We start from the raw sequence: 57,671 nt of genomic DNA, 5'->3' as shown, positions 1-57,671 counted from the left end.
GATCGGGCACTCGGCGGGGGGCCAGTTCCTCGTCAGGTTGACGGGTTTCGTCCCGACCGAGGCGGCTCGGATCGTCGCCGCGAATCCGGGATCCGACCTCTTCCCGACGCGTGACCTCCCGTTCCCCTACGGCTTCGGGGCCTTGCCCGACGAGCTTTCCGGCGAGGACGCCCTGCGTGCCTATCTCGCCCGCCCGTTGACGCTCTACATGGGGACGAAGGATACCGACCGCGACGAAGATCTTGACACGAGCCCGGAGGCCGATCGGCAGGGACCCAATCGCTATGAACGAGGGAAGAACGGCTTCGAAGCCGCTCGCCGACTCGCCGTCGCGAAGGGATGGACGTTCGATTGGCGACTGGTCGAGGCCCCCGGCGTGGGGCACGACCACCAGGCCATGTTCGACGCCCCGGCCTGTCGCGATGCCCTCTTTGGAGCAGAAGCGTACAGGGGCAAGTGAGCGATGATCGACGGCCGTCGAGGGCATCATGGCTCTGCCGTCGATCGCGGGTTTCGGTCAGGGGGCCGGAACTGCCTGGGCGTGGGCCGAGAGCCATTGGGCGATGATGGGGAAACTCGTCTCCTTCGAGTTCAGGCCGACGAGGGCATCGTCGTGCCCGGCATCGACCGGGAGCCCTTTCGATGTGCCGAAGACGTAAAGGGTCTTGTCGGTCGAGCCGACTCGCTCGAAGAGCTCGCGTTGGACGCGAGGCGGGGCGAAGTTGTCCTTCTCGCCGCAACTGATGAAGATCGGAATCTTGATGTTGCCGACCGCCTGGGCGTAGTTGAACTGCCCCTTGGCGTCGAGGAGGACGCCCTTGTTGGAAAGCAATAAGTATTGCTGGAGCAGTCCGACGGCGGGGATGTCCGTGGCCCACCCCGAGAGCGCCTCGTAAACCTTGGGGCTGACGTTCTGCGGGTTGAAAAAGAGGTTGTAGACGCTCGTCCGAGTCTGGCTGAGGACCTCGTCGCGTCCGAGTTGACCTGACGTCTGTCGAAGCCTAGTCTGGATGAGTTCGGTGAGGAATCGGCGAGCGACCTGGCCTTCGGGCATCGTGACCTGACTGCCTACGGTGACGAGGCAGCCGATACCCGGGTTGGGGTAGCGGGCCAAGCAGCCGAGTGCCACGATCCCACCCATCGAATGTCCCACCCAAGCGACCGCGGGAGCCCCAGTCGTCCTGCGGACCAGTCGGACCAAGGCGGGGACATCCTGGCTGATGTGGTGGTCCATGGTCCAGTTGGCGTACTTCGGGTCGACTGTCGCGTATCCGGTCGGCCCGACCTTGCCGTGGGTCATGCGTCTCAAGGCCCCGCCGATCACCGCTTCGGGTGCGTCCTCGAGCCGCCAGACCCACTTCTGGCTGAGGCCGCAGCCTCGGAGACTCACCGCCCAGACGTCGAAGCCGAGGCTCGCCAGATAGGGAGCGAAGCCGCAAGACGGGTCGAGGTCCCAGAAGACGGCGTTATACGTCAATCCGTGGCAGAGGATGACGGGCATCGCACCCGGCCGGGCCGGCCCCGTCGGTTTGTAGCGATGCGCGACGAGCGTCCACCCGTCGGGAGTCTTGATAACAAACGGCTCTCCCCCTTGCTTCCGAGCTTCGGACGCCCCCTCTTGCGTCCCTCGAACGGGCAGGGCCTGGCGGAGTTGCTTCCGGGCCGCCTGTTCGAGGAATCGGCCGAAGTCATCCGCCACAACCGTGGAGGTCGCGGCGAGGACGAGGATCGTTGCAAGGATCGTTCTGGGCATCTCGTACCCTCCTGGCAGGCGAGCAATCGGAAGGCCGCTGGACGACCCTCCATCGGGGGGATGGCGCACCGGACCGTTCTCGTATCAAATTCTCCCATTTCTCGACAGTCGGCTTTCCGGAGGAATTCTCGATCCTCGACTCGTTCGATTCCGCCACGATTCACGACGAATGAACGCCCCCGGGATGGCCTGAAGCGAGTCCACTTCGAGAGAATCGATACCTGGGCGACACGACGCAAAATAGCTATTTATGAATAACGAAAAATCATGATTATAAACCAAGGCAATCCCTGCCCCTCTTCCATCCCGAGTCTACACATCGGAGCGGCGGTCGGCCCGGTTTCTGGGATCCGACCCACATCGGCGACCTCGCCCCTTCACACCGCAGAGGGCCATCGGAAGCTTTCGGGCTCATCCCTCGTCCGGAGTGCCGGAGGTGACGAGCTTTCTCATAACGCACCTTGACAGGGTTATGCCGAAACACTGAAATATCAGTGGTTTGACTCGCGATCCCCCCCCCATCGTCGAGATGAGTGCCTTGTCGTTACGACTGAGCGAACATCGACCCTGGTTCGCTGCGGCCTATCTCCTGGCCGTGTTGCTTGCGCCGTTGGCACACTCCCACGGTGCGGATGAAGCCGGGTCGGCGACGCGTTGCCTGGCCAGTTGCGACGATTCGACCCTCCACTTCTCCGGCCACCCCAGTCAGGGGATGGTCCATTTCGGCGACGACTGCCTCGCCTGCCAGTTTCGCTCGCAACACCTGGCGGCAGGACCCGACGAACCGGTCGTCTCAGACCGGATCCCGATCGCGGTGTTGCCGATCTTTTCCGAGGTCGACGACCGTCGCATCTCGACCTTCCGCTCATCGAGCCGAGCTCCTCCGCGCGTTTGAGGGTTCCCACCAACCCACTCCCGACGACCGGCGATCTCTTCGAAGATCGGCCGGCCCGGTCAACGTTGCGTTGAACTTACAAGCAAGGCTCGACACACCGAACGCGCAGAGCTGGGGACCACAAAAAGTCATCCTCGGCTTTGGCGTCGGTCGCGGAGGTCCTCCCATGTACGCACGGAATCAGCACCGTTCGAATCGCCGCTCGCATTCCAGTGGATTTACCCTGATCGAGCTCCTGGTCGTGATCAGCATTATCGGAGTGCTGATCGCCCTGTTACTGCCGGCCGTCCAGGCGGCTCGCGAGGCCGCTCGTCGACTCCAGTGCACGAATAATCTCAAGCAGATCGGCCTTGCGCTCCACAACTACCACGAGACCCACCGCGTCCTGCCTCCGGGGTATGCGAGTTACTGGAAGAAGGACGGCGGGGACGAAGGGAACGCGGAAGACGACATCGGCCAGGGTTGGGCGTGGGGGAGCTTCATCCTCTCCCATTTCGAACAGAAGCCCCTCTACGACGCCATCAACTTCAACCTGACGAAAACCTATCCCCAAAACTTCACCGCACAACTGTTGCGAGTCGGCGGATACCTCTGCCCCTCAGACTCGACGAAGCAGACCGTCCCGGTCCGCAACGAGGAGAATACGGACACGGTGTACACCGTCGGCTGCGGCAACTACATCGGCGTGTACGGACTTGGAGAGATCGGAGAGGCCCCCGGGCGGGGCACGGGGCTTTTCTACCGGAACAGCCGGGTGACCTTCGCCGATATGACCGACGGATCGAGCCAGACTTTCGCCATCGGGGAGCGGAGCCACAACCTCAGCTACGTGACCTGGACCGGCCGGGCCGTGGGAGGCTGGTTGTTCAAGACGTCGTCGTTCGAAGGTGGGAGCGACCGGTTTGCCGCCGAGCCCGAAGAGTCGTTCACGATGATCCTCGGGCCGATCGGCACGGAGGATGGCCCGAGGACTCCCAACCACCCCGAGGCCCACGTTGAGGATTACTGGAGCCGACACCCCGGCGGGGTCAACTTCCTCTTCGGTGACGGCTCGGTCCACTTCATCAAGGATCAGATCAGCCCGACCGTCTATCGTTCCCTCGCGACGAGGGCTGGCGGCGAAGTCATTTCGGCCGATTCCTACTGATTGCCCAGCCTGAGGAGGGCCGCTCCGGCCCTCCTCATCCGCGAAACGAAGAGCAACCCATCAGAATGCTCTGAATCGTTCGTCCGAGTGGACTTCAGCGACACGGCGTGGGAAACTTGGCGAGGATCGGAAGACGCCGCACCGGGTAGCGGCGTCCGATGCCAACTTTCCACTCCCCACGTCCTGAGGATACGGAACGATGCCAAACGACGGCCATGCGTCGAGATCGGGCCGTCGGGCCAGGGCATCTCATGAGACCCGTCCAACGAGATCGAGAACGAGCCTCCATCGGAAACGGCTATCGCCGACGTGGAGTCTCGTCTTCGTCCTCTTCCTCCTCGGTACCGGGCGAGCCAAGGGGGGTGAAGTCCCGAGTCCCGAGTCTCATCTCGGCTTTCGAGCCGGCGCGGACTTCCACCTGGCACCTTGGTCGAAGGTCGTCGACTATTTCCGCGAGGTGGACGAGGCGTCGGATCGGGTCTCGGTGCGTGAGCTCGGCCGGACCACCGAGGATCGCCCGTATCTCGTCGCGGCGGTCGCCGCACCCGAGACCTTGCGGTCCGTCGCCAAGTATCAAGACATTCAACGGCGATTGACCGACCCTCGACTCCTCGCGTCCCCTGCGGAGACTGCCGACCTCGTCGCGGCGGGGAAGACCGTCGTGGTCATCTCGTGTTCGATCCACTCGAACGAGGCCGCCTCGACCCTGATGGCGATGGAGCTCCTCCACGAGCTCGCGACGCGGGACGACCCGATAACCCGAGAAATCCTCGGTTCGACGATCCTCCTCTTGGTCCCCTCGGCCAATCCTGACGGCGTCGACAAGGTTGCGAAATGGTATGAACGATCGAAGGGGCATCCGTGGGAAGGGAGCGGAATGCCCGAGCTCTACCACGCCTATGCCGGCCACGATACCAATCGCGACTGGTTCATGCTCAACCTGAAGGAGACCCGGCTCCTCACCCACCTCCTCTACAGGGAATGGTTCCCGACGATCCTCTACGATGTCCACCAGATGGGGACTCGCGGGGCCCGGATCTTCGTCCCGCCGTTCCACGACCCGGTCAATCCAAATATCGACCGCCGGATTCACCAGTCGATCGCGATGCTCGGCGCCCACATGGCGGCCGACCTGGCCACCGCGGGAAAGCCCGGCGTCCTCACCAATGCGATGTACGACAACTGGTGGAACGGAGGAAACCGGACCACCCCGCAACGACACAACATCGTCGCGATCCTGACCGAGGCCGCCAGCGTTCGGATGGGGACGCCCATCTTCCTCGAAAAAGATGAGCTTCGCGGTGGGTCCCGAGGATTTCGCGACCACGCCGCCGCCGCCAATTTCGTCGAGCCCTGGGCGGGCGGATGGTGGCGACTCCGAGACATCGTCGACTACGAGTTGATCTGTGCCCGTTCGCTGCTCTCGCTTGCCGCGCGGTACAGGACGCACTTCCAGTCGAATCTCCAAGCGATGGGGCAAGAAGCAATCGCGTTGGGCAAGAGCTCTCCCCCATTCGGTTGGGTTGTCCCGAACGACACCCAAGACCCTGGCACCGCCGCGGAGATGGTCCGAATCCTCCACGAAACCGGAATCGAGGTGGAGCGGGTGACCGAAAACTTCCAGGCGGGGGGCGTGACCTTTCCTGCGGGATCATGGATCCTGCCGGCCGCCCAACCGTATCGTGCCCACCTCAAGGACATGCTCGAGTCGCAGGCCTACCCTTCGCGCTTCAACGGGAAAGGAGAAGCCGAGGCCCCTTACGACGTCGCCGGCTGGACCCTCCCCCTGCAGATGGGAGTCCGCACCGTCGCGGTTGCCGAGCCGTTTCGCGTCGAGGCGAAGTCGCTCGAGCGAATTGACCCCCTTCGAGGTCGAAGGACCGGCGCGGAGAAACCGACCTACTGGACGATCGCCAATCGATCCAATGACGACTTCATCGCCCTGAACGCGCTCGTGGACGCCGGTGTCGATGTCCAACAAGTGATCCGGGGACCCGCAGATCAGACCGGCTTTGTTGTGATTTCGAAAGAGGAAGCCGAGACGCCGCTCGGTACGTTGGGTTTCCCCGCGAATGAGATGACTCGATCAGTCCTCGACCGGGTCTTCACCCAAATATCAACGAATGTCGTGGGGAGGGAAGGGACTTGGCCCGGTTCGCGAACGACCCGAAGACTGCGGCCCGCTCGAGTCGGCGTTTATCAACCCTGGGTCCCGAGCATGGACGAAGGCTGGACTCGCTGGGTGCTCGAGAGATTTCGGTTCAAGTACACCACGCTGCACAACTCCGATATCCGCGTCGGCCGCCTCAGAGATCGGGTCGAAACGCTGCTGCTCCCTTCGATCGAGCCGAAGCCCCTGCGTGACGGGTTCCAAGCGGGACAGACCGAGCCGCGATTCGAGGGCGGCCTGGGGCGTGAGGGGGTCGAAGCCCTCCGCGCATTCGTCACGGAAGGGGGGACGCTGGTCTGCCTCGAAGATTCCTGCAACTTTGCCATCGAGGAACTCGGACTCCCAGTCGTCAACGTCCTCAAGAATCTAGACACGCCGAGTTTCTTCGGGCCCGGCTCGATCCTCAGCTTGCGAAAGACCTCGGGGGACCATCCGTTGACATTCGGCGTTCCCGACAAGGTTTCCGGGTACTTCGACCGTTCGCTCGCCTTCGAGCCGAACCCCAAGGATGGCGCGCACTCCGGGGTCGAAACCGTCCTGACCTACGCGAACGAGAACGTGCTCGAAAGTGGATGGCTACTTGGCCCGTCGCACGTCCAAGGCAAGGCCGCTCTCGTCGTCGTACCCCTCGGCAAAGGGTCTGTCGTCCTGTTCGGCTTCCCGCCCCAACACCGAGGCCAGACCCACGGCACGTTCCGACTCCTCTTCAACGCCTTGCTTGCCGGCGGGGAGCGGGATCGTCGGAGCCCCGAGTCGTCGCTACCGACTACGCCCGAAGAAAAGGCCGACCACACCAAGCCCGGCGCCGGCGGCCATGCTGAGGCTCGATGAGGTCAAGAATGGGATCCCGAGCCCTGGCCCAAGTAATGCGATGCCGGCTGCGGGGATTGCGAACATCGACATCTTCGGGCCACGGAAGAGAGACGAGGCGAGGAGGATCAGCCCGGCAACCCCCGGGCTGAATGTATTGAAGTAGCGGGAGGCGATCCGACTCGGGAGGAACGGCACGCGCAGCGGTCGAGTCCTGGACGTGTCGATCGCGATCCGAGGTGCGTCGACCTTCGCATGCTCGACTTTCCCCGTCTGCACGACCTTGGTCCCCGCCTCCTTCACCTGAGATCCGACTTCCTGGGCGGCTTTGGCCACGGCTTTCATATTCTCATCCGTGAGCATTTCGTTCTGGTGGAGCCAGAGCAGGCAACTCGCAAGTAGGGCGGCCCCCGCGAGGAACCGAGGTTTGGGGCCCAGGATCGCGTTCAAGGGGCCGTCGTGGCGCGGGCCGTAGAGGCCGGACTCGCGTTCGACGAGGACCGCTTCGGGCTTCTCGGCCGCCTCGCGGAGGGCCTTGCCGATCGGTGGCCTCGACGTCCGAAGTGCGGAGGGGGCGCGGGAGGCTTCCTGGATCTCGGCGGCCATGGTCACCATCGCTTCGGCCGCCCGTTTCGCCTTGCGGCGGGCCGTGACCAGGTTCACCCCCTGCGCCTCCAGGCTCCGTTCCTCGATCTTCTCGAAGAGCTTTCGCTCTCGCGCCTCCCGCCTCGAGCGCTGCTTCGCCTCGATCCACTGGACGATCGGATCACGCCAGGCCCCGTATTTCTTGCGAGGGAGTCCACGCTCGCCACGCCCCCAACGATCCCTCGCGGCGAGCTTGGCGTCGTACCCGAAGAGGGCCTCATAGAATTCCTCCCAACGCTCACCGCTGTATTTGCACACGAACTGGCGGAGCAAATCCTCGTCGAGGCCTTGCAGCCGCATGCTGCGGAGCAATTCCAACGTTTTCCCGACCGACTCCAACCGCTCCGCTTCGATCTTCCGATCGAGGGCGAGATGGAGGCCGAGGGCGATCAGCACGGCGAGGATCCCGAAGGCAACCCAGGCCCAGAGTAACCCGGCCACGAGGACGACGGTGAGCGCGAGGACCACCCCCGCCGCGATCATCAGCCAGTCGACGATCGAACCGCCCAGGACCAACTCTCGAGACTTTACGAAGAGGTGCGTCTTCTCGCGGGACCCCTTGATGATGAAGTAGGCGAACGCCGTCATGAGGCCCAGCCCGAGGAATCCTCCGGCCAGTACGAACTGCCTCGCGAGCAGCCCCAGGACCACGACGGCGCCACACCCGGCCGCGATTCCCAGGAGCACGTTCGGGCGGAGTCGTGCGGTCGGCGAATCGTTGAACGTATCGACACACTCGACGAGCAAATTGGCGTGTTCCTCACGCGGCGAGAACGTCCCGGAGCCGCTGATCCCCAGGTAGGACTCGAAGACCTTGATCACTTCGGAGAGGTTTGCGTAACGATCCTCGGGACGCTTGGCGACCATCTTGAGGATGATCTCGGACAGGGCCCTAGGGACACGCTTGACGATGGTCTCCGGCGGGATGATTGGCTCGGTTTGATGCTTGCTCATCAACTCGAAGACCGATTTCCCTTCGAAAGGGGGGCGGCCGGTGATGAGATGATAGAGCGTGCAGCCGAGCGAATAGATGTCGGCCCGATGGTCCACCCCGGCGGCATCACGCGCCTGCTCGGGCGCCATGAACGCGGGGGTTCCCATCGCGACATTCGCGAGGGTGATCGAACCACCTCCCGGCGTCGCGAACGGGATGTCCCCTGGCGCGGCCACGGGTGTCGTCCCGTTCTCACGCGCGATCTCGGCTTCGGCCGCGGCCGGTGTCTTCACCAGGCCGAGGTCGGCCACTTTCACGACCCCCTGGTCGTTGAGCAGAAGGTTGTCGGGTTTGATGTCCCGATGGATCATGCTCTGATCGTGGGCCGACTTCAGCCCGCGAGCCGCCTGGAGGATGTAGCCCACGGCCACTTCCGGGTCGAGTTTCTTCTGCGTGCGGACGAGGTCGGAGAGCGTACGGCCGCGAACGAACTCCATGCTGAAATAGCTGGTCCCGCGGTCCTGGCCGAAATCATAGATCTGGACCACGTTGTGGTGGACGAGCTGCGCGGCCGCATACGCTTCCCTCGTGAATCGTGAGACGAAGGTCGGATTCGTGGCCCACTCCGGCCTCATCACCTTCAGCGCGACGTCGCGATCGAGCGAGAGTTGCCGGGCCAGATACACGGCCCCCATCCCGCCCCGGCCCAACTCCTTAAGGATCTGGTACCCGCCGAGCGTGCTCGGGATCTCCCCGGGTCGTTGGCCTGAATCCGATCCCTCGCCCAGGGCCCCCGTCGCCAGCTCGAAACCTTGCGACGAACTACCCGAGATCGTCGCCTCGGTCCCCGCCCCTCGAGTTGCCGCCTCGGTCGCCTGGGGCTTCCATTCCCCGGTCGCGGGCGGATTTGCCCCGGCCAACAACGTCTCCGCGACCGTGGGGAGTTGCGAATTTGTTGGATTTGAGGGAGTAGTCGCCGACGTTTCGCCGGGGTTCCACTCGCGCGTCTCGTCCGCCGCCGCGGCCGGGATAGTGGGCATCGTCCCCGCGGCCTTGGGATCAACCTCGGTCGGCAGTTCGGACTCGCGTTCGGAGCGGAGGCCGGAAACGACCGGGGACGCCTCGGGGTCGCTCGGGACCGCGAGCAGGAACTTCTTCGCGCACGACGGACACTTCGTGGTGTAACGCCCCGGCTTGGCGCCCTTGTACCCGATCGGATTCCGGCAGTAAGGGCATTGGATCGGCACGAGCGAAACTCCTGAGAGGCCTGGGCGAGCGAGCGAGGATGGCGGGAGAACGTCGAAAAGATTCGGATTTTCTCATGCGAATCGAGAATGTGGCTCGCGCCACTATTGGTGGGAAGCGCCGGGACAGAGTCAAGCACTTTCCTCATCTCTGAAAACCTTCGTCCTGGAATCGATCGTTCGTCGAGAGGGTCGAATGAATCACCCCGAGAACTTTCGAGAATTCGGATCTGACGGATCGAAGTGCTTGGGCTCCGACCGGGGAAGTGAAAGGATCGCCAGGAAAGATTGCGAGCAGTCTGCGAGTTGGGCCGATAGTAGGGGTTGGAGGGGGGCGATCCTCGCCGGGCTGTGGTTGGCCGGGGCCTTCTCTCCGCTCCGATGGATGGACCGAGGGCGCTTGCCGATGAATCGGTTGCGACGGGGAGACGCCCGCGCGGAGCTTGCGCCTGCACATGCGCATGCACATCTGCTGGAACCGGCCGGGCAAGGAATGCCCGGCCTGGCCCAGCTTCTGGTCGAGGGTGGTGCCGAGGTGACAGGGACGACCCAATGTCCCCAACCCTCCGTCGACCGGCTGAGGCGGATTGGAGCGTCGATACGCGTGGGCGATCGGGACGCGAGGTGTCCCGACGGAGTCCACCATCTCATCGTCCGTCCCGACGTCGGGCACACCCACCCCGTGCGCTTGTCGGCCCTCCGTCGGGGGGTCCCGCTCTCGACGCCCGGACAGTGGCTGACCGAATCGATGCGTCATACCTTCGGCCTTGCGGTCGCCGGCAGGCGTGAGGCGGGGGTGACCGCGGCGATGATCGGTTGGATCCTGACGAACGCGGGGATCGACCCCAGCGTCATGGTCGAGACCCCGGTCCCCCAATTGGGGGGGTGGGCACGCAGCGGCGACGGGCCCCATTTCATCGTCGAAGTCCTCGACGAAGGGGCGGAGCTCGCCCCACTGGGACCTCGCCTCGCGATCCTGCTCGATCTCGTCGGGCCGCACGACACGGAACGCGAGGCCAGGATCTCGGCCCTCCGTCGATTCGCCGCGTCGGTCCCGGGCGACGGCCTGATCCTGGCCCATGAGCCCAACGCCCTCGTCCGCGAGGCGTTGCGCGACGTCGCGTCGCCCGTCGAGGAGATCTCCCTCGACCGAGGTTGCACCTGGTGGGGTGCCGACCTTCGCGAGGAGTCCGGTCGCTATCGGTTCCGGGCCTTCTACCGGGGACGATTCGCGAACGAAGTCCGCCTGCGAGTCCCGGGACATCGCAATGTGGTCTCCGCCCTGGCAGCGATCGCGGCCTGTGCCCGATTGGACGTCCCCTCGGCCGAGGTCAAAGAAGGCCTGGAAGAGTTTACGGGCCTTTCGCGCGATTTCGAGTCCCGCGGAAGCTATCGAGGTGTTACTCTGGTGGATGACGAGGGGCGCGACCCCTCGTCGGTCTCGGATTCGTTGGCGATCGGCCGACAGGCGTTCGGCAAGCGCCGACTCTGGGCGGTGTATCATTGCGGCGACGGCTGGATCCCCGAGGAGGATGTGGGGACGTTCACGTCCGCCTTCGCGGCGGCCGACCGAGTCTTGATCATGGACGGCCATTCGGCCCCCGCGGGCGAATGCGGCTCGAATCTGGTGGTTCGCGAACTGGTCGCGGCCGGGGTCTGGGCGTGTCGGGCGGTCGACCTGGACGACGCCCTCCGGACCTTGGATCGGGACCTCGAACCGGGTGATGTGCTGGTAGCCCTCGGGGCCGGCGAAGTGGGAACGATAGCCGATGCATTTATTCGACGACTTCCGCGCGATCATCAAGGCTGATGAGTCCTTGGCCCCCCACGTCTGGTTCCGTCTCGGGGGGCCGGCGGCGTTCCTGGCCCGGCCTCGCAACCTCGACGAACTCCTGGGGCTCCTTCGACGCTGCCGGTCCGAGTCCTACCCGTTCAAGATCCTGAGCGGTGGCTCGAACGTCCTCGTGCGCGACGAAGGCGTCAAGGCGCTGGTGATCCATCTCGAGAGCCCGGCGTTCTCGGACGTGACGATCCGGGGTCCCATCGTCGAAGCCGGCGCCGCGGTCCCGCTCACCGCCCTGATCTCGCAGACGGCCCGCGCCGGCCTGGCCGGACTCGAGTTCCTCACCGGGATTCCGGGGACCGTCGGAGGCGCCCTGCGCGGCAATGCGGGGGACCGCCAGGGTTCGATCGGCCAGCGCGTCCGGAAAGCGACCGTCATCGACGCCTCCGACGAGGTCCAGGTACGCGACCGCGACGACCTGAGCGTCACCGACCTCGAATCGAACCTGGATGAACCCGTGATCCTGTCGGCCGAGTTCGAGTTGGAACAAGCCGACCCCGAGACCGTCGTGCGTCGGATGCGCCGGATCTGGATCGTGAAGAAGGAGAATCAGCCGTACGGCCACCAGTCCTCGGGGTGTATCTTCAAGAATCCGAGCCCCGACCTTCCCGCCGGGACCCTGATCGAACAGGCCGGGTTGAAGGGAACCCGCGTCGGCGGCGCCGAGGTCTCCGACCGACACGCCAATTTCATCGTCGCCCAGCCGGGAGCGACGGCAACCGATGTCCTCAATCTGATGGAGCAAATCCGCCAGCGCGTCTGGCAGCAGTTCGGGTACGATTTGGAGCCGCAAATCCAGATCTGGTGAGGGGGACTGATCCGTCTCTGCTCCCTTACGAACCGATGCCCTCGGGACCGATCGCCAGGAGTTTCTCTACATGGAGCCTCGGGAGTCGCCAAGGACCGGCCGATCCGAGGGGACGATGCGCGATCCGAGCACTCCGGGCGATCCGAATCGGTTCGCTCGCTTCGTCCGAACTCCTGCCGTCCGCCGGCTTGCACTCTCGCGCATCGGGCTCGCGGTCCTGGCGAGCGTCGGGGCTTTGATACTCTGCCTGTTCGCCAGCTCGCGCTTGCTGAGTTCGCTCTCGTCGTGGCTCCACGCCCAGCCCCAATACCAGCTCACGCTCGAATCCATCACCTTCGATCCGCCGCTCCCTCCCTGGTATCGCGGCGGCAAGGCCGCCTTCTTGAAGCGGGTCGGGATCCCGGTCTCCGACCTTCCCGCCGACTCGAAGGCGAAGTCGGGGGCCGAATCGGACGCGCCCACCTCGACCTCCGCACTCGACCTCGATCTCAAGATGGTTTCCAAACGGCTCGAAACTTACTGCTGGGTCAAGAAATTCGGCGGCATCCACCGGTCCTCCCCCAACCGACTGCGGATCTCTCTGAGTCTCCACCTTCCGGTCGCCTTCGTCGACCTGAGAGAGTCGAAACGGCGAATCCCGCTCGACTACGGCGACCTCGGTGAGTCGGACCGGCTGATCCTCGACGAGAACGCTTTCATCCTCCCCACTGAGGATTTCGACCCCTCGAAGGCAGGTCCGTTGCTCCGGATTTCCAGGATCGCGGCGCCTCCCTCGAACCCGAAAGAGGGGATGGCATGGAAGCGGCGCGACCCCGAGACGGGCGTCGACGTGAAGGACGACATCGTCGCCGAAGCCGCGAAGCTCGCCGGTTTCGTGAAGGCCGCCCAGGAAGAGGACCGAGGAAAACTTTCGAACAAGCGCAGGTTCGTCTCGGTGTTCGCCCGGGTCTCGGGCGTAGGGTCGACGTCGACAACCGGTCGTCCCCAGCCCACGAGAGACGATTTACGGCTTTGCATCCAGAGCAAAGAAGGCCTGTGGGTCTTTTGGGGCGACGCCCCCGGCCAGGAGAGGCCCGGGACGTTGACCGCCACCGAGAAGTGGTCGAAGGTCCGAGACTGGTTGGCACGTCACGACGCATCCGACATGCGAGCCTTCTTCTACCTCGCGTTCACGCCGACCGACATCGTGTACGTGCAGGGAAAGAGGCCAGGGAATTGATTCGGGCGGTCGGGAGAATGGAGCGAGTGACTGTCCCGTTGTGGTAGGGGGACGGTGCGTGCGCGTTTCCGCGACCGTCCACCCGCTCGACGCCGGGTCGGACTTGCCCGGAGGCGGTCGTCCATCCTGAGGATCAGCCGGGAGGAGAACGGGGCATGGCGAGTCGACTCGGCCTGAAGTGGTTGAACCAAGTTCAGAGTCTCGCGGGCCCGACGCACACCGGTCGTTTGAGCCGATATGCGCTCCTGGCCGCGGAAGTCAACGCCCTCGAGCCCACCCTCGAGAAGGAAACCAACGCCGAGCTCGCCGCACGCAGCCTGGCCCTCAGGCTCAAGGCGAGGCAGGGCGACTCGCTCAATGGTCTGCTCGTCGAGGCGTTCGCCCTCGTCCGCGAGTCCGCGAAGCGGACCATCAAGCAGCGCCACTACGACGTCCAGCTCATCGGCGGGGCCGCCATCCACAATCGCTGCATCGCCGAAATGGAGACGGGCGAGGGAAAAACCCTCGTGGCCACGCTCCCCACGTATCTGAACGCGCTCCAGGGCAAGGGCGTCCACGTTATCACGGTGAACGACTACCTCGCCCATCGCGACGCCGAGTGGATGACGCCGGTCTTCGCACTCCTCGGGATGACGGTCGGCTGCATCCAGACCGGCCAATCCGACCAGGATCGCCGGATCGCGTATGCCAAGGACATCACGTACGGGACGAGCAAGGAATTCGGGTTCGACTTCCTCCGCGACGAGCTGAAGCGTCTCCAACTCGGCGACACGCATCGCAAGTCGTTCGAGCAAGCGTTCCTCGGCCGGGGCAATCAGGCGGAGTCCGAATCCCCGGTTCAGCGGACCCACCACTTCGCCGTGGTGGACGAGGCCGACAGCATCCTGATCGACGAGGCCCGAACGCCTCTCATCATCGGTGCGAACAATCAGCCGACCCAGGAAGAGGCCGCCGCCTACTTCGGCGCCGACGAACTGGCCGCGACCCTGGTCCGCACCAAGGACTTCAAGTACGACCCCGCCGAGCGCAAGGCCGAGCTCAACGCGGCGGGACGCCGGAAGGTCCAGGCCGTCGCCGGGCATTCGTCATTCGTCACATTGACCGTCGACGGGCTCTATGAATACGTCGAACGGGCCTTGCGTGCCCAGATCGCTTACCTGAAGGACCGCGACTACGTCGTCCTCAACGGCGAGATTGTCATCGTGGACGAGTTCACCGGGCGCTTGATGCCGGGACGACAGTGGCAGGACGGGTTGCATCAGGCGATCCAGGCGAAAGAGAAACTCGAGGTCACCCTCGAGACGATCACCGCCGCCCGAGTGACCGTGCAGGACTTCTTCCTCCGCTACAAGAAGCTCGCCGGCATGACCGGGACGGCGTCGTCGGACGCCAGCGAACTGCGCCGGATCTACAAGGTGAACGTCTTCAAGGTCCCGACGAACCGTCGAGGCCGACGCGTCTGGATCCCCGACCGAGTCTTCTCCACCGAGAACGAGAAGTTCCAAGCCGTCGCGGACCAGATCGTCGAGTGGCACAAACTCCAAGTCCCCGTGCTTATCGGTACCCGCTCGATCGAGAAGTCCGAGAAGCTGAGCGCCCTCCTGAACGCCGCGAACATCGAGCACCAGATCCTCAACGCCAAGAATCACGAGATCGAGGCCCAGATCGTCGCCCAGGCCGGCCTGCCCGGCCGCGTCACGGTGGCCACGAACATGGCCGGCCGGGGGACCGACATCAAGCTCATCGAAGAGGTCATCAAGCAAGGCGGCCTGCACGTCATCGGGACCGAGCGTCACGAATCGCGACGAATCGATCGCCAGCTTGCCGGCCGTTGCGCCCGTCAAGGTGACCCCGGATACTGCCAGTTCTTCGTCTCGCTCGAAGACGAGATCGTCGAGGCCTACGGCGAGAAGCCTGCGGTCCGGATCCGCAAGCGATACCGAGACCGTGGCGAGTTGACCAGTTCCAGCATGCGTCGGCTGATGCTTGGGGCCCAGGCGAAGAAGGAACGGCAGCACTTCCGCGACCGAAAGCTCCTGATGAACTACGAGAAGCAACGGGCCGAGATGCGCAAAAACATGGGCCTCAACCCCGTCCTCGGCTGAGCCCGTTCGGAGGCCTTCGTCTCGACCGAAGGCCTCATCCGACCCGACCGGCGTCGAATCACCAGGAGAGTCGTCTCAGCGAAGCGTGGTCTCGTGGTGCCTCACGTCCCGATCGAAGCGGGCGAGGTCGCCGAGATGCGACTTCGCGATCGCCAGACGTTCCTTCGGATCGTTTCGGCCGGCGAGTGCCTCGAAATAGGCGCGGCACTTGGCGAGCTTCGGGATGCTCAACAGGAAATGGACCAGCAGCCAGGCCTCGGCGTAGGCCGTTTGCTTGGTCTCGTCCTGCCAGAAGAGCTTGTCGTCGGTGAGGAGTCGATCGATCGGGATCCATTCGACCCCTTGGGCCCTGTCGTCGCGGAGAACCTTCCGCCAGTTCGTGTTGATCCCACCAAGCTTTGCTGGTCGCCTCGGAGCTCCTCGACGCTTGCCCGTGTTCGGAGGCGGCCAGAGCTCGCCGTACATCGCCAGGCCCTCGCTGAGGGCGACCGGGACGTCCGACTTCCGGTCGAGCAAACCGGTGTTGTACGAGAGCTGGTGGATTGATTCATGAACTAGCGTAAATGAGTTAAGCCGTTCCGGCGACGCCGCGACGTTGCTGAACTCTCCCCCTCGGAAGTCGAAGATGACGAGTTCGTTGGTCTCGACGTCGTAGTGCCCCCCAACGTCCGCTCCCGGGGCTTCCCCCAGGTAGGCCTCATAGGAGGCCTTATCCTTGAGGACGACCATGACCAACTTCTCGACGGGAGTCTTGACGTCGAACCCTTTCGCCTGAAAGTGGCTCAGGAACTCGGTCGTCAACGCTTTGCCGATCTCGAGAGCCCCGTCGAGAAACGTCTCCTTCGCGTCACCGACCGCCAGGTAGGTTTCCGTCTCGCGGGACCGAAAGCCGGTGAGCTTGCTCGCCTTGGCCCGTTCGAGGATGGCGTCCAACGTCTTCGACGGGGTCGGGGCGGTGGCCTTGCCGTCCTCCCCTCGCGCGCGACCGGTCCGCAGGCTGAACCCATAAACGCCCGACGCCAGAATCCACTCCCGGCGCGACCAGAGAGGCTTGGTCGACTTGAGGTCGTTCGGCGGTACGTTCATGGATCGCCTCGTTCGGGAATGGCGGCTCGTCTCGGTCGATCGCGGGCCGATCGCCTCGTCGCTCCTCACTCGAATTATAATTGACGGAGACTCGTCGCACAGCGGACGATCTCCTCCGGGGCGTTGTCGAGCTTACGCCCTTCGAGTACGTTCCACGGTGGAGTGAAGGCTCGGCGAGAGCCTCGCGGCAGCCGTTGGAGAATGCAGCAATGCCCCCCTCGATTCCGGAAGAGACCTCTGGCAGTCCCTCGCTCGCCGACTGGCGACGGCTCCATGCGTTCGGATGGCCGGGTGGTAGCGTCCGGGCCGCGATGGCGATCCTCATCTTCGGTACGCTTTGGGGACACCTCGTCCTTCGACCTGAGCGCGAAGTCCCGGAGTCCTTGCGGGACCTGCTGTTCATCATCCTCGGCCATTACTTCGCCGTCCGAAGCCGTTCCGATGCGGGGGAAGTGCCGGGGCCACCGCCCTTGTTTCTCCCGAGAGGCGCGGTGCGGTTCCTCCTGTTCGCCGGGTCGCTCGTCGTCGGGATCTACCTCTTCCGACGCGGGAGCTTCGCCAAAGCCCAATCGAACCCGGGCGTGCTCACCCTGCTGCTCGTCTTCGGATTCCTCTTCGGCGTCGGGCTCCAGAAGATCTTCGTCATGCTCCGGAAGGAAGGACATCCCCTCCCGCGTTGGCTCGAGGACACCCGGGCCGGCATTTCGCTCCTCGCGGCCATCGCCCTCTGCCTCCTGGTCTGGGACGGCGTCGGGCACATCCTCCCCGCGCAGCTCAACGACGTTACCCATCAATTCAATCTCCAGGGTGGACGATACGGGCCCGAGAACGTGCTGGCCGCGGTCGTCGGCTTCTACTTCGGATCGCGATCCTGATCCACGCATTCCCTGGTCGACATAAATTATGTTCAAAAGTTGATTAGGTAGGCCCTGCCGAAGCGGCAAACTCAATCATGGACAGATGGGCGGGTCTCTGTTGCCTCGCCGCATTGACCGTTGGGACGTGGCTGAGATAAGGTATTTCCTCACGAAACGCGTGCACTGAAACGCCCCAGACTCGCCAAGGAACCGCAATGAGCGCCGACGATCGTCTCCCCCCCTATTATTTGGGGATCGACCTGGGGGGGACGAACATCAAGAGCGGTGTCGTCGACGATCAGGGTCGGCCGCTTTCCTCCATCAGCATGGAAACGCGGGCGATGCGAGGTCCCGAGGAAGGGCTGAGGAACCTCGCCGAGGCGGGTCGACAGGCCGTGGAGGCGAGCGGCCTCACCTGGGACGACATCGCCGCCGTCGGGCTCGGTTCTCCCGGCACGATGGACCTGAAGCAAGGTCTCTTGCTCGACCTCGTGAATCTACCCGGCTGGGTAAACCTGCCGATCCGCCAGCAACTCGGGGATCTCCTCGGCAAGCCGACCACACTCCAGAACGACGCCAACGCCGCGGCCTACGGTGAATTCTGGGTCGGCGCGGGGCGGGACACCGAAAGCCTCGTGCTGTTCACCCTGGGCACGGGGATCGGCTGCGGCATCGTCGACCACGGCCGGATCCTCGAAGGTCAGCACAGCCACGGGGCCGAGTGCGGCCACATGGTGATCCAGGCCGACAACGGAAGGCCGTGCTCCTGCGGCGCCACCGGGCACCTCGAAGCCTACGCCTCCGCCACCTCGGTCGTGAAACGAGCCCGCGAAGCCCTCGTCGGCGACACGACCTCGGTGCTCAACGAGATCGAAAGCCGAGGGGACTTGACCAGTCGGGCGATCGCCGACGCTGGGGCGAGCGGAGATCCCCTGGCCCGACACCTGATGCGAGAAACCGCACGCTACCTCGCGATCGGTGCCGTCTGCCTGATGCACACCGTCGACCCCGACCTCGTCCTCTTCGCCGGCGGCATGATCGCGGCCGGCCCCTCCTTCCTCGAGGACATCCGGGCCGACATCCGCGCGATGGCCTTCCCGACGCTCGCACGCGAGACCCGGATCGACTACGCCAAGCTCGGCGGCGACGCCGGATTCATCGGCGCCGCCGGATGCGCCCGCCAGAAGTTCGGGCCGCCGCGGACCTGATCACCTCGTGTGACGATCCCAAGGCAAATGCCCCCGGACGCCTCATCGCGTCCGCGGGGGCAGCTCGTCCTCATGACCCGGACCCTGGTCGTCCTCACTTCAACGCGCCGACGAACTCAATCTTCTTGGCGTTCCGGAAGTTGACATTCGGCTCGGCGTCCACCCGGAGCTCCTTGTCGGCGAACTTGAGCTTCATCGTGATGATGAAGGGTGTTTCATAGAGGCAAATCTTCAGGGTCAAGGTGTCGGGCTCGGTCCATCCGCCGCTGATGCCGACGGGCTGTTCGGGGAGGTCGGCGAACGCGAGTCGTCCTTTGCGCCAGGCCCCCATCCCGATCGGCGCGCGGTACTCGACGCCATCGCGCTTCAGGACGAGCGTCGCGCCGTCGTCCTTGTCGCCGAGGACAACCCCCAAGGTTTCGAGCTTCTGTTCGTTCGTCGGGAACGCGAACGTCTTCCCCGAAACCTTGGCGGGATCCGCCGTGGTGCTCGAGCCCTCCTGGGGCCGTACGGTGAGGCTCGCGAGCTTGCGCTCGAGGGCCTGCCTCGCGCCGTCGTCGGCGGGGAGTGCCGTGGGCTGGAGAGCCGGGAGGAGTTTGTCCCAGACCAGGTTGAGGACGGCTTGCATGTCCTTGACCCCGCTGGTGATCGCGATCACCGCGTCTTGCTCGGGCAAGACGACGCAGTATTGGCCGAACGCCCCATCGCCGCGGAAGGCTCCGTGGCGGCACCGCCAGAACTGGTAGCCGTAACCTTGGTCCCAATCGCTCTTGGGGTTGCTGCCGTTCGAGGTCTGGCGAGCCGTCGCGGCCTCGATCCAGGCCGCGGGGACCAACGACTTGCCGTGCCAGTTGCCCTTCTGGAGATAGAGCTGGCCGAAGCGGGCGATGTCTTCCGTGCGGATATTCAGGCCGTATCCGCCGAGGCTGACACCCTGCGGGCTGGTGCCCCAGGTGGGATTGGTGATCCCGAGCGGTTCGAAGAGTCTCGGGCGGAGGTAGTCGAGGACCGTCGACCCCGTCACCTTCTGCACGATGGCGGAGAGCATGTAGGTCGCCGGCGTGTTGTACAAGAAGTGGGTCCCGGGCTTGTTGGGGACGGGGTGCGCGATGAAGGTCTTGGTCCAGGCCTGGTCGCCGGTCAATGAGGGCTCGGACTGGTGCCCGGTGGACATCCGCAAGAGGTCATGGACTCGCATCGACTTGAGCTTATCGCTCGGCGAGGAGGGGGCATCCTCGGGGAAGAATTTCAGGACCTCGTCGTCGAGGCTGAGCTTCCCTTCCGAGATCGCGAGGCCCACGGCCGTGGACGTGAAGCTCTTGCTCAGCGAGTAGAGCGAGTGAGGGCTCTCGGCGTTGTAGGGTGTCCACCAGCCCTCCGCCACGACGTGACCGTGACGCAGGAGCATGAAACTGTTCATTGCCTCGATGCGATTGTCGGCCTCCTCGATGAACGAGAGCAGGGCGGCGGATGAGATACCCTGGGCTTCGGGGCTGCTCCTCGGGAGCGCCGAGGAGGTCGGTTCCGCGGCGTAGCCGAGTGTCCCGCAGACCGCGACCGAGACGACCAGACCGAGCATCTTCTTCATGGAGTTAATCCTGGCAGGAGAGTTGTCGAACGCGAGCCCCGAAAAAGCCGACCGGAGGGTCGATCCTCCGATCGGGCCATCGTCTCGAGCGCCGCGACCCTCCGGCCAGTCGAGCCCGCCGAGGCTCAACCCGCGATGGGCGGTCGCGGCTCACGTCGGATCCGCCCCGTCCGGGGTCGGAGCCGACGGCTTTTCCTTTACCGTTTCCTTGGTCTTGGTTTGCTCTTTCTTCTTGGCCGCCTGTTGACGAGCCGCCTTCGCCGCGGCCTTCGGTCGGGCCGCATTGAGGCCGGGCCGAACGGCCTGGAACTCACCGAGGGTCAGGGAGCCATCCCCATCGGCATCCGCCCGCTTGAAGGCGGCGGCGTTGCCGTTGAACTCGTCGCGAGAGAGCTTCTGATCGCCGTCCTTGTCGAGCGTCTTGAACCGGGCCGCCACCGCTCCCGGCCGCGTCTGGGACGTCGTGAACTCACCTCGATCCACGGACCCGTCGCCGTTGGCATCGAGCCGTTTGAAGATCGCGCCGAGGAAGACCTCGAGTCGCGCGAGGTCCTCGCGGTCGAGCGACCCGTTGCCGTCCTTGTCCGCCTTATCGAACCGGTTGGGATTGATCGCGTAGAGGGGCCGCTTCCTCGCCTCCTCTCGGGAGACGGACCCGTCCTCGTCGAGGTCGAGCCGCTCGACAAGGCTTGATACATCGAGGAATTCAGACCTGGAGATCTTCTGATCTCCATTTTTATCGAGCTGCTCGAACGCGTTCCCCGCGGGTCGGGGCGTCTCGCCGAGTTTCGCGCGAAGGCCCTGGATCATGGCGCGATACTCCTTGCGGTCGATCCGCCCATCCTTCCCGGTGTCGGCCTCCTCGACGAGCTTCTCGAAGGCGGGACGCCCCGACTCCGGAATCTCGGCGGGTTCGATAATCCCATCCCCGTCGCCGTCGAGTTGGGTGAAGAGCGAGGGGTCGACCCCATCGAGCTCCTGAGCCCCGGCGATCGTAGTCAGCGCGACCGAGGCGATCAAGCCCCAGGCCAATCCCCGCGTCCTCGACATGAGTCTCCTCCGCAATCGCTGATAAAGGAGGGAGCCCGACAACGTCCCAAGGGCCGACCGATGGCCTCGCGCTCCGCTCCGCTTTCTTTCCTGATCCAACCCCGATGGCGCGGAGAAGTATTCGAGCTCCGATCCACTCACGACCTCACGCTTTCTCGCCGCCCAATCCCTTCTCGCTCTTCCTTGATTTGGAACGCCACCATTGCGTACAATTTGTACACCAGGAGGATCAAGAAAATGGCCTCTCAAACCCTCGCGCCAGAAGCCCGAGCCCGTACGTCGCGATGTCCGAGCTCGCTGTTCTTGTCGATTCGTGAGGACCTCTATCGCCTTCGTTCCCTGGAGTGCGACCCGGAGACCGCCCATCGCGCGTTCCGGCTGCAAAAGGCCGACGGGACACTCTACGACGTGGCCGAGACGCGATTCGGCCCCCGCTGCGACTGCCCGGATTTCATCTTCCGCCGCGACGGCCTCGACCCGTCGGGATGCAAGCACGTCAAGGCCCTCGTCGAACAGGGGCTCATCCACGAAAAACGTATCATATAAATGAGAATTCGAGGCTCGCTCGAGGGGCCGGGCTGGATCGTTGACCTCCCCCCGCGATGGCTCTAGAATCCCTGATGTCGAGTGCGAGCGTCTTCTAACATCGAACCTAGCGCGAGGCATCTCGGGGGCTCCCTCATGGCGCGACCGGAGGCGGTGATTCTCTCGGCCTGCCGGACGCCGATCGGCCGTTATCTCGGCGGGCTCTCGGGCCGATCGGCGATCGAGCTCGGGGTGGTGGCGGCCAAGGGCGCCCTGGCCCGGGCGGCCGTGGACCCGGCCCGGATCGACGAGGCCATCGTCGGCAACGTCCTCTCGAGCGGATTGGGGCAGGCGCCGGCACGGCAGGTGGCGCTCGGGGCAGGGCTCCCGTCGACTTCGAGTGCGCTCACGATCAACATGGTCTGCGGCTCGGGCCTCCGGGCCGTCATGCTCGCCTCCGCCGCGATCCGAGCGGGCGACTCCGAGCTCATCCTGGCCGGCGGCATGGAGAGCATGAGCAATGCTCCACACCTGTTGCGCGGGGCCCGCGGCGGCTGGAAGATCGGCGACCGAGCCCTGGTCGACTCGATGCTCCACGACGGCCTGACCTGCGCGGTGGAAGGGTGGCCGATGGGAGAAGCCGCCGAGCACACAGCTACAACCTGCGGCCTTTCGAGGGCCGACCTCGACGCCTTCGCCCTCGAGAGTCAGCGGAGAGCCGTGGCCGCCCAGGGTTCCGGGGCCTTCGATGCCGAGATCGTGCCGATCGTCCTCGAAGGCCGGAAGGGGGCGTCGACCGTGATCAAGGCCGACGAAGGGCCCCGGGCCGAGACCAGTCCGGAGGCCCTGGCCAAGCTCCCCCCGGCCTTTCGGCCGGAAGGGGTCGTGACGGCGGGCAACTCGTCGACCCTGAGCGACGGCGCGGCGATGGTCGTGGTCGCCTCCGAGACGAAAGCCGCCGAGTTGGGGGCCAGGCCGATTGCCCGAATCGTCGCCTCGGCCGTCTCGGGGCTGGACCCGCGCGACATTTTCCTCGCCCCGATCGGCGCGATGCGAGCGGTCCTCGTCAAAGCGGGCCTCACCCCCGACGCCATCGATCTGTACGAGATCAATGAGGCGTTCGCCTCCCAATTGCTGGGCTGCGTCCGCGGCCTCGAGATCGACCCTGCCAAGGTTAATGTCAATGGCGGGGCGATCGCCCTCGGCCATCCGATCGGGGCGAGCGGGGCGAGGGTGCTGGTGAGCCTGCTGCACGCCCTCGAGCGCCGGGGGCTGACCCGAGGGTTGGCATCCCTCTGTCTCGGCGGGGGGAACGCCGTGGCCATGATCGTCGAGCGCTGCTGAGGCCCGTTCTTTCCCGCTCGGGCGCTCGTGGAGACCCTCCGCGATGACGACTGCCGAAGCACGAGACGCAAGACGTCCCGCGGAACCCGACCTGCGGGCGTTGTCGGCGCGACTTCGCGACGAGGAGTCGGTCATCCGCGAAGGGGGCGGGGCGGAGGCGATCGCCCGGCAACACGCCAAGGGGCGCAAGACGGCCCGAGAGCGGATCGCGGCCCTGGTCGACCCCGGCACGAACCCGCTCGAGCTCGGCCTCTGGGCCGCCTACCAGATGTACGAGGAATGGGGCGGCGCCCCCGGCGCGGGCGTGGTGACGTCCATCGGCCTGGTCGCCGGGCGTCGGGCCATGATCGTCGCGAACGACGCGACCGTGAAGGCGGGCGCCTTCTTCCCGATGACGATCAAGAAGGTCCTCCGGGCCCAGGCGATCGCCGGGCAGAACCGGCTCCCGCTGCTCTACCTCGTCGACTCCTCGGGCGTGTTCCTCCCGCTCCAGGATGAGGTCTTCCCCGACGACGACGACTTCGGCCGGATCTTCCGCAACAACGCCGTCCTGTCGGCCCAAGGGATCCCCCAGATCGCCGCGATCATGGGGAACTGCGTGGCGGGGGGGGCCTATCTCCCCGTGCTCTGCGACACGACCTTGATGACCGAAGGGTCCGGGCTCTACCTCGCCGGGCCGTCCCTCGTGAAAGCAGCGATCGGCCAGGACATCTCCCACGAGGACCTCGGCGGCGCCTCGGTCCATTCGGCGATCAGCGGGACGATCGACTATCACGAACCAGACGACGACGCCTGCCTCGCCCGGCTCCGCAGGCTCGTCGGCTTCCTCCCGGCCGATCCCCCCTCCGCGGTCCACGAGTCGCCCGTCGAAGGCCCCAAGCGTCAGGCCGGCGACCTCTTCCAAATCGTCCGGACCGACCCTTCGGCCCAGTACGACGTCCGCGACCTGCTCGCGGCGCTCGTCGACGCCTCAACCTTCGAGGAATACCGCGCCGAGTATGGCAAGACCCTCGTCTGCGGCTTCGCCAGGCTCGGCGGAATCCCCGTCGGGATCGTGGCCAACCAGCGCCTGAGGTTCCGCCCCGAAGGGGGAGGTCCGTTCCAGTTCGGCGGCGTGATCTACGCCGACAGCGCCGACAAGGCCGCTCGGTTCGTCCTCGACTGCAACCAGGTGCGCCTCCCCTTGTTGTTCATCCAGGACGTAAATGGATTCGACGTCGGACGGGACGCCGAGCGTTCGGGAATCATCCGGCGCGGTGCGAAGCTCGTCAGCGCGATGAGCAACAGCGTGGTACCGAAGCTGACCCTGATCGTCGGGCACTCCTTCGGCGCCGGTCATTATGCACTCTGCGGCAAGGCGTTCGACCCGCGATTCCTCTTCGCCTGGCCAGGCGCCCGATACGCCGTGATGGGCGCCCAGCAGGCGGCCAGGACCATGCTCGACGTCCACCTCGCCACGTTGAAACGGCAAGGGAAGCACGTCGACGACGCCCAACTCGGCAAAATGGCCGACGAACTCCGCGCGCGCTATGATCGCGAGACCGACATCCGTTACGCCGCGGCCCGGGGCTGGGTCGATGCGATCATCGACCCGGCCGAGACCCGCGACGTCTTGATTCAGGCCCTCGACGTCGCGACGCGAAGGCGGGACACGTCGAGCGCACCGCTCGGAGTCTACCAGTCGTAGCCTCGAAGCGTCTCGCGACCCCACTCGAGGAGTGTCCGACATGGCTGGCCGACCCCTTCGAATCGGCAACGGGGCAGGCTTTTGGGGTGACAACCTCGATGCCCCTTACTGGCTGGCCCGCGACGGCGGCCTGGACATCCTGACGCTCGAGTATCTCGCCGAGTTGACGATGGCGATCCTGGCCCACCTCAGGGCCAAGGATCCTGCCGCCGGTTTCGTGACCGACTTCCCCGAGCTTCTCCGCCGGTTGACCCCGCTCCTCCGGGAACAGGGGGAGCTGAAGCTCGTGACGAATGCCGGCGGCCTCAATCCCGTGGCCTGCGCCAAGATTTGCGCCCTGTCCCTCGAGAAAGCAGGGCAGGGGAGTACGCTCCTCGGTGTCGTCACCGGGGACGAGATCCTCGGAGCCATCCCGGGTTGGCTCCTCGACGGCATCGAGCTGGACCACATGGAGACGGGTGAGCCGATCGACGACATCGTCCCTCGGCTCATCAGCGCCAACGCCTATCTCGGTGCGAGCCCCATCGCCAATGCGCTCAGAGGCGGGGCGAGGATCGTCATGACCGGCCGAGTCGCCGACGCCTCGCTGACCCTCGGCCCGGCCGCGGCCCATTTCGGTTGGGCCTGGAACGACTGGGCCTGCCTCGCGGGGGCGACGGTCGCCGGGCACATCATCGAGTGCGGAGCGCAGGCGACCGGAGGGCTCTGGCACCGTTGGGACGAGGTCGAGGATCTTGCCCGAGTCGGGTATCCGATCGCCGTGGTCGACGATGTCGGCTCGAGCGTCATCACCAAGCCCGATGGCTCGGGGGGGCTCGTGTCCCGAGGCACCGTCGCGGAGCAGCTTGTCTACGAGATCGACGACCCCACTTGCTATCGAACTCCCGACATCGACGTCGACCTCACCACGTTAACCTTGGAAGACCGCGGCTCGAACCGGGTCGGAGTCCGAGGGGCGTCCGGCTCGCCGCCCGGAGATCGCCTCAAGGTCTCGGCGGTCTACCGCGACGGTTGGACGGCCAGTGGACTACTCGCAGTCGTCGGGCGAGGGGCCGAGGCCAAAGCCCACGCCGCCGGTTGGATCGTGCTCGAGCGGGTCCGACGCGCCGGATATGAGCTCGAAGACTCGCTCGTCGAATGCCTGGGATCCGGGGGAGTCGTCCCGGGGGTCTTCCACCCGGCCAGTCCCCCCTTCGAGGTCGTTTTGCGAGTCACTGTCCGCGACCCGGACCGGGCGGCCGTCGAACGGTTCTGCCGCGAGTTCGCCCCCCTGGTGACCTCAGGCCCTTCCGGGATTGCCGGTTATGCGACCGGCCGGCCTTCACCCCGTCCTGCGTTCGGTTACTGGCCGACATCGGTCCCACGCTCGCTGGTCGAAGCGACGACCGACGTCCGATCGTCATCGGAGTGGCTGCGTTCCGAGGGACCCTCATGAGCTCGAATATCAATCACTCTCATGGTTTCATTCGACTCGGCGACCTCGCCCACGCGAGGAGCGGAGACAAGGGGAACCGGGCTAACATCGGGGTCGTCGCCAACGACGCCGAGGCTTATGCGTGGCTCGTGGAACATCTGACCGCACCGACGGTCGCCGATTACTTCTCGGGTCTCCAGCCGGGCGAAGTCCGTCGTTACGAATTGCCGAACCTTCATGCGTTGAATTTCGTCCTCGACGACGCGCTCGGCGGGGGCGCGAGCCGATCGCTGAGGCTCGACTCGCAAGGGAAGGCACTGGGGGTTGCACTCCTCGAGCTCAGGCTTCCCTGGCCGGATCGATCCAAGGGGGGGAAATGAGCACGCCACTCGTCTCTCGGTCCGAACACGGCCCCGTCGTCGTCTTGACTTTGAATCGTCCCGAACGCCGGAATGCCCTCTCGCGACAATTGATCGCCGAACTGAGCGACGCGCTCGGCGCGATCGCCCTGGATCAGTCCGCTCGGGCTTTGGTCCTTTCGGCGAACGGCCCCGTCTTTTGCGCGGGGATGGACATGAAGGAGGCCGTCCGACTCGATGCCTCGCCCGAGTCCGAACGTCGCGCCATCGCCGACGTCCAATCGATCGCCGACCTGATCGGGCAGGTCCATCACATGCCCAAGGCGACGATTGCCGCACTCGACGGCGACGCTTTCGCCGGCGGGGCCGGCCTCGCGACCGCCTGCGACTTCGTCATTGCCGATGAACACGTGCGGATCGGATATCCGGAAGTGAAACGAGGTTTGGTGGCCGCGATCGTCATGCACGACCTCGTCCGCCAGGTGGGCGAACGAAGGGCACGGTCACTGCTCCTGACGGGCGAACCCCTCCCGGCTCCGGAAGCCGAACGGATCGGCCTGATCAATCGCGTCGTCACCCGAGGGACGGCCCTGGACGAGGCGATTGCGCTGGGGAAGTCGCTTGTCCAGTCGGCCCCGATCGCCGTCGAAACGACAAAGCGGCTCCTCGCCGAGACCGGAGGACGTCCCCCGAACCTCCGAGGGGCCGCCGCCATCACAGCCGCCATTCGCGTCTCGGAAGAGGCCGACGAGGGGATGCGGGCGTTCCTTGAGAAGCGTCCCCCCCGTTGGGCAACCGACCAGGGATCGACATGAGTCGGTTTCGATAACGACCGTCGATGAGAGTTCGACGCGACCATCACTCGGAATTGACGTCGAGACTTGGAGGAGCCGAGACTCGGGGGACTTTATGACGACGATGGAACAGACTCAGCAACCCTGGGTCGTAAGTGAAACGGTCGGATCCGTGCTCCGCCGGACGGCCCGAGATTTCGGATCGCATGACGCCGTCGTCTTCCCTTCTCTGGGCCTGAGGTGGTCGTGGGGTGAGCTCGATCGTCGCGTCGACCGGATCGCCTCGGCGCTGGTAGCGCGGGGAGTCAAGCCGGGCGAGCACGTCGGAATCTGGTCGATGAACGCTCCCGAGTGGGTGGTCGCCCAGTTCGCGGTGGGCCGCATCGGCGCGGTCCTGGTCAACATCAACCCCGCCTACCGTTCGCACGAGCTGGAACAGGCATTATTCGCGGCCGACGTGGCGACTTTGATCGTCGGCTCCCCGTTCAAGGGATCGAACTTCGTCGAGATGGTCAACGCCCTCTGTCCTGAAGTGGCGTCCACGAGCTCCTTCGGATGGACGTCGGACCGACTCCCCAGGCTCCGCCGGCTCATCACCCTCGACGATCGACCGGGCGTCGGCTGGATCGGCTGGGCCGAGCTCGAGGATGGGGAACGTCACGTCACGACTCCCGGCTGCGAGCACGTCGCGCATCCCGACGCGATCTACAACATCCAGTTCACCTCGGGGACGACCGGTCTCCCCAAAGGGGCCATGCTCACGCACCGGAACGTTTTGTTGAACGCGTTTTACGTCGGCCAGCGTCTCCGTTACGCTCCAGCTGATCGCGTCTGCGTCCCGGTTCCGTTCTACCATTGCTTCGGCTGCGTGCTCGGTACGCTGGTGTGCGCAGTCTACGCTTCGGCCCTGGTGGTGCCGTCGGCGAGCTTCGACGCCGGGGCGACGCTCGCAGCGATCGAGGCCGAGCGCTGCACGTCGATCTACGGGGTCCCGACGATGTTCGCGGCCGAGCTCGACCATCCCGACCGCCCAAGCCGAGATCTCTCGAGCTTGCGTACGGGGATCATGGCGGGGAGTCCTTGCCCGCTCCCGCTCATGACGGCGGTCGTCGAGACGATGGGGGCGACCCAGATGACGATCGGCTACGGCCAGACCGAGGCCTCGCCGATCATCACGCAAACCTCGGTCGATGACCCGCTGGAGGTCCGCGTCGGGACCGTGGGTCGGCCGATCCCGGGTCTCGACGTCCGGCTCTTCGGCGTCACGGGTCGTGAGGAGGTTCATGCGGGACAAGTCGGCGAACTCTGCGTTCGGGGCCACGCCGTGATGGCCGGGTATTATCGCGCCCCAGAAGCCACGGCTCGGGCAATCGACACTGACGGGTGGCTGCACACCGGAGACCTCGCCAGGCGCCGGGAGGATGGGAACTACCGGATCGTCGGGCGGAGCAAAGAGCTCGTTATCCGAGGGGGTGAAAACATTTATCCGCCCGAGGTGGAGGAGTTCCTCCACCACCATCCCGCCGTCTCGGAAGTCGCCGTGCTCGGGCTCCCCGACGCGAAGTTCGGCGAAGTCGTCGCGGTTTGGGTCGTCCCTCGTCCGGGGACAGCGATCCTCGAGGCCGAAATCCGCGAGTATTGTCAGGGGAAGATTGCCCATTTCAAAATCCCCCAATACATTCGCATCGTCGACCAACTCCCCAAGACCGTCACCGGGAAAATCCGCAAGCAGGTCCTCCGAGAGGAGGGGATCGAACACTATGGCCTGACCACTCCGGCCTCGATCCCCACCGCATGAAAGCAACGACGCCCACGAGACTCGGTCCTGGGTCGGACGCGAGTCCCGTGGGCGTTGATTCCGCCTCGCGATGAATCAGGTTGCCTTACAGACCGCTCAGATCAGCGGCGGTGATCCTGACCCCTTGTCGCAGGTGCATCGAATCGACCATGGACGAGGTGGCCGGGATCGACCATGACCGTTTGGGAGGCACGCAGAGGCCTAGCAACTCGGTCGGCGCGGCCTTGGCCGAGCCTTCGGGTCCGGCGAACGCCAGGCCGTTGAGGACCAGCGGCGAGGCATTCTCGATTCGGATCTTGTAGGTGAGCTTGCCGTTGACCTTGGGACCCTTCGTGAGCTCGGCCCGCACGACTCGGGCCAGCAGCCCGGCGGCGATGGAGTCGGCGACCTCGGTGGCGTTCCCGGCGACCGCCTTCGCGTCGCCGGCTTCCGGCCGCTTGACCGTGAAGGATTCGAGCTTCTTCCAGGCCGTGCCGTCGGCGTCGCTCGACCTGACCTGGATCTCGACCTTGCGATCATCGAACTCGGCACGGATGGCGAGGGCCGGGCCCTCGGGCTTGTCGGGGATTCCCTTCTTGCCGGTCAGGCCGAGCATGCCGTGCTTGCTGAGCAGGTCACGAACCTCTCCGGCAAGAGTGTCGCCCTGAGTCTTCCCGACCGTGGTGACGTCCCAGTAGATGAGACCGGCGTCCTTCGACGTCGACTCGCTGTCGGCGTCGAGCCGTTCGACAAACTGTCGGGCGAGTGTAAGCTCTTCGCCGTTGGCCCACTCACGCGAGTCCTTGGCGATCTCGGCCCAATCCAACCCGGAGGCAACGTTCCACAAGACGAGTTGGGCGATAGCCTGTGGGGCCTTCTCGTCAGCCAGCTTTTTCATGGCCGCCTTTGTCCGGGGATCGCCGTTTGTACGGTCGATGTCGCCGACCCGAAGCTTTTCCCCCTTCGCGGGCATCGTGGCCTGGTTGGCTTCGTTGGGCCCATTGAGGCTGGCGATAACAGTCGGGAGGTGGCGGGTTTGCTTCGGCTTCAGGAGCGCGGTGGGAAGGCTGCTGGGGGGGACAGAGCGGAAACCGCCGCCGCCCATGCCGCCCATACCGCCGCCCATGCCGCCCATACCACCGCCCATGCCGCCCATACCACCACCCATGCCGCCCATGCCGGCCATGAGCGAGGTGAAATCCCAACTGTCGCGGTCGCCGACGAGGCGCATGATGAGTTGACCCAGCATCATCATGCCCATGGACGCGGGCATCGTTCCGCCGCCCATCATGCCGCCGCCCATACCGCCGCCCATGCCACCGCCCATGCCGCCGCCCATACCGCCGCCCATGCCACCACCCATACCGCCGCCCATGCCGCCGCCCATACCGCCGCCCATGCCTCCCATACCACCACCCATGCCGCCCATGCCACCCATCCCACCGAACTGTCCGGTGGCGCCGGAGGCGATCAGGCCGGGAGGCAGAACGACTCGAAGACGGCGGCTGGTCTTGTTGGTGAGCGAGAGGGTCATCCGGCCGTCGCCCGTGCCCTCGGCCTCGACGGCGAGTTGCTTCGTGCGAAGTCCCTCGAACACGTTGATTGTGGGTACGTCGGCCTCTCCAGGCTTTGCGGTTTCGGTCGACGCCGATTTCGCGTCGTTAACGACTTTCTCATTCGTCTGAGCGAGTTTCTTGGGCGACACACCCGCGTTCTTGACAGGACCAGCGGCGGTACCATCGGTTTGCGCGATGAGTCCGACCGCGAGAGCAAGCATCCAAGACGATCGTGTCAGGGTAGGGAGACTCACAGACATTAGAACCTCCTTTCACAGACCAGGTGAAATCATAGTGATCGGGAGGATTGGGGGATTCGCGATCCTGGACCCGAAAACGGAGTTACGTCTGACGACCCGGGACAACCGAGATTGAATGCCGGGTGAACAGGCAAGCACGATGGCAAAGGTGGGGGAACCTTCGCGAGGACTTCGACGCACACCAACATGGTCTGTTGGGTGACTCTTCAACGATCATTAAAGCAATTGACGCTCGCGAGCTTCTCGACATTCGATGAAAAATCGCGTCCTGACGAAAGTTCCTAGGGAATTCGCTGAGCGGCCAAATCCAAGTTCAAAAAACTTGGCGCAGAAGAACATTTCCGAGGATTTCTCCGGAATCAGGCCAGAACTTCGATGGTCGAGACGCGTCGAGAAGTCTCGACTCGCGTCGCGGAAATCCGTTAGCGTCGAATCTGGCCGTGAGAATGCAGGGAAACCCCCGGGTGAACACGGCGCGGTTGCGAAACCGCCTAATTATTTGGGCACGTCAAGCCTTCGCCCACAAGCTCGTGAGAACGAGTTCGGAACGAGCCGGTGTTTGGAGATACTATATCATGCCGATGCCGGCCTCGTTGCCGAGCCCCTTCGAGTTGGCTGCGGGCCGGCGTGCCTCCAGGTGGAGGTTGGCCTTGACCATCCTGATCACTCTGATGATCGTGCCAATTTTGTCGACCGAAGCATTGCCTGAGTCTCGACTTGAATCACCCCACCTCGATGCGGTTTTTCCGCCGGGCGTGGCCGATGGATCGACGGTTGAACTAAGCGTGACCGGCCGTCGACTCTCGAATGTCGACCGTATCCTCATCGCGGGAGCCGAAGTCGAAATTCTTGGTCTGCGACATCTCTCCGACTCGAAAATCGAGTTCCGCTTGCGAACTCGGGAGGGGCAACCTTCCGGATTTCGGGAGCTGAGGGCCGAAGGAACGAACGGATTATCCAATCGGCTTTGGGTTCGACTCGACCCGTTGCCACAGGTCATCGAAGTGGAGCCCAACGGCGGGGCGATGGAGGCGGGCCGATTGTCGATCGGGCAGGCGGTCGCCGGCACATTGCGAGCTCGGGATCTCGACGTTTACCGATTCCCGGCCGTTCGAGGCCAACGAATCACGATCGAGGTCGAGGCGAGGCGATTGGGAATCCCCCTCTCTCCGGTCCTGACCGTGTTCGACGCAAAGGGTCGGTCGCTCACTCAAGCTCGAGGGTCACCAGCCGACGGTGATTGCCGTCTCGACTTTCGGGTCCCCGCCGATGGCGAATACCTCCTCCAGGTTCACGACCGAGTCTATCGAGGGGCCGAAAACGCAGGATATCGGCTACGACTGGATCCGGCCCGCTTTGCCACGGGGATTTTTCCGCTGGGTGGGCCACGAGCCCGTTCCATGCTCGTCGAAGCCGGTGGCGGAAGTCTCGATCGCCCGCTCTCGCGGTTCGTCGACCTGCCCGAGGAAGCGGGAATTCCTGTCGAGTTTCCTGGGATCAATGACTCCAATCGGTGGGTCGTCGTCCCCCAACGAATGGTCGCTGGTCCAGGAGGAGAGGAACTCTACGAGCGTCCTACCGATCATAATCGATATTCCATTCATCTGCCCTTCGACAAGACGGCAAATGGGAGGATCGAGCACACCGGCGAGCGTGATCGATACGTCGTCGCCGTCGAGCGAGGTCGACCCGTTCGAATCAAGGTCGATGCGTCGTCCCTCGGCTCATGGCTCGACTCGATCATCACGGTCCGGGACGAGGCGCGAACCGTCTTGGGGGAGAACGACGACTTCGAGTCGAGCCCGGCCGCGGCGGGAGGAGTTGCATTCCCAGGATCTCGGAAACAAGCCGTGGACAGTCGCCTCGATTTCGTGCCAGGGTCCTCGGGAAACGTTGAAGTCGAGATCCGCGATCGATACGGGAAGGGCGGACCGGAGTATTCGTATCGACTCTCGGTCGGTCCGCCAACTTTCGAGCTCTCGGCCGCGTTTCGCATCGAGCCCGCCGAAACTGATACCAAGGAAACGTCGTCACAACCGAATTCGTCGGAATCGGGATCGCGCCCGGCGGTCGAGGCGTTGAACCTTCGACCGAACACGGAGACATCTCTATTCGTTGCGGTCAGGACGGAAGGCCGTCCACGGCCGATTCGGATCCAGGTCCAGGGACTTCCGCCGGGCGTCCGTGCCAACCCGCTGACGCTCCGGCCTCGAGGCGTGCGAGGGGCGGAGGATTCGCGTGCGACCGCGACGGCCCGGATCACTCTCCAGGTCGCTCCTGAGGCCAAGCCCTCCGGGGGAGTGGTCCGTGTCGAGGCTTCGTGCGTTCGCGACGATGGTACGACACTGACGCGGCCAGCAATTCTGACGATCGTTCGGAATCCACCGGGTTCCATCGGGTCCGATCGGCCGATCGTCGAGGAGCTTGGGGAGATCCCCTATCGTGTCCTCGAGACGCCTCGCTGAACGTCGCATGCGGATGGGCGACCCGGAGTGTAAAGGAGGAGGGCCCGGAGAGTTTCCGGACCTTTTCCCAAATCGAGCGATGACAGGGAGTCTCCTTGCCGAAGAAAAGGGGGGGACCCGTTCGAATATCCCGAGAGACTCGGTCGTCTGTGCTTCAAAGGACAGACGAGACCGACCGGGCGGGTCCGTGTCGGAAATTCATTAGAGTATCGGGCCTGGGAGGGCGCCCGCAGGGCGGGACCTCCGGTTGCGCCCCGTCCAGAAAGGTCCAACGCGATGTTCTGGCGACACCTTTGCCTGGCCCGGGCCTGGTCGGCCGCGGGTTTGTTGACCGGCTCGATGCTGGCGTCCGCTGCGCTGGCGGAGCCCGACGAACCGGCCCCGTCGGCCGGTGCCGTCACGGAGACGGTCAAGGTTCTGGACGCTCGCAAGTCCGGCGATCTGTCCGTGGAAGTCCGCGGGAACGGCCCGGACCGCGTCCGGTTCACCCTTCACAATACCTCGACGAAGCGTCTGAACGTGGTGATTCCCCCCGGCCTCGTCGCCTCGAGCGCGACAGGCCAGGGCCGCGGCGGCGCCGGCGGCGGGGGATTCCAGAGCATGGGCCTGGGCGTCCCCACCGATCATCCCGGCAGCTTCGGTCAGTTCCGCGCCTCGAGCACCGAGCCGGCCTTCCAATCGGTCCCCGCGTCCCCGGTCACGACCCTCGACGGGACCGTCACGGTGCCCGCCGGAAAGACGGTCGAACTGACCGTTCCCTCGGTCTGCCTCAACTACGGGTGGCCGACCCCCAACCTCCGCAACAAGTTCGAGTTGATGGAGGTCGAGAGCTACACCGAGGATCCCCGGGCCCGCAAGGCGCTCCGGACCCTGGCAACGCTCGGGACGAGCCACGGCGTGGCCCAGGCGGCCATGTGGCACATCTGCAATGACCTCGCCTATGGGGAGATGATCGAAAAGGCCTCCAAGACGGTCAACGCCCACGAAGTGGCCCTCGCCTCCCGGTTCGTCGAGGCTCTCGACGCCTCGGGCGACTCCGAGATGGTCGATCTGGCCTACCTCCGCGAGTCCCGTCTCTTTGTGCAGATTCGCGGCGACGGGTCGCTGGCTTCGGAAGCGAAGCGGCTCGGCGAATCCCTCGACGGGCTGAGGATCCTCGGCCTGCCGGTTCGGTTCGTCGAAGGGACCGAGCTCCCCGAAGCGGCCAGTCCCGCGATGGTCCTGCGAGTCACCCTCACCGCCAGCAAGGCAGGGGAGACCCGTGGCCAGGTCGTGGTGAACCGATCGACGCCCGTCGAAGGCTGGGTACCCATGGGACGCACGACCTTCGCCGAGCCCTCGGCCGTCTCCGTACTGGATGGCGAGTCGCTCGCGAGGGCCCTTGACCATGCGATCGCCTCGGCCTTCGTGAAGGTCAAGGTGGCCCGTCGAGGCGAAACGAACACCACGCTGCGGGTCGAGAACCACCTGCCGTTCACCCTCGCCAACGTGGTCCTCAAGTCAGGCAACTCCGCGGGTGCGGCCCCGGTCGCTTTCGAGGGTCTCGGCATCGGACCCGCGCGATCGGGCATGACCGCGATCCAGGCAGCCAACGGTGTGGTCGATCGGGTCGAGCTGAACGGCCTTTGATCCACGCTCTCGAATCGAAACCCACGGCGGCGTGACCCGATCTCGGGGCACGCCGCCGTCGTTCGTTGTCTGAACCCATCTCAGAGCCCAGATCCGGCCTCTCGGCGCACTTGCCTTCCTCGATTTCCGTCAGATAAGATAGACATCGAAAGCCCTCGTCTGATGCTCCTAGGCTTAAGTCGATCGAGCGGCCTTGGTCTTCCCAGGAATTGTGAATGGATCAGGAACGTCGCCGGGTCCATTATTCGGGGAGGGTGCAAGGGGTCGGCTTTCGCGCCACGACGTATCAACTAGCGGACGGGCGCGAGGTTGCCGGGTTCGTGAGGAATCTTCCCGACGGTCGCGTTGAGCTGGTCGTCGAAGGGGAGTCCGTGGAACTCGACGCATTCCTCAAGGCGATTCGGACGTCCTTCGGCTCGAAGGTCCGCGACGAAGCCGTCGAGGTCGAGCCGGTGGGAGAGCCTCCGTTCGACGGATTCTCGATTCGGTATTGAAGGCAAGGTCTCTTCCCAGTCGCCGGGCAGCGATCGGTGAAGTCCGTTTCTCCGTCCTCTTATTCCCGAGTCATCCACACCATGAAAGCCTTGACCATCGCTCTCGCGACCGCCAAGGAGGCGATCCGACAGCCCGCATTCTTCGTGCTGGCGTTCATCGCCGGCTCGTCGTTGGTATGCTCGATCTTCGTGTCCTACTTCACCTTCGGTGAAGACATCAAGATGTACAAGGACACCGGACTGACCACGATCTCCTTCGCCAGCCTGCTCCTCGCCCTCCTCACGGCGAGTTCCACGGTGGCCGAGGAAATCGAAGGGAAGACCGCGATCACCCTCCTGTCCAAGCCGATCAACCGGCGCCAATTCATCGTCGGCAAGTTCCTGGGGATCGAGCTCGGCGTCCTGGTCTTGTTCCTAATCCTCGGTTCCCTGTTCGAGATGGGCGTTTGGTACAAGTACGCTTACGACCTTCGAGAGTCGGCGGGGGGCGTGGCCGAGTTGTCGAAGCAGATCGACCAGGTCCGTCAGGTCTTGCCCGGACTGGCGCTCGGGTTCTTCGAGGTGACGGTGCTCGCGGCCATCAGCGTGGCGATCTCGACCCGCTTGCCGATGTTGGTCAACCTGGTCGTCTGCATCGCGATCTTCTTCCTCGGCCACCTCAGCCCGGTGCTCGTCGAGGCGACGAAGGGGGATGTGAACGAGCTTGTGAGCTTCATGGCCCGCCTCTTCGCCTGGATCCTCCCCTCGCTGGAGTTCTTCAACGCCGGCCCATCGATCGCGACCGGGACGATGATCCCCTGGGTAAGCTACGTTCTTCCTGCATTCGGCTATTGCGTGTTGTACAGTGGAGCAGCACTCTTGTTCGCGTTCCTCCTGTTCGAGGATCGCGACCTGGCCTGACCCCGACGCACGTCCCATCGCGTGGCGACGCGCGGGTCTCTCGGCCGGTTCGCGGCCTGCGCCCGATCAACCGCTTCGTTGGGATTTGAAACATGCAAGCGGACGCGTATCGTCGCGCGCGTAAGCTCCTCAGTGCGGACTCCCTCGCGTTGCCCAAGGCCAACGCGATGGGAGTCCTGCATTCGTTATTGCTCCTGGCAATCCTGGTCGTGGGTGGATTGCTCACCTCGCTCCTCACGACGCAGGGGGTGGCCCGGCTGCCCGCCAACGAGTTCAAGGGGTTGCCCGAATGGGTGAAATCCCGAGTGACGGGCACCGATGAAGGCGTGAGGGTCTTCGACAACAGCGGACTCTTCCCCCTGGTCGCGGCGAATCGCTCGAGCAACTCCCCGGTTCATCGCGCGTGTTCGCGGATGCTGCTCAACGTCCTGCGACGCATCCCGCCGTTGATGAACAACGTCGGCGCCCTGACTTCTCTCCTCGCGCTCGCGGCGGTCCTCCTGCTCAGCTTTGCGTTCGTCTCCCACCTCCGCCGCGTTTCCATCGCGAACGCGGTCACCGACCTCGCGACCTCGTTCCGTCGGCAGATCCACCGTCAGATGTATCGGCTGGGACACTCCTCGCTCCCGACGGAAGGGACGGTGCCGGTCGTAAACCTCCTGACTCGAGAAGTCAACGACATCCGAGATGCGTCGTTCGCCGATCTCGACCATTCGTTCCGTCAGCCGGTTCTGGCGTTGGGGCTGGTCGCGTTCGCCTTCTTCATTTCTCCATCCCTGACCCTCTTCCTCGCCTCGCTGGGCCTCCTGGTCTGGTTCTCGACGCGAGTCATGAATCGCGACTCTCGACTGCTGGCCGATGCCGCCGTCCGGGATTCCGCCGTGCAACTCTGCCTCCTCCATGAGGACCTCGGGCTGCTCAGACTGGTCCGGGTCTATGGGATGGAGAACATCGACAAGCAACGGTTCGACGAGCACCTGGAACGATACCACGAGGCCGACTCGAGGCGTATCAAGACGGAAGGGCTCTGGAACCCGACGATGGGCCTGCTCCTCGGGGCCTCGGCGATCGTCGCGGTGGGCGTTCTCGGCTATGTCGTCGTGATGCACTGGCTTTCGCCAGCGTCCGCCTTCCTGCTGGTCCTTTCGCTCACCGCACTGGTGTATCCGGCCGTCGAGTGGTTCCGACTCGGACGGACGATCCGCCAGGCGAACCGATCGGCGAACGGGCTGTTCGAGTTCCTCGAGCAGAAGCCCGAGCTGCATCAACACGGCGGGGCCCAGTTCCTCCCCCCCCTGAAGGATCGGATCACCCTCGAGAACGTGACGCTCGAGAGCCGGACGGGCCGCACACTCCTCGAAGGGGTCTCCGCCGAGTTCCGAAACGGCTCGCGGACCGCCATCATGGGCCTCGACGAGGATGCGAAGCATGCCCTCGTCTGCCTGATCCCTCGCCTGATCGACCCCAAGGTCGGCCGGGTCCGGATCGACGGGCTCGACCTCCGGGACGTGACGATCGAATCGATCCGCGCCCAGGTGGCCATCGTCCTCCAGTCGGACCTCGGATTCACCGACTCCGTCGCGATGAACGTCGGACTGGGCGACCCGAGCTATCCCCTGCCTCGGATCATCGAGGCCGCGAAACTCGCGCATGCTCATAACTTCATCCAGGATCTGCCGCACGGGTACGACACGATCGTCGGGCCGCTGGGCCATTACCTAAAGCCTGACGAGCTCTTCCGCATCGCCCTGGCCCGTGCCCAGCTCCACGACCCTTCGATCGTGATCATCGAGGAACCGACCACGCCCCTCGACGAAGACACCAAGCACTTGATCGACGACTCGATCGCCCGCCTCGGCCGGGACCGGACCTTGATCATCCTGCCTCATCGGCTCTCGACCATCCGTTCGTGTGAGCAGATCATCATCCTGCACAACGGTCGGGTCGAGGCCATCGGGCCGCCGCGACAACTCCAGGTGGAGAGCAAGTTGTTCCGCCACCTCCAATATCTGGAGTTCAACCAGTTCGCGACGGGCGAAATCGAAGCCGGCCAGATGAACGGTTGAATGAAGCTGCAATCACAAAGGCGACTGGCCCGGCGAAGTCCGGGCCAGCCGCCTTTTTCCATTCCTTGTCCCTCGATTGTCGGGTGAAGGTCGGGTCGGGGCCGAGGTTGGGCTGGGCTCCAGACCTCACTCGAGGAGCTCAGGCGAAGTCGTCGACCGTCGGCTTGATGATCAGCTCGGGCACGTGGGCGCGGGGATTGAGCTCGACCAGGAATCGGACCGCCGCCGCGACGTCCTCCGGTTGGAGGATAACCTCGCGACGCTCGGCGCCGACGGGGACGGGACGCGCATCGAGGATGGGAGTATTGACCTCGCCGGGGTAGATGACGGTCGATCGGATGCCGTTCTGGCCCTCCTCACGGCCGAGGCACATCCCCAACGCAGCCTGGCCGAACTTCGATGCCGAGTAGCCGGCACCGCCGAGGACGCTGGCACGCTTGCCGGAAACCGACGCCACCTGCACGATGAGTCCGCTCTTCCGGGTTCTCATCGACGGTAGGACGGCGTGGACGAGGTTATAGGCCCCGGTCAAGTTGGTGGCGATCATTCGGTCCCAGTCGGCGGGATCGAGAGTCTCGAGGCTCCTCTGCCTCACGTTCGTCCCCGCGTTGCAGACGAGGATATCGAGCGAGCCGAAGACCTCGAGGATCCGCGAAACCGTCTTGTCGACCTGGGCACGGTCGGCGACGTCGCAGGGCGTCACGAGGGCCGTGCCGCCCGATTGCTTGAGCAGGCCGTGCGTCTGGTTCAGCTTCGACTCTTCTCGACCTGCGAGCGCGACCCGCACTCCCAATTCGTCCAGGGCGATGGCAATCCCGCGGCCGATGCCGCTCCCCGCGCCGGTCACCAGCGCGGTCTGTTGTGTCGTGGCCAAGTCAACCTCCCCAATGCGAGAAACCCCGCGGGCCTCCCCTCCAAAGGAGAGGCACGCGGGGCTTCGACTCCAATCCGAGCGACGAGGTGCCGCCCGGACTCTCCTTGATCGACGATTCTATCGGTGCCGGCCGAGTTTGCCAAACGCCAGGTGGCGGAGCCGAGCACCGAACGCCGCCTTATGCAGCGACGCAGCCGAGATCGTCCCGAGCGGATGTAGCGTCCCGACAGGCTGGGTCGTGCCAAGAGTCGCCGACTGCGTATTCGCTCCCCAAATCTTGATGGTTTCTCCGACCGGAGTCGTTGGCGAGCTCGGAATGTTACTACTCGCCGTGGGGCTCGAATAAACCTTCGTCCAACCGTTTGCCCAGGAACTTACCGTCGAGTCCGCAATCGCGACCCCATTGACATACACCGTCGGCACAGGTGTCGGTGTCGGTGTTGGTGTAGGCGATGGAGTCGGGGTTGGTGTTGGGTTAGGAGTTGGTGTCGGAGTGGGACTCGGTGTAGGCGATGGAGTCGGGCTTGGCGTCGGAGACGGAGTCGGGCTTGGCGTCGGCGACGGAGTCGGGCTGGGCGTCGGCGACGGAGTCGGGCTGGGCGTCGGCGACGGAGTCGGGCTGGGCGTCGGCGACGGAGTCGGGCTCGGCGTCGGAGACGGCGTGGGACTCGGAGTCGGGCTCGGCGTTGGCGACGGCGTGGGGCTGGGCGTCGGCGACGGAGTCGGGCTGGGTGTGGGCGAAGGTGTCGGGCTCGGCGTTGGCGACGGTGTGGGGCTGGGCGTCGGCGACGGAGTCGGGCTGGGTGTGGGCGAAGGTGTCGGGCTCGGAGTCGGCGACGGTGTGGGGCTGGGCGTCGGCGACGGAGTCGGAGTCGGGCTGGGTGTGGGCGACGGAGTCGGGCTCGGAGTCGGAGTCGGCGACGGTGTGGGACTCGGGGTCGGAGAAGGAGTTGGGCTCGGTGTCGGCGTCGGAGTTGTTGTCTGGGGGATGAGGCTCGCGGCCTTCGGAATATCCAGGCGGTCGTAGGTCACCTGCGTGACCGAGTCATAAACGGGGTCGGAACCTTGCTGGAGCCAGGAGTCGAGTTGTTGGACGGTGGGGAGTTGGTTGAACCGGCTCTCGTAGATCTGCTGTAGCAGGATGATGGCACCGGTGACCTGCGGGGCGGCGAAACTCGTACCGTCGCCAGCCGAGAAGGTGTTGCCGCTGGAAGGCCCGACGATCCCTTCGCCAGGAGCCGCGAGGTCGGTCGCGGCCGAGCCGCCGACGGCCGCTCCCAGTCGCTGGGCGTCGGAGGTGATCTGGGTCCCCGCGGCGTTCGTCGCGGTCACGCTGATCGTCTCGGGGATGATGGAGACGAAGCCTTCGCCTTGCTGCCCGCTGAAGCTGTTGCCCGTCGCGGCGACCACGGGAATCTTTAGCGCGTCGAGTTGCTGGACGAGCGAGGTGATCTTTTCGCCCACTCCGTCGTCGGCGGCGAACCAATTCTGGGCGTAGTTGTTGCCGTCGGAGAGGGAGATGTTCGCGACGGTGATGTTGTACTTCGCGTGGTTGTCGATCACCCACTGAAGGGCGTCGGCGACCCGGTTGAAATCACCCTGGTTATTGTTATCGATGACGCGAAGCGCGGCGATGTTGGCACCGGGAGCAATCCCGAGATGCTGGCTGTCGCTCGAGGCGATGATGCCCGCGACGGCGGTCCCGTGCTGGGAAGCCGTGGCCATCGGGTCGGAGGTCCCGTCGGCGAAGTCATAACCGGCGACGACCTTGTGCCCGGCGCCGAGCCCGCTGCCGAGGGCCTCGTGGCCGTAATTCACCCCGGTGTCGATGACGGCGGCGGTCATCCCCGAGCCGTCGACCCCGTAGGTGCTCCGCACGGCCTGGGCGCCGTCGAGGGACGTCGGATCGCTGCCGGTCGAGGTCGTCGAGCCGGTCGAAGCGGGATGGAGTGCTTCGTGCCTGGCGACCGCCTCGCCGTGTCGCACCGCCTGGAACTGTCGCGTCGCCACGACATGCTGGGCTTGTTGCTGTGAGAGATGATGGACGTGATGGGCAGGATGGAGCGAAGGACTCGCCGATAACAGATTCCGCGTTTCGAGCGTCTCCAGGTTCGGTCGGCGCTGACAACGTGCTGAGTGGCGGGTCTTTCGGATCCACCCCATGGATTCAACCTCCCCGGACGGCCGCCATGCCATTGGACCTGGCCGCCCCGCGATTCGAGTGTGAACGCCCTCCTTCCCTGGCGCATCGTCGAACCGCGGGCCGGCTTGGCCCGGGACGAGACACGGCCGCCGAGGTCAAATCATCAACCTCGAAACGGACAGAGCGCAAGCAATAGTTGATCGGAAAGAGCCGGCGGTCGTCCGGGCGTCGAACCGCGTTCATGCGGGACGACTTCGGCGACCGCGCCTGGGACGAGGACGTCGTGTCCCCGCCTTCTCTGCACGGATCGTGGACCGTTGCTGCTCCTCCGGAGCGGTCCCGACCGTCGGATTCCTTCCGAGGGCTTCCTGCGGGGCATAACCTCTCGGCACTCGCCGGGGACGACGGCACGCTTCCTTCGCGGCCGTCGGGAAGGCGGGCCCGAAGGCTCGCCGACTCGCAATCAGGATCAGGGGAGCTTGCAAATCAACGGTCGCCCTGCCAGCCCCACTCGTCCCCGTCCCGTTGCGTCCGCCGCGGGTCGAGCTATAGTGGACGTCTTTGTCGAGGGGCAGGCTCCGGAGCGACTCTCTTTCGGTGACCCTTGTATCGGAACAACCCTCGGCGGAGTTTTCGTCGAAACATGGAAATCATCGCCGTTATCCCGGCCCGGTTCGCTTCAACCCGACTGCCCGGCAAACCCCTCCTAGCCGAAACCGGCCGACCCCTGATCCAGCACGTCGTCGAGGCTGCGGGCCGGTCGCGACGGGTCGAGCGTGTGATCGTCGCCACGGACGACCAACGAATCGCCGACGCCGTCGCAAAATTCGGAGGTGAAAGCATGATGACCCGTCCGGATCATCCCAGCGGCACCGACCGCGTGGCCGAAGTCGCCGCGAAAGTGCCCGAGGCCCGGATCGTCGTGAACCTCCAGGGGGACGAGCCGGAGATCTCCGGCGAGGCCCTCGACCTCGTCGTCTCGATCCTCGACGACGACCCCCGATCCGTGATGGCAACCCTCGGGACTCCGATCCATTCCGAGGCGGTCTATCGAGACCCCTCCTGCGTCAAGCTCGTCCGCGCCCGCGCGGGGCACGCCCTGTATTTCTCCAGGAGCCCGATCCCGCACCACCGCGACGGCCTCCCCGACGCCGCCGGTCCGGCCGGTCTGGCCTACCTCCACCTCGGCCTTTATGCGTACCGCCGCGACTTCCTCCTCGAGCTCGCCACCCTCCCCCCGTCGCCGCTCGAGACCACCGAGAAACTCGAACAGCTCCGCGTCCTCGAGGCCGGTTACCGAATCGCCGTCGGGATCGTCGAGGAGCCCAGCGTCGGCATCGACACCCCGGATGAGTATCGCCAGTTCGTCGCGCGCTGGCGTACGGCCAACCCGTAATCGATCCTGGCCGTCATTTTATGTAGAAAACTAGGAAATTTTATCGAATGGTCGGCCCCCGTTTCCCAGTCCGAAGTCTTGCGTGGGACGCGTCGGCCGCTTAACTTGCATGTCTTCCCCCACCACATGACGGGATCGTTGCGCCGACGCATGAGAGGGCGAAGCCTCCCTCCGAAGTCGGACCATCCCGACGCCTGTGGTGGGTTCGGTATGCGGCTCCTCTTCGACAGGTCGAAGGGTTGGCGAGATCACTCGGCTCGGGGGCACGATGATTGTAATCAGGTGGGTTGGCAGCGTTCGAGGACGCGGATTCGGGGGTCAGCCTCTTGGGTGCTTCATTGCGATGGTCCTCGCCGGGTTGATGGCTCTCGGACGGGCGGAGGCGGCCTCGGCAACGTCCGGGATGCTCGACCTAACCGACGCCGTGGTCGTCTCGACCGCGAAGTCGGGGCCGGAGAAGAAAGCGGTCTCCGTCCTGGTCGAAGAGGTCCAGAAGCGGACCCTCGTCCGGTGGGCCGTGAGCGAGAGTTGGCCCGAAGGTCAACGACCCGTCATCGCCGTCGGACCGGTCTCCACGCTCCCCAAGCTCGCGGGCCGATTCGCGGAGAAGTTCAACGCCGATGACGTCCACCCTCGCCACGAGGGATTCCGGATCAGGACCGAGTCGGATGGTCCCGCCGTGTTCGTCATCGGCAACGATGAACGCGGCGTCCTCTTCGGCGTCGGCCGGCTCCTGCGAGAGCTGCGGATGACCCGAGGCAAGGTCCTGTCGCCCGCGGGTTGGGATGTGACCTCCTCGCCCAAGTACCCCGTCCGCGGCCACCAACTCGGATATCGCCCCAAGACCAACTCCTACGATGCCTGGGATCTCCCCCAGTGGGATCAATATATTCGCGAGCTCGCCCTCTTCGGCACGAACGCGATCGAGCTCATCCCCCCCAACTCCGACGACGAGGGTGAGAGCCCGCATTTCCCCCGGCCGCCGATGGAGATGATGATCGGGATGACCCGGATCCTCGACGACTACGGGCTCGACGTCTGGATCTGGAATCCCGCCATGGAGCGCGACTACTCCGACCCGAAAGCGGTCGAGAAGTCGCTCAAAGAGTATGAAGATGTCTTCCGCAAGCTCAATCGCATCGACGCCATCTTCGTCCCCGGCGGCGACCCCGGCCACACCCAGCCGAAGCATCTCATGGCGCTGCTCGAGAAAGAGACCGAGCTGCTCCGGAAGCATCACCCGAAAGCCGAGATGTGGGTCTCCACCCAGGGCTTCGACAAGACCTGGATGGACGAGTTCTACGCAATCCTGGCCAAGGAGCCGGCCTGGCTCACCGGCATCGTGTACGGCCCGCACATCCGCGACGGCTTCAAGGAGACGAGGGCGGCGGTGCCGAAGAGTTACCCGATCCGGCACTATCCCGACATCACCCACACCCGTGAATCCCAGTTCCCCGTCCCCGACTGGGACCTTGCCTTCGCCTCGACCGAAGGCCGAGAGCCGATCAATCCCCGCCCCCAGCAACACGCGACCATCTTCCGCGCGACCCAGGTGGACACGATCGGCTTCCTGACCTATTCCGAAGGGTGCAACGACGACGTCAACAAGTTCGTCTGGAGCTCGCTCGGTTGGGACGAGGACGCCGACGTCGTCGACATCCTCCGCCAGTACAGCCGAGTCCTCATCGGCGAGCGCTACGCCGACAACTTCGCCCAGGGCCTCCTCGCCCTCGAACGGAACTGGGAAGGCCCCTTGCTGACGAACGGTTCGATCGAGCCGACCCTCCAGCAATTCCGAGACATGGAACGTGCCGCCAGCCCCGCGGATCTGCTCAACTGGCGGTTCCAGCAAGCCCTCTATCGCGCCTACTACGACGCGTTCCTCCAGGCCAGACTCAGCCATGAGACCGAGGTCGAGCGATCGGCCCGAGAGGTCCTCCGCCGGGCCCGAGAACTCGGAACTTTCAAGGCCCTCGACCGTGCCCAGGCCGAGCTCGAACGGGCGACGACCCAGCCCGTCGCGACCGACCGGCGCGCCCGTGTCTTCGAGTTGGGCGAAGCCCTGTATCAGAGCATCCGCATGCAGTTGAGCGTCGATCGTTACCAGGCGATCGGCACCGAGCGAGGCGCGAACCTCGACGCGATCGACGCCCCTCTGAATAACCGGATCTGGTTGGAGTCGCAGTTCGTCGAGATCCGGGGGGTGGCCAACGAGGCCGATCGGCTCAAGGCGATCGACGCCATCCTGAACTGGACCGACCCGGGCCCGGGCGGCTTCTACGACGATCTCGGCGACCCGTCCCGCCAGCCGCATCTCATCCCGGGCCCCGGCCTGGCCAAGGATCCGATGCTCCGTGCGACTCGCGTGGGATTTGGCTCACGCCCCGAGTGGCCACGCTCCTGGTGCCAGAACGCCGAGAGCTACTACGATGCCCCGCTGCGTCTCCACTATCCGAATCTCGACCCCCAGGCCCAGTACAAGATCCGCGTCGTGTACTCGGGGAGCGCCCTCACCCCCACGATCCGACTCGATGCCGAAGGGCATGAAGTCCACCCCTTGATCAAGAAAGCGAACCCGGTCCGACCGGTGGAATTCGACATCCCCGCCGCCGCGACCGCCGACGGCGAGCTTACCTTGACCTGGACCGAGCAGCAGGGCCGTGGGGCCAACGGGCGAGGATGCCAGGTTGGCGAAATCTGGTTGATCAAGAAAACGCCTTGACCGCCCCGACATAATCGACCTCCTCGGCCTGGCGTTCATGGCCGAGGAGGTCATCCACGATTCCACCGAGCCTCAAATTCTCGTCAGCGTCGGTGACCTTTTCGGCCCCATCCCTTGAAACTCCCGCCATCGAGGGTCTTGCCTTGACCCATCCACACATCCGACGGACCCTCGTCCTGTCCGCGCTCTTTCTTGGGCCGGCGGCCATCTGGATCGCCCTGGCCCATCGAATAGTCCCGCCGCTCATCCTCGCTCCCGAACCGGGACGGCCTTATTCCTGGATCCTGCGGTCTTACCTCAAAGGTCCCAGGGACACGCGCACTGTGGAGTTCTACCTCGCGCGTTGGTATGACTCGTCCACGGCCATCCTGATTGCCTGGGCCCTGTTCGGCTCGATCCTCGTCCTGCTCAATCGTTGGGATGCCAGTAACGCCGAAACGCAGACTCCCGACGTCCGACGTGCGACTCGACGTGCGAGCCTCGTCTTGGGCGTCCTCGCGCTCCCGTTCCTGCTAGCGACCGTGCTCTGCGGCTTGATCCAGGACTATTCGCTCTTCCTCCAGATCTGGTCCGAAGTCCGCGCCGGACACGACCCCTGGTATCTCGTCCCCGGGGTGTTCGGCATCTATCCCCTCAATGCATACGGCCCCCTTTATAACATCCTCGGGCTCCTGGCGGGGATCAATCCGTTCGTTCCGAAACTATTATTTGCATATTGCTATCTATTGTTCGCGGCGTGGCTGGTCAAGAGTTACGTCGAGCGGAATCCCCCCGGGGTGCTCGGAGCCATCGGACTCTTGCTATGGTTCGCCAATCCGTATGTCTGGGTAGAGATACCGGTGTTCGGGCACTTCGATATCCTGGTGGGGTCGGTCTGTGTGGCGTCGGTCCATGCCCGAGTACGCGATCGGGACGTCGTTTCGGGCGTTGCGATCGCCTCCGGGGTCTTGCTTAAGTATATGCCGATTGTCCTACTTCCATTCTTGATCCTGGATCGCGGCAAGATCCGCTGGCGTGTCCTGGTCTCGGCCTTGATGACCATCGCGTTAGGATTGGCGATCGCGTACCTCGTGTGGGGCGCCGCGACGTTTCGCCCCCTCTCGTTCGCGGCGACGCGGTTCCCGACCCAATTGTCGATCTTCCGATTTCTCCGGGGGGGGTATTCACCGATCAGCGGATTCTGGTCAGAGAACAACCTCGACTCATTCATCGTGGTGTTTCTGTTCGTTGCCCTATTGCGTGCCTGGTCATGGTATCGGGTAAGCTGGCCTGGTCTCACGGGGGCGACGGTCGTGGCGATCCTCACGACGCTGCTATTCTACCAGGTGGGATTCGCGCAATATCAAATCGTGTTCTTCTGCATGCTTTCGTACTGGCTGATTCGAGATGGCATCATTTTCCGGTCCGGCCCAGCACTTCCCATCGCGTCGGCATGCTATTTTACGTGGCTGTCGGTGTTCAATTCTTACTACTGCGTCCATGGTCTAGACGTTGACCTCCCCTTCTTCGGTCAAGGGAACGTCGAAGACCTTCTCGGCCTCCCGACATTCTTGCTCGGCGTTACGCTCCTGGCATGCCTCGTCCGGGCCGCGAAACGGGAAGCCGCGGACGCACTGACGGATCAGTCGGCCGATTGACGACGTGTCGTGCTGAGCTTCGTGAATTCGGGGACCGAATCGAAGGGTTGTCGGACGGGGACGACCGGGCTATTGTCGTGGACCAGGGCGGCGGTCCTGCCGACGAAAAACGACTGCGATTCGCCGCCTTCGAGATTGTAGACCGGTTGGGTCGGAGCAAGCCCGACGGAGCTCACGCGGCCGACGCCCCCGAGGATCCTGACCGCGTCGCCCGACTTCAAATCGCGGGCCATCACCCAACCTTGGCCGACTTTCCAAAACCGGTGTATCCCCGTGGCGACGATCGGCTCGCCATCGATCTCGACTCGAAGGGTAGCTGCGGGCTTGTTGTGGAGCCGCGCGCGAACCGGGGCGAAGCTCAGTTCCCCCGTGGTCCCGTCCTGGCCGAGGACTCGGTCGCCGATCCGGATCGACTCGATCACCCTCGGCCCCAGGATGGTTAAGACGGGGGTCCCCGCCGCGAAGCAAGAGTAGTGAAAGCGGGAGACCTCGGCCGGTGCGTCGGCGGACAGCGGAGCTTCGGGAGCCGATCGAAACCGGGTCGAGTCGTAGGCATAGCCTTGATCCTCAACCCACCACCGCGTCCAGGACTCCCAGTCGTCTCCGTGATCTTCCCCCGTGATCCGCTTCAGGTCTCCGATCAGGCGATCGTTAAGCTCGCGAATCCTAGCCCGGGCCGGAAGGATTTCCGAGAGGCTCTGCTGAATCATCAAATTTGCGAACATCTCGAATTCTGCAGACTGAACATGATTGATGGTATCGACACGATTCTCGTAGTCGTACGAATTTACCGCAAATCGGGGCGAAAACGTCTCGTCGACCGTGTAGACTCGGAGCCACCGCCCGGTCCGATTCACGATCGAGGTCATCCCCGGCGAGCCAACTCCGAATGCCCCCACGGGCACCGCCTGGACTCGGAAGAACACCGAATTGGGATGTGGTTCGGGATCTTGGATCAGTTCCACGAGCATTCGGATCGCCTCGCGAGCGTCGCGCCGGGCGAGGGTCTCGCAGGCCACCCGCCTCACGTCAGGGGTTGGGCTCGCAACCCATAGGAGGGCCAGAGCCCGGATGGCCGAGGGGGCGTCGATCTGGCCGAGCAACTGCACCGCCCGGCGTTGGTCCGACGGCCCGCCCCTTCCGAACAGCTCCAGGATCGGCGTCACCGCATAGGGATCGGTCACCGCGCCGAAGATCGCTTCCGTCTCGTCGCGTCGGGAGGGCTTCTCGAGCTGGCCCCGTAACTTTTTCAAGGTCACTCGCCATTGCCGCTCGGCTCTCGACCTCGCCGCTCGCTCTTCGATCGCGGCCTCATATTGCCGGGTCGATACCCATCGACCTCGAGACTGCCGAAATCCGAGTCGCTTCCAGGCCGCGACCCGGGTCGGGTCGAGCCGGGTCACCGTCGACAGGTGGGCTCGCGACTCAAAAACCAGACCGTTCTGCTCGCACCAGATCGCGAGGGCCCAATGGTCGTCCGCTCGTTCGCCCAGCGTCGCCCTCTTGGCGCGATACGCCTCCAGGGTAGCCGCAAGCGTTCGATCGGCCTCCACGGTTTTCGCAACATCGTCCACGCGCTGCCAACGGCCCTGGTACGAGACGAACCCCAGGAGGCCTCTACCGACCAGATGGTTTGGGTCCGTGATCAACGCCAAGGCGAGATGTTTGAAATGCTCGGCCTTGAGGCCGTGGGCATCGCACCAGAGTGCCAGCCGGACCTGGGCATCGGCGTTATGAGACGTCTGATCTCGCGCGACCTGGTACACTTCGAGGGCCTTCGCCCGTTCGAGATCCGAACCCGCCGGGGCGGCCACGAGCGCGAGCCATATCACCATCGACGCCGACATCGTGTCATCTCCTACCGGATCCACGCCGCTCTCCGGATCCGGAGCCTGGCCCGCAACACGTCAGCGGGCCAGACGTCCCCAGACCGAGGGGGAGGGCAGGGCATGACCACCACAACTTCACCTCCGCCCTTGGATAAGACTCCCCGAAACTCTCGGTTCACTTACGCCTTTCCGTCGAAACTGTTGCCGGTTTCGACACACTCGAACGAGTTTACGGCTTCGGTGGCGACGAGTTCTTCAAGTGCGTGTCGAACCAGTCGGCGATCTTGCTCATATCCTGGGTCATGGTGAGCCAACCGTGCCCGGAGCCTTGCTTGACGACCAATTCCGCGGTCACACCGGCTCCTTTGAGCTTCTCCACGATGACTTCCGACTGCTGCAACGGCACGAGTCGGTCGGAGTCGCCGTGGATGATCAATGTGGGTGGGTCGTCGCGGCTCACGTGGGTGATCGGCGAGATGCCTCGGGTGATCTCGCGGAGTCGCGCCGGGTCGGAGATGGTCACCCAAAGGTTGGTTTCCTTGTCGAGTTCCCGATAGTCGAAAGCGGGGCGGAAGAACCGGCCGTGGTCCTTGGCCTGGATGAGTTCTCGACCGGCCTCGCCGTAGTTCAGGAAGTCGGTCGGCGGGAAGAAACATGCGACCGCCTCGACCCGGCTCGACTCTCGGTCGACCGCGTCCTTCGCGTTCGGGTCTCCAGGGCCACCTGCCAGACCTTGCATGAGCGAGAGATGGCCGCCGGCCGAAGCCCCCGTGATCCCGATCCTCCCCGGGTCGACGCCGAACTCTTTCGCGTGATGGCGGATGTAGCGGACGGCTCGATTCATATCTTGGATCATCTCCGGGATCGTGAAGAGGGGTTGGCTTCCGTGGACCACGGCAAAGACCGTGTAACCCCGATCGAGCAATGGCCTGGCGAAGTTGGGCAGGATCGCGTCGTGGGAGGAGAGGAAACCCCCGCTAATGACCATCACGACGGCCGCACCATTGGCTCCTTTGCCCGGCGTGAAGACGTCCATCGTCAGCGCCGTGCCAAACTTTCGACCGTAGATGACATCCTCTCGGCGTTGGTAGGCAGACCCTTCCTCGGCCAGGACGGGGCACCCGAGGAAGAGCGGGGCGATGACGGCCAATGAGGCTTTCGTGAAAGCCATCCTCAGGCCGAAGACCCGCGAGTCTTGCCGACGCCGGTTGGATCGGACCTGCAAATCGTTCGCAAGCATGAGAATATCCCCAAGCAATTCGATACGGACCTCGACAGGCTTCAGCATATCGCCTCGGGTCGCGAAGTTCATGCGGTCGCCTCCGAGGCGAGGGCGGCTTCCGAATCCGGATGAGTTCGTCGCCTTGAGCGCCACCCGGAGCGATCCGAACGGGTCGGTAGGGTTCGCCGGAGATGAGTGGCGAACCCCTGGAAGGGCCGCTCGCGAAGTGCGAGGATGTGTGGGCCGAGTTCGCCTGCGCGTGCGGATGACCTGACGCCCGGCGGCGAATCTTACTCGGTCACGCCCCAAGGCCGGACTTGATCGGGGTCTTCGGAATCGTCTTCGATGAGAAAGCTGGATGCGTTCCTGCAAATGGCGGCGCTTTTCGATTGCCTCGAGGATGCGCTCGTCTGGGTGAAGGACCGCGAGGGGTGCTATCGTTGGGTTAATCGAGCGTTCCTCCTCAATTACTCGCTCGGGAAGAGTTCCGCGGAACCGCAGCCCGAAGCCGAGGACCTGTTGGGAAAAACCGACTACGAGTTGTCCCCGAGCTTCCTCGCCGACCAGTTCCGACTCGACGACGAGTACGTGCTCGCCGGCAATCGGATCCTCAACCGCATCGAGTTGGTCGGGCAGCCGGACGGCCTGACGGTCTGGAACGTCACGAATAAGATCCCGCTCCTCGACGCCGATGGGCTCGTGATCGGGACGGCGGGGATCACCCGCCAGGTCAACCCGGCAAGCCACGACCCGGTCCCGGGGAGCGAGTTCGGCGCCGTGCTGGCCTATATGCGGGACAATTATCATACGCCCATTACCAATGAACAATTAGCCCGGCGGGCGCACATGTCGGTCCGGGCGTTCGAGCGGAAGTTCCTCCATAGCTTCCACCTCACGCCCCAGAAATATCTCCGCAAGCTCCAGATGCGGATGGCCAGCCGGGCGCTCGTCTACACAACTCAGTCGCTGGCCGATGTCGCCTTGAGTTGCGGCTTCGCGGACCAGAGCCACCTCAGCCGCGAATTCCGCCGCCACTTCGGACGGACGCCTCGCGAATACCGCGAGCACTACACGCAAGGGGTGGGCGACGCCGCTCTTGTCACAAATCCTGCCGCTGGCGAACAATAATCGCGCCGAGGGCCGCCGCTAAATTGGTGTCGCATCATCCTTCGAGCGACGCCGGGTCCCTTCTCGACGTCGCCCCTCACCGCCGGCCCTCACGCGACGATCGGCCGCCGATCGAGCCCACATCCCGACTCATTCGACGTCGAGGTGAATCCGGGCGGCAGGCCGACGACGGGCCCGGAGGATCGGATCGTCACCACAACGAGGTAGGCCGTCATGCGGAATGCGACAACCATCGTCCGGGCGTTCCTCGGAGGGGGCGTCCCGACCTTCGCAATGCTCGTCGTCGCCGCGGCGACACAGGTCCAGGGGAGCGAGGCACCCGCCGCGAACCCAAGCCCGGCCCCGACCGTCGCCCCGGCCGAGTCGCGAAACCCGCTTGACCCGTTGGAGGCCGACGAGGTCAGGGCCGCGGTCGCGACACTCCGCAAAGAGCGTCAACTGACCGACACGTTTCGATTCGTGATCGTGACCTTGAACGAGCCCGCGAAGGACCTGGTCCTCAAGCCGACGCCGGGGTCTCTTCCCCCTCGCGAGGCGTTCGTCGTCCTGCTCGACAACGCGACCGGCAAAGGGTACGAAGCGGTCGTCAACCTGACGACCAAGGCCGTGTCGCGGTTCGACGAACTGCCCAAGGGCGTGCAGCCCGCGATCTTGCTCGACGAGTTCGGCGAGGTCGAGGAGGTCGTCAAGAAATGCCCCGAATACCGCGAGGCTTTGAAGAAACGCGGGATCGAGGACATGAGCCTCGTGATGGTCGACGCCTGGTCGGCCGGGCATTACGGGAACGAGCGAGAAGAAGACAAGGGAAAGCGGATCGTCCGATCCTTGAGTTGGGTGAAGGCGGACCCGTTGGATAACGGATACGCCCGACCGATCGAGGGGGTCCTGGCGATCGTCGACCTCAATCGCAAGGAAGTTGTCAGGATCGAGGACCACGGCGTCGTCCCCTTGCCGCCGAAGTCCGGCAACTGGGTCCGCTCGGCCGTTTCGAAGCCACGGAACGACATCAAGCCCCTCGACGTCGTGCAGCCCAACGGGCCGAGCTTCACGGTCGACGGCCACGTAGTCCGCTGGCAGAAGTGGACGATGCACGTCGGATTCAACCCGAGGGAAGGCCTGGTGATCAATACGGTCGCCTACGAGGGCCGCCCCATCCTCTATCGCGGCTCGATCGCCGAGATGCTCGTTCCTTACGCCGACCCGAAAGAGTCGTCCTACCGCAAGAACGTCTTCGACCTCGGCGAGTACGGCGTCGGGATGCTGGCGAACTCACTGGCCCTCGGCTGCGACTGCCTCGGGACGATCCGATATTTCGACGCCCACATGGCGGATAGCAAGGGGCAGGTCGTCAGCATCAAGAACGCGGTCTGCCTCCACGAGGAAGACGCCGGGGTGCTCTGGAAGCACACCGATTGGCGGACGAACCAGTCCGAGGTCCGCCGCTCGAGGCGACTGGCCGTCTCGATGATCGCCAACGTCGGGAATTACGACTACGGCTTCTACTGGTACTTCTATCAGGATGGCTCGATTCAGCTCGAGGTCAAGCTCACGGGCATCGTGAACACGATGGCCCTGAAGCCCGGAGAAACCGCGAAGTTCGGGACCGAGGTCGCCCCCCGGCTGAACGCCCCCTATCATCAACACTTCTTCAACGCCCGGCTCGACATGGACGTGGACGGTCGTGAGAACTCCGTCCACGAGGTCAACACCAAAGCGCTCCCTTCGGGACCGGAAAACCCTTACGACAACGCCTTCTTCGCAGAAGCGACGCCGCTCGCCAAGGAATCGGAGGCGCAACGGAACACCAACCTTGCGTCCTCACGATTCTGGCGGATCGTCAACGCCTCGAAAAAGAATGAGCTGGGAGGCGCGACCGCCTATCGGCTCTGCCCCGCCGAGGCCACGCTCCCCTTTGCCTTGCCGAACGCGGCGATACTGAACCGGGCCGGCTTCCTGAGGAAGAATCTTTGGGTGACACCCCTCGACGCGAAGGAGCGTTACCCGGGCGGGGATTATCCCAATCAACACCCCGGCGGCGATGGGTTGCCCCGGTGGACGAGCGCCGACCGCAACATCGCGGACACCGACCTCGTCCTCTGGTACACGTTCGGCCAGACTCATATCCCCAGGATCGAAGACTGGCCGGTCATGCCGGTGACGTCGTGCGGCTTCATGCTCCGCGCCGACGGCTTCTTCAATGCCAACCCCTCCCTCGACTTGCCCCCCGACCCTCACTGATTGGGCCGAGGAGCGAACAGGACCGGCGAGGTCGTCGCCGCTCCTGTCACAAAACCTGCCGCGGTCGAGCAAGCCCATGAGTGTTCGACCTCGGTAATATTGCCATCGTCGAAGTCATCGGTGAACTTGCGTCGAACTACCCGGGAACCGAATCCAATGGTGAAGCTTCGTCACCTCGTCGCCCCGTTCGCGGGGCTCCTCTTCGTGTCGATCGCCTGGGCGGCGGAGTCCGCCTCGACGGAGGGTTTCACCTCCCTCTTCAACGGTAAGGACCTCTCGGGCTGGACGGTGCCCGAGGGCGACAACGGCCACTGGAAGGTCGTCGACGGGGTGATCGACTACGACGCCCTCAGCGAGGCCAAGGGCGATAAGACCCTCTGGAGCGCGAAAGAATACGGCGACTTCGAGCTGCAGGTCGACTGGCGGATCAAGGAAGCCCCGTTCATCAACAAGAACGTGCCGTACATTCTCCAGGATGGCACGCATGCGAAAGACATCCACGGCAAGGAGCTTCGCCTGCCGTTGCCCGACGCGGACTCGGGCGTGTATCTCCGCGGCGACGGATTCTTCCAGGTCAATATCTGGTGCTGGCCGATCGGCTCCGGTGAGATGTTCAGCATTAGGATGGATCGCAAGTCGTCTCCCGAGCTCCGCAAGGCGGCCACCCCGCTCCTCCAGGCCGACAAGCCGGTGGGCGAGTGGAATCATTTCGACATCACCGTCAAGGACAAGACCGTCAAGGTCCTGCTGAACGGCAAGCTCGTGATCCCGGGTGCCACCATCCCGCAACTCCCGGCGCGGGGACGGATCGCCTTCCAGCATCACGGCCAGAAGAACAAGCAGGGCGAGTGGAGCGGCCCTCCCAGCCTGGTGCAGTACAAGAACATCATGATCAAAGAGTTGGACAAGTAACGAAGTCGCCCTTCCTCCAGACTCGCACGGGGATCCCTTCAACCATGGATACCACCGAGAGCCGGAAGACTGTGGACGAAGCCTCGACGACCCGTCGAGGCTTCCTCGCCACCGCGGGGGCGACCGCCACCGCGTTCACGATCGTCCCGAGCCACGTCCTCGGGGCCCGGGGCGTGGTCGCCCCGAATAGCCGGATCAACGTCGCGTTCATTGGGGTCGGGTCGCAGGGCCTCCGGGTCATGTTCGACTTCCTCGCGCAGCCCGACCTCCAGGCCGTGTCGGTCTGCGACCCCGTGCGGTCCGCAGCGAACTACCATCAGTGGAGCAAGAGCGAGTTCGCCAACCGGACCCGCAGGCTCGTCGGCGACAGCAATAGCTGGGATTGGCTCAGCCCGAACGCGCCCATGCTCCCATTGACGCATACCTTCAAGGTCCCCGCGGGTGTTGCCGGTCGCGAGCCCGCCCAGCGGATCGTGAACGGGTATAACGGCCGGAATCGGAAGTCGGGCGAGTCCAAAGGCTGCACGGCCTACGCCGATTTCCGCGAGCTCCTGGATAAGGAAGAGGACATCGACGCGGTCGTCGTGGGGACGACTGACGTACTCCATGCCCCCGTCGCGCTCGCCGCGATGAAGAAGGGGATGCATGTTTATTGCCAGAAGCCCATGGCCCACTCGATCCACGCGGCCCGCTTGATGGCCAAGCAAGCGGAGGAGTCGGGCGTGGTGACGCAGGTCGCCGTGACCCCGCAGGCCGCCGAGGAAACCCGGCGACTCTGCGAGTGGATTTCTGCAGGCGCCGTGGGCGAGATCCGCGAGGTCTTCAACTGGTCCAACCGCCCCTCCTGGCCCCAAGGGCTCGAGCGTCCGACCGAGCCGGTGCCGGTCCCCGACTGGATCGACTGGGACCTCTGGCTCGGGCCCGCGCCCGAACGGCCCTATCACCCGGCCTATCTCCCGTTCGTCTGGCGGGGTTGGAACGACTTCGGCTGCGGCGCCTTCGGCGACATGGGATGCTACAGCCTCGACGTCATCTACCGGGCCTTGAAGCTAACTCCCCCGATTGCGGCCGAGAGCAGCTCCTCAGAGCGTTACGCCGAGACCTACCCCAAGGCCTCGATCGTCCGCCTGGAATTCCCCGAGCGTGAAGGGATGCCGCCGGTCAAGCTGACCTGGTACGACGGCGGCTTGAAGCCCGACCGGCCGACCGCGGTCACCGACCATCGGGCACTCCGTTCCGAAGGCATGGTGTTCGTTGGCAGTCAGGGGACGCTCCTCTGCGACTTCAACGGCGCGAAGACCGAGCTTTTCCCCGCAGAACGCCGGTCTTCCTTCGTCGAGCCCCCCAAAAGTCTCCCGCGCTCTCCAGGCAACGAGCGGGAGTGGCTCGACGCGATCCAAGACCGCAAGCTCCAGACCGGTGCCGACTTCGTCGTCTCCGCCAAGGTCACGGAGGCGCTCCACCTTGGTAACATCGCGACCAGGACCGGCGAACGGGTGGGCTGGGATACGGGCTCCATGAAGCTGTCCGGCTCGAAGGTCGCGCAGGCCCTGGTACGCCCTGAAACTCGCGAAGGTTGGGGCGTTTGAGTGTCTGTCCCGAAACCTGTCTTTTTCTTAAAAGACGGTTTTCCGTGGCAGCTCACGGCGCCATCCCAATGAGAGGTCGTCGACGATCACGGTGACAGAAACCCGTTTTTTAAGAAATAACAGGTTTCGTGTCAGGTTCTGGGCTCCCTCGAACACAGATGATCGACCATGATTTCGCCGATCGAAAGGGGAAAGGCTCTATGTTCTCGAGATTGATTCGAGCCCTGACTGTCGGAAGCCTGGCCGCTTGGCTGCTCACCGCGGGCTTGGGCGCTCGCGCGAACGCCGAGGGTGCCGCCGATCCGACTTCGGCGACGGCCCTGCGGGTCCTGATCCTCACGGGCCAGGGGGACCACTCCTGGCAAGCCACGACCCCGGTCCTCCGCCGTATCCTCGCCGAGACCCATCGGTTCGACGTCCGACTCTGTGAAAACCCCGAAGGGTTGAGCCCCCAGGGCCTCGCCGGTTACGACGTCGTGGTCGACAACGGCTCCGGGATCCAGGCGGGGAGCGCCGAGGAGAAAGCGGTGGCCCAGTTCGTCGAGTCGGGCAAAGGCCTGGTGCTCACCCACGGAGCCCTCGGCGCCTTGGAGGCCAAGTCGAGCTCCGCGGCCGCGGCCATCCCGGCCTACTGGCCCGTCCAGCCGGGCCCGGTCACCGCTTTGCCCGTCCAGTTCGTCGACTTGAAAGTCACCAAGGCCGAGCACCCCGTCCTGGCGGGCGTGACGTTCCGGACGAAGGTCGCCGACGCCGTTTTCCGAGGCCTGGCGGCCCGCTCCGGCGCCGAGGTGATCGCCTCGACGGTCGAGGATCCGGCGCTGATCGTCGCCGAACTCGGCAAGGGGCGGGTCTTCGTCGATGCACTCGGCCACGACACCGCCGGGATGCTCGAGAAGGCATTCATCACGACGTTCGCACGAGGCACCGAATGGGCGGCGACCGGTAAGGTCACGCTCCCGCCGGAGATCGGACCATCCCAGCCCGACAAGGGCGCCGTGCGAGCCCTGGTCATCGTCGGTGGGCACGATCACGAAACCGCGTTCTACTCGATCTTCGAAGGATTCAAGGACCTCGACTGGCTCGCCATCGGCGCGAGCGGGACGACGTTTCAAAAAGACTTCCGCGACAAGTATGACGTTGTGATCATGTACGACTTCACTCGCGACCTCGACGAAGTCGGGAAGAAGAACCTCCGCGAGTTCGTCGAGAGCGGGAAAGGCGTCGTGGTCCTCCACCACGCGCTCCTGAACTACCAGAAGTGGAACTGGTGGTACCAGGATACGGTGGGGGGGAGCTACCGCCTGTCGCGCGAGGGGGGCACCCCCAGCTCGAGCGTCAAGGACCGAGAA

40 protein-coding genes (2 of these 40 running past the window's edge) are annotated in these 57,671 nt (G+C 64.6%); 30 read left to right on the top strand and 10 right to left on the bottom strand.

Annotation, left to right across the window (positions count from 1 at the left end):
• Positions 1–460, top strand: the 3' portion of a protein-coding gene (locus tag ACYOEI_RS04035; RefSeq protein WP_462848025.1) for an alpha/beta hydrolase family protein. 398 nt of this gene lie to the left of the window's left edge; only the last 460 of its 858 coding nucleotides appear in the window; the start codon falls outside the window, past its left edge; it ends in the stop codon at positions 458–460.
• Positions 461–517: 57 nt separating this feature from the next.
• On the opposite strand, the gene ACYOEI_RS04030 is transcribed toward ACYOEI_RS04035, so the two are convergent.
• Positions 518–1,753, bottom strand: coding sequence for an alpha/beta hydrolase (locus ACYOEI_RS04030; protein WP_462848023.1), 1,236 nt, complete (start codon positions 1,751–1,753; stop codon positions 518–520).
• A gap of 538 nt (positions 1,754–2,291) precedes the next feature.
• Here ACYOEI_RS04030 and ACYOEI_RS04025 point away from each other — a divergent pair.
• From ACYOEI_RS04025 to ACYOEI_RS04015, 3 genes are all read left to right on the top strand, one after another.
• Positions 2,292–2,648: a hypothetical protein gene (locus tag ACYOEI_RS04025; protein WP_462848021.1), complete on the top strand. Its 357-nt coding sequence runs from the start codon at positions 2,292–2,294 to the stop codon at positions 2,646–2,648.
• 166 nt (positions 2,649–2,814) lie between these two features.
• The gene (locus tag ACYOEI_RS04020) at positions 2,815–3,795 is read left to right on the top strand and encodes a DUF1559 family PulG-like putative transporter (RefSeq protein WP_462848020.1); all 981 of its coding nucleotides are present in this window, start codon (positions 2,815–2,817) and stop codon (positions 3,793–3,795) included.
• A gap of 199 nt (positions 3,796–3,994) precedes the next feature.
• The gene (locus tag ACYOEI_RS04015) at positions 3,995–6,796 is read left to right on the top strand and encodes a M14 family metallopeptidase (RefSeq protein WP_462848019.1); all 2,802 of its coding nucleotides are present in this window, start codon (positions 3,995–3,997) and stop codon (positions 6,794–6,796) included.
• Here ACYOEI_RS04015 and ACYOEI_RS04010 read toward each other — a convergent pair.
• Positions 6,725–9,601, bottom strand: a complete 2,877-nt coding sequence (locus ACYOEI_RS04010; protein ID WP_462848018.1) for a serine/threonine-protein kinase — start codon at positions 9,599–9,601, stop codon at positions 6,725–6,727. The two genes, ACYOEI_RS04015 and ACYOEI_RS04010, sit on opposite strands and share 72 nt — an antisense overlap.
• A gap of 403 nt (positions 9,602–10,004) precedes the next feature.
• On the opposite strand from ACYOEI_RS04010, the gene ACYOEI_RS04005 reads away from it, so the two are divergent.
• The 4 genes from ACYOEI_RS04005 to ACYOEI_RS03990 all read left to right on the top strand — a co-directional run bounded on the left by ACYOEI_RS04005 (position 10,005) and on the right by ACYOEI_RS03990 (position 15,573).
• On the top strand, positions 10,005–11,408 hold the full coding sequence (locus tag ACYOEI_RS04005; RefSeq protein ID WP_462848017.1) for a Mur ligase domain-containing protein: 1,404 nt from the start codon (positions 10,005–10,007) through the stop codon (positions 11,406–11,408).
• A complete protein-coding gene (gene murB / locus ACYOEI_RS04000) occupies positions 11,368–12,249 on the top strand; it encodes a UDP-N-acetylmuramate dehydrogenase (RefSeq protein WP_462848016.1) in 882 nt (293 codons plus the stop codon). The genes ACYOEI_RS04005 and murB overlap by 41 nt, the downstream gene beginning before the upstream one ends.
• Positions 12,250–12,319: 70 nt before the next feature.
• A complete protein-coding gene (locus ACYOEI_RS03995) occupies positions 12,320–13,468 on the top strand; it encodes a cell division protein FtsQ/DivIB (protein WP_462848015.1) in 1,149 nt (382 codons plus the stop codon).
• Positions 13,469–13,623: 155 nt separating this feature from the next.
• Positions 13,624–15,573 carry a preprotein translocase subunit SecA gene (locus tag ACYOEI_RS03990; protein WP_462848014.1) on the top strand — a complete coding sequence of 650 codons (1,950 nt, stop codon included), beginning with the start codon at positions 13,624–13,626 and terminating at the stop codon, positions 15,571–15,573.
• A gap of 75 nt (positions 15,574–15,648) precedes the next feature.
• Here ACYOEI_RS03990 and ACYOEI_RS03985 read toward each other — a convergent pair whose 3' ends face one another.
• The gene (locus ACYOEI_RS03985) at positions 15,649–16,659 is read right to left on the bottom strand and encodes a DUF1570 domain-containing protein (RefSeq protein WP_462848012.1); all 1,011 of its coding nucleotides are present in this window, start codon (positions 16,657–16,659) and stop codon (positions 15,649–15,651) included.
• A 209-nt stretch (positions 16,660–16,868) separates the two neighbouring features.
• On the opposite strand from ACYOEI_RS03985, the gene ACYOEI_RS03980 reads away from it, so the two are divergent.
• Both ACYOEI_RS03980 and ACYOEI_RS03975 read left to right on the top strand, forming a co-directional pair.
• Positions 16,869–17,534 carry a hypothetical protein gene (locus tag ACYOEI_RS03980; RefSeq protein ID WP_462848011.1) on the top strand — a complete coding sequence of 222 codons (666 nt, stop codon included), beginning with the start codon at positions 16,869–16,871 and terminating at the stop codon, positions 17,532–17,534.
• 197 nt (positions 17,535–17,731) lie between these two features.
• Positions 17,732–18,724: an ROK family protein gene (locus ACYOEI_RS03975; protein WP_462848010.1), complete on the top strand. Its 993-nt coding sequence runs from the start codon at positions 17,732–17,734 to the stop codon at positions 18,722–18,724.
• A 94-nt stretch (positions 18,725–18,818) separates the two neighbouring features.
• Here ACYOEI_RS03975 and ACYOEI_RS03970 read toward each other — a convergent pair whose 3' ends face one another.
• On the bottom strand, positions 18,819–20,312 hold the full coding sequence (locus tag ACYOEI_RS03970; RefSeq protein ID WP_462848009.1) for a serine hydrolase domain-containing protein: 1,494 nt from the start codon (positions 20,310–20,312) through the stop codon (positions 18,819–18,821).
• 150 nt (positions 20,313–20,462) lie between these two features.
• Positions 20,463–21,362, bottom strand: a complete 900-nt coding sequence (locus ACYOEI_RS03965) for an EF-hand domain-containing protein (protein WP_462848007.1) — start codon at positions 21,360–21,362, stop codon at positions 20,463–20,465.
• Positions 21,363–21,599: 237 nt separating this feature from the next.
• On the opposite strand from ACYOEI_RS03965, the gene ACYOEI_RS03960 reads away from it, so the two are divergent.
• From ACYOEI_RS03960 to ACYOEI_RS03930, 7 genes are all read left to right on the top strand, one after another.
• Positions 21,600–21,908 carry a hypothetical protein gene (locus tag ACYOEI_RS03960; protein WP_462848005.1) on the top strand — a complete coding sequence of 103 codons (309 nt, stop codon included), beginning with the start codon at positions 21,600–21,602 and terminating at the stop codon, positions 21,906–21,908.
• A 135-nt stretch (positions 21,909–22,043) separates the two neighbouring features.
• On the top strand, positions 22,044–23,231 hold the full coding sequence (locus ACYOEI_RS03955) for an acetyl-CoA C-acetyltransferase (RefSeq protein WP_462848004.1): 1,188 nt from the start codon (positions 22,044–22,046) through the stop codon (positions 23,229–23,231).
• Positions 23,232–23,274: 43 nt separating this feature from the next.
• Entirely contained in the window at positions 23,275–24,918 is a 1,644-nt protein-coding gene (locus ACYOEI_RS03950) for an acyl-CoA carboxylase subunit beta (RefSeq protein ID WP_462848003.1), read from the top strand.
• A gap of 40 nt (positions 24,919–24,958) precedes the next feature.
• Positions 24,959–26,353, top strand: coding sequence for an acyclic terpene utilization AtuA family protein (locus tag ACYOEI_RS03945; protein WP_462848002.1), 1,395 nt, complete (start codon positions 24,959–24,961; stop codon positions 26,351–26,353).
• A complete protein-coding gene (locus ACYOEI_RS03940; protein ID WP_462848001.1) occupies positions 26,350–26,712 on the top strand; it encodes an AtuA-related protein in 363 nt (120 codons plus the stop codon). The genes ACYOEI_RS03945 and ACYOEI_RS03940 overlap by 4 nt, the downstream gene beginning before the upstream one ends.
• Positions 26,709–27,506 (top strand): enoyl-CoA hydratase/isomerase family protein, encoded by a 798-nt coding sequence (locus ACYOEI_RS03935; RefSeq protein ID WP_462848000.1) that lies wholly within the window; start codon positions 26,709–26,711, stop codon positions 27,504–27,506. The genes ACYOEI_RS03940 and ACYOEI_RS03935 overlap by 4 nt, the downstream gene beginning before the upstream one ends.
• A 94-nt stretch (positions 27,507–27,600) precedes the next feature.
• Positions 27,601–29,283 carry an AMP-binding protein gene (locus ACYOEI_RS03930; RefSeq protein WP_462847999.1) on the top strand — a complete coding sequence of 561 codons (1,683 nt, stop codon included), beginning with the start codon at positions 27,601–27,603 and terminating at the stop codon, positions 29,281–29,283.
• 85 nt (positions 29,284–29,368) lie between these two features.
• Here ACYOEI_RS03930 and ACYOEI_RS03925 read toward each other — a convergent pair whose 3' ends face one another.
• Positions 29,369–31,039, bottom strand: coding sequence for a hypothetical protein (locus ACYOEI_RS03925; protein ID WP_462847998.1), 1,671 nt, complete (start codon positions 31,037–31,039; stop codon positions 29,369–29,371).
• A 1,439-nt stretch (positions 31,040–32,478) separates the two neighbouring features.
• Here ACYOEI_RS03925 and ACYOEI_RS03920 point away from each other — a divergent pair.
• The 5 genes from ACYOEI_RS03920 to ACYOEI_RS03900 all read left to right on the top strand — a co-directional run bounded on the left by ACYOEI_RS03920 (position 32,479) and on the right by ACYOEI_RS03900 (position 38,632).
• Entirely contained in the window at positions 32,479–33,543 is a 1,065-nt protein-coding gene (locus ACYOEI_RS03920; protein ID WP_462847997.1) for a hypothetical protein, read from the top strand.
• 276 nt (positions 33,544–33,819) lie between these two features.
• A complete protein-coding gene (locus ACYOEI_RS03915) occupies positions 33,820–35,172 on the top strand; it encodes a hypothetical protein (protein WP_462847996.1) in 1,353 nt (450 codons plus the stop codon).
• A 215-nt stretch (positions 35,173–35,387) separates the two neighbouring features.
• Positions 35,388–35,666: an acylphosphatase gene (locus ACYOEI_RS03910; protein ID WP_462847995.1), complete on the top strand. Its 279-nt coding sequence runs from the start codon at positions 35,388–35,390 to the stop codon at positions 35,664–35,666.
• 81 nt (positions 35,667–35,747) lie between these two features.
• The gene (locus ACYOEI_RS03905) at positions 35,748–36,566 is read left to right on the top strand and encodes an ABC transporter permease subunit (protein ID WP_462847993.1); all 819 of its coding nucleotides are present in this window, start codon (positions 35,748–35,750) and stop codon (positions 36,564–36,566) included.
• Between the two features lie 92 nt (positions 36,567–36,658).
• Positions 36,659–38,632 (top strand): ABC transporter ATP-binding protein, encoded by a 1,974-nt coding sequence (locus ACYOEI_RS03900; protein ID WP_462847992.1) that lies wholly within the window; start codon positions 36,659–36,661, stop codon positions 38,630–38,632.
• 139 nt (positions 38,633–38,771) lie between these two features.
• Here the strand turns inward: ACYOEI_RS03900 and ACYOEI_RS03895 are convergent, their stop codons facing one another.
• Together ACYOEI_RS03895 and ACYOEI_RS03890 are read right to left on the bottom strand one after the other, a co-directional pair.
• Positions 38,772–39,506: an SDR family oxidoreductase gene (locus ACYOEI_RS03895; RefSeq protein WP_462847991.1), complete on the bottom strand. Its 735-nt coding sequence runs from the start codon at positions 39,504–39,506 to the stop codon at positions 38,772–38,774.
• A 117-nt stretch (positions 39,507–39,623) separates the two neighbouring features.
• Positions 39,624–41,669: a S8 family peptidase gene (locus ACYOEI_RS03890; RefSeq protein ID WP_462847990.1), complete on the bottom strand. Its 2,046-nt coding sequence runs from the start codon at positions 41,667–41,669 to the stop codon at positions 39,624–39,626.
• A 623-nt stretch (positions 41,670–42,292) separates the two neighbouring features.
• On the opposite strand from ACYOEI_RS03890, the gene kdsB reads away from it, so the two are divergent.
• From kdsB to ACYOEI_RS03875, 3 genes are all read left to right on the top strand, one after another.
• Entirely contained in the window at positions 42,293–43,045 is a 753-nt protein-coding gene (gene kdsB / locus ACYOEI_RS03885; protein ID WP_462847989.1) for a 3-deoxy-manno-octulosonate cytidylyltransferase, read from the top strand.
• Between the two features lie 343 nt (positions 43,046–43,388).
• A complete protein-coding gene (locus tag ACYOEI_RS03880; RefSeq protein ID WP_462847988.1) occupies positions 43,389–45,767 on the top strand; it encodes a hypothetical protein in 2,379 nt (792 codons plus the stop codon).
• 143 nt (positions 45,768–45,910) lie between these two features.
• The gene (locus ACYOEI_RS03875) at positions 45,911–47,404 is read left to right on the top strand and encodes a glycosyltransferase family 87 protein (protein WP_462847987.1); all 1,494 of its coding nucleotides are present in this window, start codon (positions 45,911–45,913) and stop codon (positions 47,402–47,404) included.
• Here ACYOEI_RS03875 and ACYOEI_RS03870 read toward each other — a convergent pair.
• Positions 47,389–49,251: a polymorphic toxin-type HINT domain-containing protein gene (locus tag ACYOEI_RS03870; RefSeq protein ID WP_462847985.1), complete on the bottom strand. Its 1,863-nt coding sequence runs from the start codon at positions 49,249–49,251 to the stop codon at positions 47,389–47,391. The two genes, ACYOEI_RS03875 and ACYOEI_RS03870, sit on opposite strands and share 16 nt — an antisense overlap.
• Before the next feature lie 211 nt (positions 49,252–49,462).
• Positions 49,463–50,473 carry a prolyl oligopeptidase family serine peptidase gene (locus ACYOEI_RS03865; protein ID WP_462847984.1) on the bottom strand — a complete coding sequence of 337 codons (1,011 nt, stop codon included), beginning with the start codon at positions 50,471–50,473 and terminating at the stop codon, positions 49,463–49,465.
• Between the two features lie 327 nt (positions 50,474–50,800).
• Here ACYOEI_RS03865 and ACYOEI_RS03860 point away from each other — a divergent pair, with 327 nt between their 5' ends.
• The 5 genes from ACYOEI_RS03860 to ACYOEI_RS03840 form a co-directional block, all read left to right on the top strand.
• On the top strand, positions 50,801–51,583 hold the full coding sequence (locus tag ACYOEI_RS03860; RefSeq protein WP_462847983.1) for an AraC family transcriptional regulator: 783 nt from the start codon (positions 50,801–50,803) through the stop codon (positions 51,581–51,583).
• A 213-nt stretch (positions 51,584–51,796) separates the two neighbouring features.
• On the top strand, positions 51,797–53,821 hold the full coding sequence (locus tag ACYOEI_RS03855; protein WP_462847982.1) for a primary-amine oxidase: 2,025 nt from the start codon (positions 51,797–51,799) through the stop codon (positions 53,819–53,821).
• 156 nt (positions 53,822–53,977) lie between these two features.
• Positions 53,978–54,733 (top strand): 3-keto-disaccharide hydrolase, encoded by a 756-nt coding sequence (locus ACYOEI_RS03850; RefSeq protein ID WP_462847981.1) that lies wholly within the window; start codon positions 53,978–53,980, stop codon positions 54,731–54,733.
• Between the two features lie 44 nt (positions 54,734–54,777).
• The gene (locus ACYOEI_RS03845; protein ID WP_462847980.1) at positions 54,778–56,322 is read left to right on the top strand and encodes a Gfo/Idh/MocA family protein; all 1,545 of its coding nucleotides are present in this window, start codon (positions 54,778–54,780) and stop codon (positions 56,320–56,322) included.
• A gap of 200 nt (positions 56,323–56,522) precedes the next feature.
• Positions 56,523–57,671, top strand: partial view of a ThuA domain-containing protein gene (locus ACYOEI_RS03840; protein ID WP_462847979.1) — the 5' portion only. The gene runs 282 nt beyond the window's last position; only the first 1,149 of its 1,431 coding nucleotides appear in the window; it begins with the start codon at positions 56,523–56,525; its stop codon lies off the right edge, out of view.

Source organism: Singulisphaera rosea, from assembly GCF_054877945.1.
Note: the sequence above shows the minus strand (reverse complement) of the source record. Positions and strands in the feature narration are given on the sequence as shown.

Bases quoted from the DNA above. Each gene is read 5' to 3' on its own strand.
- ACYOEI_RS04030 (WP_462848023.1), bottom strand. From the start codon at position 1,753: ATGCCCAGAACGATCCTTGCAACGATCCTCGTCCTCGCCGCGACCTCC.
- ACYOEI_RS04020 (WP_462848020.1), top strand. From the start codon at position 2,815: ATGTACGCACGGAATCAGCACCGTTCGAATCGCCGCTCGCATTCCAGT.
- ACYOEI_RS04015 (WP_462848019.1), top strand. From the start codon at position 3,995: ATGCCAAACGACGGCCATGCGTCGAGATCGGGCCGTCGGGCCAGGGCA.
- ACYOEI_RS04005 (WP_462848017.1), top strand. From the start codon at position 10,005: ATGAATCGGTTGCGACGGGGAGACGCCCGCGCGGAGCTTGCGCCTGCA.
- murB (WP_462848016.1), top strand. From the start codon at position 11,368: ATGCATTTATTCGACGACTTCCGCGCGATCATCAAGGCTGATGAGTCC.
- ACYOEI_RS03995 (WP_462848015.1), top strand. From the start codon at position 12,320: ATGGAGCCTCGGGAGTCGCCAAGGACCGGCCGATCCGAGGGGACGATG.
- ACYOEI_RS03990 (WP_462848014.1), top strand. From the start codon at position 13,624: ATGGCGAGTCGACTCGGCCTGAAGTGGTTGAACCAAGTTCAGAGTCTC.
- ACYOEI_RS03985 (WP_462848012.1), bottom strand. From the start codon at position 16,659: ATGAACGTACCGCCGAACGACCTCAAGTCGACCAAGCCTCTCTGGTCG.
- ACYOEI_RS03980 (WP_462848011.1), top strand. From the start codon at position 16,869: ATGCCCCCCTCGATTCCGGAAGAGACCTCTGGCAGTCCCTCGCTCGCC.
- ACYOEI_RS03975 (WP_462848010.1), top strand. From the start codon at position 17,732: ATGAGCGCCGACGATCGTCTCCCCCCCTATTATTTGGGGATCGACCTG.
- ACYOEI_RS03970 (WP_462848009.1), bottom strand. From the start codon at position 20,312: ATGAAGAAGATGCTCGGTCTGGTCGTCTCGGTCGCGGTCTGCGGGACA.
- ACYOEI_RS03965 (WP_462848007.1), bottom strand. From the start codon at position 21,362: ATGTCGAGGACGCGGGGATTGGCCTGGGGCTTGATCGCCTCGGTCGCG.
- ACYOEI_RS03960 (WP_462848005.1), top strand. From the start codon at position 21,600: ATGGCCTCTCAAACCCTCGCGCCAGAAGCCCGAGCCCGTACGTCGCGA.
- ACYOEI_RS03955 (WP_462848004.1), top strand. From the start codon at position 22,044: ATGGCGCGACCGGAGGCGGTGATTCTCTCGGCCTGCCGGACGCCGATC.
- ACYOEI_RS03950 (WP_462848003.1), top strand. From the start codon at position 23,275: ATGACGACTGCCGAAGCACGAGACGCAAGACGTCCCGCGGAACCCGAC.
- ACYOEI_RS03945 (WP_462848002.1), top strand. From the start codon at position 24,959: ATGGCTGGCCGACCCCTTCGAATCGGCAACGGGGCAGGCTTTTGGGGT.
- ACYOEI_RS03940 (WP_462848001.1), top strand. From the start codon at position 26,350: ATGAGCTCGAATATCAATCACTCTCATGGTTTCATTCGACTCGGCGAC.
- ACYOEI_RS03935 (WP_462848000.1), top strand. From the start codon at position 26,709: ATGAGCACGCCACTCGTCTCTCGGTCCGAACACGGCCCCGTCGTCGTC.
- ACYOEI_RS03930 (WP_462847999.1), top strand. From the start codon at position 27,601: ATGACGACGATGGAACAGACTCAGCAACCCTGGGTCGTAAGTGAAACG.
- ACYOEI_RS03925 (WP_462847998.1), bottom strand. From the start codon at position 31,039: ATGCTTGCTCTCGCGGTCGGACTCATCGCGCAAACCGATGGTACCGCC.
- ACYOEI_RS03920 (WP_462847997.1), top strand. From the start codon at position 32,479: ATGCTCGTCGAAGCCGGTGGCGGAAGTCTCGATCGCCCGCTCTCGCGG.
- ACYOEI_RS03915 (WP_462847996.1), top strand. From the start codon at position 33,820: ATGTTCTGGCGACACCTTTGCCTGGCCCGGGCCTGGTCGGCCGCGGGT.
- ACYOEI_RS03910 (WP_462847995.1), top strand. From the start codon at position 35,388: ATGGATCAGGAACGTCGCCGGGTCCATTATTCGGGGAGGGTGCAAGGG.
- ACYOEI_RS03905 (WP_462847993.1), top strand. From the start codon at position 35,748: ATGAAAGCCTTGACCATCGCTCTCGCGACCGCCAAGGAGGCGATCCGA.
- ACYOEI_RS03900 (WP_462847992.1), top strand. From the start codon at position 36,659: ATGCAAGCGGACGCGTATCGTCGCGCGCGTAAGCTCCTCAGTGCGGAC.
- ACYOEI_RS03890 (WP_462847990.1), bottom strand. From the start codon at position 41,669: ATGGGGTGGATCCGAAAGACCCGCCACTCAGCACGTTGTCAGCGCCGA.
- kdsB (WP_462847989.1), top strand. From the start codon at position 42,293: ATGGAAATCATCGCCGTTATCCCGGCCCGGTTCGCTTCAACCCGACTG.
- ACYOEI_RS03880 (WP_462847988.1), top strand. From the start codon at position 43,389: ATGGTCCTCGCCGGGTTGATGGCTCTCGGACGGGCGGAGGCGGCCTCG.
- ACYOEI_RS03870 (WP_462847985.1), bottom strand. From the start codon at position 49,251: ATGTCGGCGTCGATGGTGATATGGCTCGCGCTCGTGGCCGCCCCGGCG.
- ACYOEI_RS03865 (WP_462847984.1), bottom strand. From the start codon at position 50,473: ATGCTTGCGAACGATTTGCAGGTCCGATCCAACCGGCGTCGGCAAGAC.
- ACYOEI_RS03860 (WP_462847983.1), top strand. From the start codon at position 50,801: ATGAGAAAGCTGGATGCGTTCCTGCAAATGGCGGCGCTTTTCGATTGC.
- ACYOEI_RS03855 (WP_462847982.1), top strand. From the start codon at position 51,797: ATGCGGAATGCGACAACCATCGTCCGGGCGTTCCTCGGAGGGGGCGTC.
- ACYOEI_RS03850 (WP_462847981.1), top strand. From the start codon at position 53,978: ATGGTGAAGCTTCGTCACCTCGTCGCCCCGTTCGCGGGGCTCCTCTTC.
- ACYOEI_RS03845 (WP_462847980.1), top strand. From the start codon at position 54,778: ATGGATACCACCGAGAGCCGGAAGACTGTGGACGAAGCCTCGACGACC.